This window comes from Mammaliicoccus sp. JADD-157 (assembly GCF_049310805.1).
Taxonomy (GTDB): Bacteria; Bacillota; Bacilli; order Staphylococcales; family Staphylococcaceae; genus Mammaliicoccus; species Mammaliicoccus lentus.
Genome location: NZ_JBMOVZ010000002.1, coordinates 173,015 through 230,685 on the forward strand (window position 1 = coordinate 173,015; position 57,671 = coordinate 230,685).

At 31.9% G+C, this 57,671-nt stretch carries 55 protein-coding genes, 1 other RNA gene and 3 other annotated features (2 of these 59 running past the window's edge); of the genes, 2 read left to right on the forward strand and 54 right to left on the reverse strand.

The window, feature by feature from the left end; translation table 11 throughout:
- The 21 genes from ACO6VN_RS07400 to sal(B) all read right to left on the reverse strand — a co-directional run.
- Nucleotides 1-940, reverse strand: the 5' portion of a protein-coding gene (locus ACO6VN_RS07400) for an NRAMP family divalent metal transporter (protein WP_422404434.1). 299 nt of this gene lie to the left of the window's left edge; the window shows 940 of its 1,239 coding nt (coding positions 1-940); it begins with the start codon at nucleotides 938-940; its stop codon lies off the left edge, out of view.
- 11 nt (nucleotides 941-951) lie between these two features.
- The gene (gene pxpA, locus ACO6VN_RS07405; RefSeq protein ID WP_228086202.1) at nucleotides 952-1,707 is read right to left on the reverse strand and encodes a 5-oxoprolinase subunit PxpA; all 756 of its coding nucleotides are present in this window, start codon (nucleotides 1,705-1,707) and stop codon (nucleotides 952-954) included.
- Between the two features lie 14 nt (nucleotides 1,708-1,721).
- Nucleotides 1,722-3,062 (reverse strand): acetyl-CoA carboxylase biotin carboxylase subunit, encoded by a 1,341-nt coding sequence (locus ACO6VN_RS07410; RefSeq protein WP_216683375.1) that lies wholly within the window; start codon nucleotides 3,060-3,062, stop codon nucleotides 1,722-1,724.
- 15 nt (nucleotides 3,063-3,077) lie between these two features.
- A complete protein-coding gene (locus ACO6VN_RS07415) occupies nucleotides 3,078-3,488 on the reverse strand; it encodes an acetyl-CoA carboxylase biotin carboxyl carrier protein (protein ID WP_194201307.1) in 411 nt (136 codons plus the stop codon).
- Nucleotides 3,489-3,490: 2 nt separating this feature from the next.
- A complete protein-coding gene (locus ACO6VN_RS07420) occupies nucleotides 3,491-4,492 on the reverse strand; it encodes a biotin-dependent carboxyltransferase family protein (RefSeq protein ID WP_194201308.1) in 1,002 nt (333 codons plus the stop codon).
- Nucleotides 4,489-5,214 (reverse strand): 5-oxoprolinase subunit PxpB, encoded by a 726-nt coding sequence (pxpB, locus tag ACO6VN_RS07425; RefSeq protein WP_194201309.1) that lies wholly within the window; start codon nucleotides 5,212-5,214, stop codon nucleotides 4,489-4,491. Before pxpB ends, ACO6VN_RS07420 begins: the two co-directional genes overlap by 4 nt.
- A 146-nt stretch (nucleotides 5,215-5,360) precedes the next feature.
- Nucleotides 5,361-5,837 (reverse strand): transcription elongation factor GreA, encoded by a 477-nt coding sequence (greA, locus tag ACO6VN_RS07430; protein WP_194201310.1) that lies wholly within the window; start codon nucleotides 5,835-5,837, stop codon nucleotides 5,361-5,363.
- Between the two features lie 29 nt (nucleotides 5,838-5,866).
- Nucleotides 5,867-6,490: a uridine kinase gene (gene udk / locus ACO6VN_RS07435; RefSeq protein ID WP_016998522.1), complete on the reverse strand. Its 624-nt coding sequence runs from the start codon at nucleotides 6,488-6,490 to the stop codon at nucleotides 5,867-5,869.
- On the reverse strand, nucleotides 6,490-7,758 hold the full coding sequence (locus ACO6VN_RS07440; protein ID WP_194201311.1) for a peptidase U32 family protein: 1,269 nt from the start codon (nucleotides 7,756-7,758) through the stop codon (nucleotides 6,490-6,492). Before ACO6VN_RS07440 ends, udk begins: the two co-directional genes overlap by 1 nt.
- Before the next feature lie 23 nt (nucleotides 7,759-7,781).
- Nucleotides 7,782-8,705, reverse strand: coding sequence for a peptidase U32 family protein (locus tag ACO6VN_RS07445; protein WP_016998520.1), 924 nt, complete (start codon nucleotides 8,703-8,705; stop codon nucleotides 7,782-7,784).
- A complete protein-coding gene (locus tag ACO6VN_RS07450; protein ID WP_064204508.1) occupies nucleotides 8,702-9,346 on the reverse strand; it encodes an O-methyltransferase in 645 nt (214 codons plus the stop codon). The genes ACO6VN_RS07445 and ACO6VN_RS07450 overlap by 4 nt, the downstream gene beginning before the upstream one ends.
- 190 nt (nucleotides 9,347-9,536) lie before the next feature.
- A complete protein-coding gene (gene mltG, locus ACO6VN_RS07455) occupies nucleotides 9,537-10,652 on the reverse strand; it encodes an endolytic transglycosylase MltG (protein WP_070045748.1) in 1,116 nt (371 codons plus the stop codon).
- 84 nt (nucleotides 10,653-10,736) lie between these two features.
- The gene (locus ACO6VN_RS07460; protein WP_016998517.1) at nucleotides 10,737-11,042 is read right to left on the reverse strand and encodes a DUF1292 domain-containing protein; all 306 of its coding nucleotides are present in this window, start codon (nucleotides 11,040-11,042) and stop codon (nucleotides 10,737-10,739) included.
- Nucleotides 11,043-11,064: 22 nt separating this feature from the next.
- Nucleotides 11,065-11,493, reverse strand: coding sequence for a Holliday junction resolvase RuvX (ruvX, locus tag ACO6VN_RS07465; RefSeq protein WP_016998516.1), 429 nt, complete (start codon nucleotides 11,491-11,493; stop codon nucleotides 11,065-11,067).
- Nucleotides 11,486-11,755 carry an IreB family regulatory phosphoprotein gene (locus ACO6VN_RS07470; RefSeq protein WP_016998515.1) on the reverse strand — a complete coding sequence of 90 codons (270 nt, stop codon included), beginning with the start codon at nucleotides 11,753-11,755 and terminating at the stop codon, nucleotides 11,486-11,488. Before ACO6VN_RS07470 ends, ruvX begins: the two co-directional genes overlap by 8 nt.
- 67 nt (nucleotides 11,756-11,822) lie before the next feature.
- Complete coding sequence (alaS, locus tag ACO6VN_RS07475) at nucleotides 11,823-14,453, reverse strand: alanine--tRNA ligase (protein ID WP_422404435.1); 2,631 nt, start codon at nucleotides 14,451-14,453, stop codon at nucleotides 11,823-11,825.
- 42 nt (nucleotides 14,454-14,495) lie between these two features.
- Nucleotides 14,496-14,663: a binding site (T-box leader), on the reverse strand.
- Between the two features lie 38 nt (nucleotides 14,664-14,701).
- A complete protein-coding gene (locus ACO6VN_RS07480) occupies nucleotides 14,702-17,074 on the reverse strand; it encodes an ATP-dependent RecD-like DNA helicase (protein WP_422404436.1) in 2,373 nt (790 codons plus the stop codon).
- A gap of 2 nt (nucleotides 17,075-17,076) precedes the next feature.
- Nucleotides 17,077-17,742: a tetratricopeptide repeat protein gene (locus ACO6VN_RS07485; protein WP_216683371.1), complete on the reverse strand. Its 666-nt coding sequence runs from the start codon at nucleotides 17,740-17,742 to the stop codon at nucleotides 17,077-17,079.
- A gap of 87 nt (nucleotides 17,743-17,829) precedes the next feature.
- Nucleotides 17,830-18,939 carry a tRNA 2-thiouridine(34) synthase MnmA gene (mnmA, locus tag ACO6VN_RS07490; RefSeq protein ID WP_216683370.1) on the reverse strand — a complete coding sequence of 370 codons (1,110 nt, stop codon included), beginning with the start codon at nucleotides 18,937-18,939 and terminating at the stop codon, nucleotides 17,830-17,832.
- Nucleotides 18,932-20,080, reverse strand: coding sequence for a cysteine desulfurase family protein (locus ACO6VN_RS07495; protein WP_216683369.1), 1,149 nt, complete (start codon nucleotides 20,078-20,080; stop codon nucleotides 18,932-18,934). The genes mnmA and ACO6VN_RS07495 overlap by 8 nt, the downstream gene beginning before the upstream one ends.
- 59 nt (nucleotides 20,081-20,139) lie before the next feature.
- Nucleotides 20,140-21,765 carry an ABC-F type ribosomal protection protein Sal(B) gene (gene sal(B) / locus ACO6VN_RS07500; protein WP_194201316.1) on the reverse strand — a complete coding sequence of 542 codons (1,626 nt, stop codon included), beginning with the start codon at nucleotides 21,763-21,765 and terminating at the stop codon, nucleotides 20,140-20,142.
- Between the two features lie 314 nt (nucleotides 21,766-22,079).
- Here sal(B) and ACO6VN_RS07505 point away from each other — a divergent pair, with 314 nt between their 5' ends.
- On the forward strand, nucleotides 22,080-23,087 hold the full coding sequence (locus tag ACO6VN_RS07505) for an LLM class flavin-dependent oxidoreductase (RefSeq protein ID WP_422404437.1): 1,008 nt from the start codon (nucleotides 22,080-22,082) through the stop codon (nucleotides 23,085-23,087).
- Nucleotides 23,088-23,149: 62 nt separating this feature from the next.
- On the opposite strand, the gene ACO6VN_RS07510 is transcribed toward ACO6VN_RS07505, so the two are convergent.
- Complete coding sequence (locus ACO6VN_RS07510) at nucleotides 23,150-23,884, reverse strand: trypsin-like serine peptidase (protein ID WP_194201317.1); 735 nt, start codon at nucleotides 23,882-23,884, stop codon at nucleotides 23,150-23,152.
- A gap of 191 nt (nucleotides 23,885-24,075) precedes the next feature.
- Nucleotides 24,076-24,495 (reverse strand): cysteine metabolism transcriptional regulator CymR, encoded by a 420-nt coding sequence (cymR, locus tag ACO6VN_RS07515; protein WP_016999257.1) that lies wholly within the window; start codon nucleotides 24,493-24,495, stop codon nucleotides 24,076-24,078.
- A gap of 91 nt (nucleotides 24,496-24,586) precedes the next feature.
- On the opposite strand from cymR, the gene ACO6VN_RS07520 reads away from it, so the two are divergent.
- Nucleotides 24,587-25,855: a replication-associated recombination protein A gene (locus ACO6VN_RS07520; protein WP_194201318.1), complete on the forward strand. Its 1,269-nt coding sequence runs from the start codon at nucleotides 24,587-24,589 to the stop codon at nucleotides 25,853-25,855.
- 233 nt (nucleotides 25,856-26,088) lie between these two features.
- On the opposite strand, the gene ACO6VN_RS07525 is transcribed toward ACO6VN_RS07520, so the two are convergent.
- From ACO6VN_RS07525 to ACO6VN_RS07675, 31 genes are all read right to left on the reverse strand, one after another.
- Complete coding sequence (locus ACO6VN_RS07525; protein WP_016999259.1) at nucleotides 26,089-26,859, reverse strand: tRNA threonylcarbamoyladenosine dehydratase; 771 nt, start codon at nucleotides 26,857-26,859, stop codon at nucleotides 26,089-26,091.
- A gap of 52 nt (nucleotides 26,860-26,911) precedes the next feature.
- Nucleotides 26,912-27,104, reverse strand: a non-coding RNA gene (gene ssrS / locus ACO6VN_RS07530) — 6S RNA.
- 55 nt (nucleotides 27,105-27,159) lie between these two features.
- Nucleotides 27,160-28,932 carry an aspartate--tRNA ligase gene (aspS, locus tag ACO6VN_RS07535; RefSeq protein ID WP_422404438.1) on the reverse strand — a complete coding sequence of 591 codons (1,773 nt, stop codon included), beginning with the start codon at nucleotides 28,930-28,932 and terminating at the stop codon, nucleotides 27,160-27,162.
- Nucleotides 28,932-30,197: a histidine--tRNA ligase gene (gene hisS / locus ACO6VN_RS07540; RefSeq protein ID WP_194201320.1), complete on the reverse strand. Its 1,266-nt coding sequence runs from the start codon at nucleotides 30,195-30,197 to the stop codon at nucleotides 28,932-28,934. Before hisS ends, aspS begins: the two co-directional genes overlap by 1 nt.
- 321 nt (nucleotides 30,198-30,518) lie before the next feature.
- Complete coding sequence (locus tag ACO6VN_RS07545) at nucleotides 30,519-31,391, reverse strand: N-acetylmuramoyl-L-alanine amidase (RefSeq protein WP_070044715.1); 873 nt, start codon at nucleotides 31,389-31,391, stop codon at nucleotides 30,519-30,521.
- The gene (gene dtd, locus ACO6VN_RS07550; protein ID WP_194201321.1) at nucleotides 31,388-31,840 is read right to left on the reverse strand and encodes a D-aminoacyl-tRNA deacylase; all 453 of its coding nucleotides are present in this window, start codon (nucleotides 31,838-31,840) and stop codon (nucleotides 31,388-31,390) included. Before dtd ends, ACO6VN_RS07545 begins: the two co-directional genes overlap by 4 nt.
- A gap of 11 nt (nucleotides 31,841-31,851) precedes the next feature.
- On the reverse strand, nucleotides 31,852-34,041 hold the full coding sequence (locus tag ACO6VN_RS07555) for a RelA/SpoT family protein (protein ID WP_064211066.1): 2,190 nt from the start codon (nucleotides 34,039-34,041) through the stop codon (nucleotides 31,852-31,854).
- 142 nt (nucleotides 34,042-34,183) lie between these two features.
- Nucleotides 34,184-34,702, reverse strand: a complete 519-nt coding sequence (locus tag ACO6VN_RS07560) for an adenine phosphoribosyltransferase (protein WP_194201322.1) — start codon at nucleotides 34,700-34,702, stop codon at nucleotides 34,184-34,186.
- Nucleotides 34,702-36,996 (reverse strand): single-stranded-DNA-specific exonuclease RecJ, encoded by a 2,295-nt coding sequence (gene recJ, locus ACO6VN_RS07565; protein WP_422404439.1) that lies wholly within the window; start codon nucleotides 36,994-36,996, stop codon nucleotides 34,702-34,704. Before recJ ends, ACO6VN_RS07560 begins: the two co-directional genes overlap by 1 nt.
- A gap of 180 nt (nucleotides 36,997-37,176) precedes the next feature.
- The gene (gene secDF / locus ACO6VN_RS07570; protein ID WP_422404440.1) at nucleotides 37,177-39,468 is read right to left on the reverse strand and encodes a protein translocase subunit SecDF; all 2,292 of its coding nucleotides are present in this window, start codon (nucleotides 39,466-39,468) and stop codon (nucleotides 37,177-37,179) included.
- A gap of 157 nt (nucleotides 39,469-39,625) precedes the next feature.
- On the reverse strand, nucleotides 39,626-39,889 hold the full coding sequence (yajC, locus tag ACO6VN_RS07575; protein ID WP_216683879.1) for a preprotein translocase subunit YajC: 264 nt from the start codon (nucleotides 39,887-39,889) through the stop codon (nucleotides 39,626-39,628).
- A 12-nt stretch (nucleotides 39,890-39,901) separates the two neighbouring features.
- The gene (gene tgt / locus ACO6VN_RS07580) at nucleotides 39,902-41,041 is read right to left on the reverse strand and encodes a tRNA guanosine(34) transglycosylase Tgt (protein ID WP_016999268.1); all 1,140 of its coding nucleotides are present in this window, start codon (nucleotides 41,039-41,041) and stop codon (nucleotides 39,902-39,904) included.
- Between the two features lie 16 nt (nucleotides 41,042-41,057).
- Nucleotides 41,058-42,083 carry a tRNA preQ1(34) S-adenosylmethionine ribosyltransferase-isomerase QueA gene (queA, locus tag ACO6VN_RS07585; protein ID WP_194201325.1) on the reverse strand — a complete coding sequence of 342 codons (1,026 nt, stop codon included), beginning with the start codon at nucleotides 42,081-42,083 and terminating at the stop codon, nucleotides 41,058-41,060.
- 28 nt (nucleotides 42,084-42,111) lie between these two features.
- Nucleotides 42,112-43,104, reverse strand: coding sequence for a Holliday junction branch migration DNA helicase RuvB (ruvB, locus tag ACO6VN_RS07590; RefSeq protein ID WP_194201326.1), 993 nt, complete (start codon nucleotides 43,102-43,104; stop codon nucleotides 42,112-42,114).
- Nucleotides 43,105-43,117: 13 nt separating this feature from the next.
- Nucleotides 43,118-43,708, reverse strand: coding sequence for a Holliday junction branch migration protein RuvA (ruvA, locus tag ACO6VN_RS07595; protein WP_194201327.1), 591 nt, complete (start codon nucleotides 43,706-43,708; stop codon nucleotides 43,118-43,120).
- A gap of 13 nt (nucleotides 43,709-43,721) precedes the next feature.
- On the reverse strand, nucleotides 43,722-44,183 hold the full coding sequence (locus tag ACO6VN_RS07600; protein WP_422404441.1) for an ACT domain-containing protein: 462 nt from the start codon (nucleotides 44,181-44,183) through the stop codon (nucleotides 43,722-43,724).
- A gap of 12 nt (nucleotides 44,184-44,195) precedes the next feature.
- Complete coding sequence (gene obgE, locus ACO6VN_RS07605) at nucleotides 44,196-45,485, reverse strand: GTPase ObgE (RefSeq protein ID WP_016999273.1); 1,290 nt, start codon at nucleotides 45,483-45,485, stop codon at nucleotides 44,196-44,198.
- Nucleotides 45,486-45,487: 2 nt separating this feature from the next.
- A complete protein-coding gene (locus ACO6VN_RS07610; RefSeq protein ID WP_228086203.1) occupies nucleotides 45,488-46,045 on the reverse strand; it encodes a Spo0B domain-containing protein in 558 nt (185 codons plus the stop codon).
- Nucleotides 46,046-46,122: 77 nt separating this feature from the next.
- Complete coding sequence (gene rpmA, locus ACO6VN_RS07615) at nucleotides 46,123-46,407, reverse strand: 50S ribosomal protein L27 (RefSeq protein WP_016999275.1); 285 nt, start codon at nucleotides 46,405-46,407, stop codon at nucleotides 46,123-46,125.
- A 10-nt stretch (nucleotides 46,408-46,417) separates the two neighbouring features.
- On the reverse strand, nucleotides 46,418-46,738 hold the full coding sequence (locus ACO6VN_RS07620) for a ribosomal-processing cysteine protease Prp (protein ID WP_016999276.1): 321 nt from the start codon (nucleotides 46,736-46,738) through the stop codon (nucleotides 46,418-46,420).
- A 3-nt stretch (nucleotides 46,739-46,741) separates the two neighbouring features.
- Nucleotides 46,742-47,050 carry a 50S ribosomal protein L21 gene (gene rplU / locus ACO6VN_RS07625; protein WP_016911517.1) on the reverse strand — a complete coding sequence of 103 codons (309 nt, stop codon included), beginning with the start codon at nucleotides 47,048-47,050 and terminating at the stop codon, nucleotides 46,742-46,744.
- Between the two features lie 12 nt (nucleotides 47,051-47,062).
- Nucleotides 47,063-47,135, reverse strand: a sequence feature (ribosomal protein L21 leader region).
- A 59-nt stretch (nucleotides 47,136-47,194) separates the two neighbouring features.
- On the reverse strand, nucleotides 47,195-47,698 hold the full coding sequence (gene mreD / locus ACO6VN_RS07630) for a rod shape-determining protein MreD (RefSeq protein WP_016999277.1): 504 nt from the start codon (nucleotides 47,696-47,698) through the stop codon (nucleotides 47,195-47,197).
- The gene (mreC, locus tag ACO6VN_RS07635; RefSeq protein WP_194201329.1) at nucleotides 47,698-48,555 is read right to left on the reverse strand and encodes a rod shape-determining protein MreC; all 858 of its coding nucleotides are present in this window, start codon (nucleotides 48,553-48,555) and stop codon (nucleotides 47,698-47,700) included. Before mreC ends, mreD begins: the two co-directional genes overlap by 1 nt.
- 105 nt (nucleotides 48,556-48,660) lie before the next feature.
- Nucleotides 48,661-49,107 (reverse strand): DUF4930 family protein, encoded by a 447-nt coding sequence (locus ACO6VN_RS07640; RefSeq protein WP_194201330.1) that lies wholly within the window; start codon nucleotides 49,105-49,107, stop codon nucleotides 48,661-48,663.
- A gap of 367 nt (nucleotides 49,108-49,474) precedes the next feature.
- Nucleotides 49,475-49,753 (reverse strand): hypothetical protein, encoded by a 279-nt coding sequence (locus tag ACO6VN_RS07645; RefSeq protein WP_016999281.1) that lies wholly within the window; start codon nucleotides 49,751-49,753, stop codon nucleotides 49,475-49,477.
- Between the two features lie 47 nt (nucleotides 49,754-49,800).
- Nucleotides 49,801-50,514 (reverse strand): RadC family protein, encoded by a 714-nt coding sequence (gene radC / locus ACO6VN_RS07650; RefSeq protein WP_016999282.1) that lies wholly within the window; start codon nucleotides 50,512-50,514, stop codon nucleotides 49,801-49,803.
- A 1-nt stretch (nucleotide 50,515) separates the two neighbouring features.
- On the reverse strand, nucleotides 50,516-51,229 hold the full coding sequence (locus ACO6VN_RS07655) for a prepilin peptidase (RefSeq protein ID WP_194201331.1): 714 nt from the start codon (nucleotides 51,227-51,229) through the stop codon (nucleotides 50,516-50,518).
- Between the two features lie 170 nt (nucleotides 51,230-51,399).
- Nucleotides 51,400-52,797: a YfcC family protein gene (locus ACO6VN_RS07660; RefSeq protein ID WP_194201332.1), complete on the reverse strand. Its 1,398-nt coding sequence runs from the start codon at nucleotides 52,795-52,797 to the stop codon at nucleotides 51,400-51,402.
- Between the two features lie 102 nt (nucleotides 52,798-52,899).
- Nucleotides 52,900-54,159, reverse strand: a complete 1,260-nt coding sequence (locus ACO6VN_RS07665; RefSeq protein WP_194201333.1) for a bifunctional folylpolyglutamate synthase/dihydrofolate synthase — start codon at nucleotides 54,157-54,159, stop codon at nucleotides 52,900-52,902.
- Between the two features lie 8 nt (nucleotides 54,160-54,167).
- A complete protein-coding gene (locus ACO6VN_RS07670; protein WP_194201334.1) occupies nucleotides 54,168-56,798 on the reverse strand; it encodes a valine--tRNA ligase in 2,631 nt (876 codons plus the stop codon).
- A 39-nt stretch (nucleotides 56,799-56,837) separates the two neighbouring features.
- Nucleotides 56,838-57,052: a binding site (T-box leader), on the reverse strand.
- Nucleotides 57,053-57,100: 48 nt separating this feature from the next.
- A protein-coding gene (locus ACO6VN_RS07675; RefSeq protein WP_016999287.1) for an AbrB family transcriptional regulator crosses the window boundary here: on the reverse strand, nucleotides 57,101-57,671 show its 3' portion. It continues 500 nt past the right edge of the window; only the last 571 of its 1,071 coding nucleotides appear in the window; the start codon falls outside the window, past its right edge; the stop codon is at nucleotides 57,101-57,103.

The window sequence follows — 57,671 nt, forward strand, 5'->3', positions numbered from 1 at the left end:
ACGATTGTATAAAAGTCGTACTTGTATAAGCACAACCAATAACTGACGATAAAGCCGCTGCAAATAATACAACTCCAAAAACTTGTTTGCCAACTGGTCCTAGGACATGTTCAAATACCGATGCTGGAGGGTTATCTGGATTAAGTGTAAATCCAGTGACTACAACACCTAAAACAGCTAGAAATAAAAATGTTCTCATTACGCCTGTTGTTAAAATACCTGAAATTGCAGCTCTGTTAACAAAAGGAATGTAATGCTTACCAGTTATACCGGCCTCGAGTAATCTATGTGCTCCAGCAAATGTAATATAACCACCTACTGTACCACCAACTAATGTAATAATCGGTACTATCAGTTTATTAATATCATCTGGTACTATCATTTTTTGAGCTGCTTCCATTACAGGTGGTTTTGTTAAAACCATAACATATGCAACAATTGCTATCATTAGAACACCTAGTATTTGAGTAATGATATCTACAACTTTCTGTGCATTTCTAACAATAAATATTAATATTGCTAATACACCAGTTATACCGGCGCCTAACCGTACATCAATACCAAAAATTGCATTTAAACCTAGACCTGCACCTGCTACGTTACCAATGTTAAATGCAAGTCCACCAATAGCAATTAATATCGCAATAAATGTACCTAAACCTTTGAATACATCATTAGCAATATCTTGGCCGCCTTTACCGACTACAGTAATCACTCGCCATATATTAATTTGAGCACCAATGTCTATAATGATAGATGCTAAAATAGCAAAAGCAAAACTTGCCATAAACTGTTCCGTAAATACTGCCGTTTGCGTTAGAAACGCTGGGCCAATAGAAGATGTGGCCATCAAGAAAACGGCGCCCCATAGTATTCTACGATGTTTATTAGTGTATTCAAATGGTTTGCTTAAATCATCATACCCCTTTTGTTCTTTCATGTACATTCCTCCTAGTTTAACGCTTTAATCTCAATACCTTCAGATTTAAATTGCTTTATTATTTCTTTTACAAAATTTAAAGCATGTTCACCATCACCATGAACACAAATTGTATCTGCTTCTATATCTATTTCTTTACCATTTATAGATGTTACTTTCGATTCTTTAACCATTTTTAATACTTGGTTAACTGCTTGTTGCGTATCAGTTATTAGTGCACCATCTTTCTTTCTAGAAACTAATTGTCCATCGTCTTCATAAGCTCTATCAGCAAAAACTTCACTTTTATATTTAAGATCAAGACGCTTACAAGATTTAATAAGTTCACTGTTAGATAACCCTACGAGAAATAACTGGTCATCAAAGTCTTTTATAGCTTTAACAATAGCATCAGCTATCTTTGAATCCTTAGCACCCATTTGATACAAAGCGCCATGAGGTTTTACATGATAAAGTTTTGTATCATGTATTTTACAAAATGCTGACAGTGCACCTAATTGATAAATAATCAAATCATATACTTCTTGCGGTGTTACATCAATATTTCTTCTGCCAAACCCTATTAAATCTTGGAAGCCCGGATGTGCACCGATATGAATATTATGTTGTTTAGCAATTTCAACTGTTTGATTCATAACATGTTGATCACCTGCGTGAAAACCACATGCTACGTTTGCTGAAGTTATTAAAGGTAATATCGTTTCATCATCACCTAATTTATAATTACCAAAACTTTCGCCTAAATCACAATTTAAATCAACTTGCATGATTCCCATCTCCTTTATACTATTTTATGTTCATGTAAGAATTTTATTGTTATATCATTGTCTATGTAAGGTTGATAACTTAAGACTCGATACAAGAAATCTAATGTAGTAGGAAATCCTTCTATTACAGTTTCTTCTAGCGTACCTTTCATTTTTTCTATAGCTTCTTGACGATTAGCCCCTTTAACAAGTATTTTAGCAACTAATGAATCATAATAAGGCGGTATTTCATAGCCATTATATAACATGCTATCTATTCTTGTATTAAATCCATTAGGTAAGTGAAGCGCATTCACTTTACCAGCAGCCGGTCTAAATTTCTTTTCAGGATCCTCTGCATTAATTCGACATTCAATAACATGTCCATTAAAATTAATATCTTCTTGTTTGATTTTTAAATGTTCACCATTCGCCATTAATATCTGTTGTTTAATTAAATCAATGTCAGTTAATAGCTCTGTGACAGTATGTTCTACTTGAATTCTTGTATTCATTTCTAAGAAGTAATAACCATCGTCTGTCAATAAAAATTCTATTGTTCCTGCCCCTTCATAATCACAAGCTAATGCAGCTTTTACAGCATCTTCATGTAGTGAATCTCGTGTGTCTTTGTCTAAGGCGGCACAAGGTGCTTCTTCTATTAATTTTTGGTTCTTTCTTTGTATAGAACAATCTCTTTCACCTAAATGGATAGCTTCTTTATGTTTACTTCCTAAAACTTGTACTTCCACATGTCTTGCTTTATCTATAAATGCTTCGATATATACTCGTTTATCATTAAAATATTTTTCACCTTCAGATTGTGCTTCTTTAAAACATTTTTCTACTTCGGTTTCATCATTTACGATTCGAATACCTTTACCACCACCACCGCTGGCAGCTTTAATCACAAACGGATAATTAATTTCTTTAGCTATGTTTTTTGCATCAGCGACATCTGTAACCTCCCCAATAGATCCTGGAATAATTGGTACATCAGCATTATACATTGTTTCTCTAGCTTTAATTTTATCTCCCATCAAATCCATAGTGCTATAACTTGGACCTACAAATATAAGATTTTCTTCGTCTACTCTTTTTCTAAATGTAGTTGATTCAGATAAAAAGCCATAACCAGGATGTATTGCCTCAGCTTTACTCATTCTACACGCTTCTAAAATACGCTCGATATCCAAATAACTGTCTATAGATTGATTGGGTCCAATACAATACGCTTCATCTGCTAATTGTACATGTAAACTATCTTTATCTGCTTCTGAATAAATAGCTATCGTTGTGATGTTCATCATCCTGCAAGTCCTGATAATTCTAACAGCAATTTCTCCTCTATTAGCTATTAATAAACGTTTAATCATTACAATTCCCCTTTTTTACTTTAATGTAAAGATTGTTTGTCCGTATTCAACTGGTTCTCCATGGTCAATATGTATTTCTTCAATAACGCCATCTTCATCACTCGTTATTTCATTAAGAACTTTCATCGATTCTATATATCCAACTACTTGTCCTTTGTTTACTTTATCTCCTATATTAACTAATGGATTAGATAACGTTTCTTCATCTTGAAGATAAAAAGTACCAATAATTTCAGCATTTATAGATTTTGGTTCAGATTCTTCATTAGTATTTTGTTTAGTTGTTTCTTTAGGTTGTTGTACTACTTCTGAATTATGAGAATTTAAATCTAATTCAACTTGAAACTGTTCTTCTTTATATTTCATATAAGAAATATCATTCGTTTTCATTAAATTGATTAATTGTTCTACTTTTTCTATACTCATTTTTATTTCCCCTTTATTAATTGTCCTAATTTTTTAGATTTAGGTCTAATAAAATCTAATGATTTGAATTTTTTAATCTTTATTAGGTCTAAATCACGTTTCACCCTGTTTGAATATTCTTTGTATGATTCATTTGCTTCTTCGACTGAAATCCATTTAAATGTTATTTCATCATTTGCCTTTAATTGAGACAATCTTTCTCTGCCCACGAAACTAACTGTAGCTATCTTAGTGTAGCCACCTATTGTTTGTCTGTCGTTTAGAAGAATAATAGGTTGACCATTGCTTGGTATTTGGACGCTACCAGGTGCAATTGGTTCAGATATAATATCCGCACTTTCCAGATGTTCTAAGTTAGATTCTCCGATGATTCGATAGCCCATCCTATCTGACATATCCGAAATCTTATAAACTTGTTCTGTTAATAACCTTTTTGAAGCATCAGTAAACTGGTCGAATTGTAATCCTTTTATTATTGGTATAATACATTTTCCCTCGTCTTCTTCAACATTAAACTTATTACCTATGACGTCTTGGTTTAAATTTTTATCTTTAAAGCTTAAAGTGTCACCAGACTTTAATGTTCTACCTTTGTGCCCACCTATACCACTGCGTGTATGAGTTGATAAACTACCTAAAATAGAATCAATATTCAACAATTTATGAAAAGCTAAGTATCCTCTTGTTCCTTTAGTGATTTGCTTAATATTTAAAACTTGACCTTTATCTACAAAAATTGCGGTATTTACCGGTACAGTTAAATCATCTAAATATATTTCAGCGTCATATGCGACAAATGTAATAATGTTTGATTCTGAAAATTTTAATGTCGGACCATTTAAAGTAATTTCTAACACAGCTGAATTTTCATTATCTACCAAAGCAGTAGCTAGTTTATAAAAATATTGATTCATAACGCCAGCAACTGAAAAACCATCTTTTTCGTGTTTATACCTACCTAAATCTTGTACTGTTGTAAACAATCCAGGTTTTATTACTTTCATCTCACTTCACCAACTAACTGATTATAATCATACGTACCATCTAATATCTCTTTCTCAATTTTGTTATAAGTTTCTTCGTCTATTGATTCAAAAGAAATATAGTCTCCAGCTTCATATAAAATCATTGGATTACGATTTAAATTAAACACATCTATAGGCGTCCTACCAATAATTTGCCATCCCCCTGGAGATTCTTTAGGGTATAAACCAGTTTGGTTATTAGCAATCCCAACAGATCCGGCTGCGATTTTCTTTCTCGGTGTTTCCTTTCTCGGTGTATGTATTTTTTTGTCTAATCCACCTAAAAATGGAAATCCTGGTAAAAATCCTATAGCATATATTAAATATTGCCCACCAGTGTGAATATTAATAACATCCTCTTTTGTTATATTTGCATGATCTGCAACTGCATTTAAGTCTGGTCCATATTGCTCCCCATAAACAACTGGTAATGTAATGCACTTTTTAGATTGGTTAGATGATTTTTTAGTTTTTTCTATTTCGTTTAATTTCAAGTCTTCTAACAATTGCTCATATGTAAAATTCAAACCATCAAACTCAACCATAATAGAATTATACGAAGTTGTAACACTTAGTACACCTGGATGATTTAATTGTTCTAGTTTCATAGCTAAAAATGAAATTTTTTCTTTTACATCAGGATTAATTTCATTTTTATCATAAATCATGAAATGTGTTTCGCTAATCGCTTTTATATTCAATTTTACACCCCTTTTTATTAGCCATAATAATCAGACTATTTAAATTAATACTTCACTATAATAACATGAATTAAATCAAAACAAAAAGGCTGTTTATACATTTAATGGAAATGCGTAAACAGCCTTTTTATATTTTGTAAAAATATTTAGTCTATTTTTACTATTTTAACTTTCATTTCGTTACCATTTGGTAATGGAACTTTTACTTCTTGATTTAATTTTTTACCTATTAATGCTTTAGCAATTGGAGATTCGTTAGAAATTTTACCTTCAAATGGGTCTGCTTCAGCTGAACCTACTATTTTATAGCTTTCTTCTTCGTCGCCTGGTATTTCTGTAAAAGTAACTGTTCTACCAATTTGAATTTCATTTTTAGCACCATTATCTTCGATAATTTGAGCGTGACGAATCATATTTTCTATTTTTTGAATTTCTTGTTCAATAAAGCCTTGCTCGTCTTTTGCTGCATCGTATTCTGAGTTCTCAGATAAGTCGCCAAAGCTACGAGCAACTTTTATTTTTTCAACGACTTCTGGTCGTTTAACTGTTTTTAATTCTTCTAATTCTTGTTCTAATTTTTCAAAACCTTCCTGTGTCATAGGAAATTCTTTTTGTGTTTCCATTCTTCCATCTTCCTTTACTTTGTAATTATTTAGATATTTTGGACTAATGATTGAATCTTAGTCGTCATGATGTCTATCGCAACCTTATTACTACCACCCTCAGGGATAATGATGTCTGCATATTTTTTTGTAGGTTCTATAAATTGAATATGCATAGGTCTAACAACTGATAGGTATTGATCTATTACTGAATCCATTGTACGTCCACGCTCTTTAATATCTCTTGTTAAACGTCGAAGTATTCTAAGATCAGCGTCAGTATCAACATAAATCTTAACATCCATCAAATCTCTTAAATCTTCATTTTCTAAAGCGAATATACCTTCAAGTATAATTACATCTTTAGGTTCGAACCTAATTGTCTTATCACTTCTAGTATGATTTGAATAATCATAAGTTGGAACTTCAATTACATTTCCCTCTTTAAGATTTTTTAAATCATTCACTAACCTTTCGTTATCGAAAGCAAATGGATGATCATAATTTGTCTTCAACCTATCTTCAAAAGACATATGCGATTGATCTTTATAATAGTAATCTTGTTCAATTAAAGCAACACTATATCCATCTAAATCTTTCATTATCTCGGATGTTACAGAAGTTTTCCCTGAACCAGAACCCCCTGCAATACCTATTATTGTTGTCTTTCCCATCAAACTAATCCCTTTCTCATCATATTATTTGGGTATATTGGATGATCCACTTTAATTTGTAATATTTGTAGTGGATGTCTCGCTGCATCTAATTCCACGCCATCTTCGTCATATATTTTATCAATAACTTGTGTGAAATTATCAATTTCAGGTCCAAAGAATTCAATTTTCTGACCAGGCTTAAAATAATTTCTTTGTTGAATAGTTGCAATTTGTGATTCTGGGTCATAGTCTATCACTAAACCACAAAAATCAAAAGGTGTTTTTTTATTTGCTTCGCGGCCAAACATTTGCTCTTCAAAATGAGGGACACCTTCAAAGAATGCTGGAGCTGTATCTCTATTAGCACATTTATCAAGTTCAACTAACCATTCTGGATCAATTTTAAAGTTCTCTGGATCTTCAGCGTAGCTATCGATAACTTTTCTGTAAACGGATACAACTGTTGCGATATAGTGCATAGATTTCATACGACCTTCAATTTTTAAAGAATCAATACCGATGTCCATCATTTTAGGTATAGATTCGATTAATTTCAAGTCTTTTGGACTCATTGCAAACGGTGTTGTATCTTCATCGCCAAAATAAGGCTCTAATTCGCCATCTTCTTCAACTGTTATTAAATCATAATCCCAACGGCAACTTTGACAACAACCACCTCTATTTGAGTCTCTCGCTGTCATATGATTGCTTAATGTACATCTGCCAGAGTATGCAATACACATAGCACCGTGGATGAAAGTTTCTATTTCAATATCTACTTTTTCTTTCATTTCACGCATTTCTTCAGCACTAGTTTCACGAGCTAACACTACTCTTTCTAAGCCTTCTTCTTTCCAATATTGAACAGCGCGATAATTAGATAATGACTGTTGTGTACTTAAATGAATTTCTAAATTAGGCGCAACACGTTTACATGTTTCAATAATAAGTGGATCGGCAACTATTATGCCATGAGCACCTGTATTACTTAATCCTTTTAAGTAATCTTCCAAGCCTGGAATATTTTCATCATGAGCAAATATGTTTGTCGTAACGTATATTTTAGCACCATATTTATCAGCAAACTGAACACCTTCAGCTATCTCTTCCATAGTGAAATTATCAGCATTAGATCTCAACCCATATTCTTGTCCACCTAAAAAGACAGCGTCTGCACCATAATGGACAGCAATTTTTAATTTTTCTAAATTGCCTGCAGGTGCTAGTAATTCTGGTTTTTTCAATTTTGATTTACGACTAGCGCCAATAGGTTCTAATACTTTCATTTTAATCATTCCTTTAATCTAACTTAGTAAACTGTTTGTTTAAATAAGAAACCTTGATCCATTGGACGATGATCTTTTTGAACATCTTCAATAGGCTCTAATAACATAAATTTTTCATCTTCATACAATTCTGGGTCTTCGTTATATAAATCGATGGCTTGTCTATACTGCTCTGTAGCTACATTTATATATTCTTCTGTTTGTAAAACACCATCAATTTTTAAACTGTCAATATTTGCTTCTAATAGCTCTTCTAAATCTTCAATTAAACAAATATCATTAGGGCTCATAATATGCGTACCATTGCTATCTTCATAAATTGGATATTTATTACTTCGTTCTTCATCATACAATAGCATATCTTTATTTTCTTTTCTGTTTTCTATCTTCATTACTTTATCTTGATACATAAAGTAATTACCTAGCAGTTTACGTTTAGATTGGAACATACATGTCATTCCATGAACTTGCACTTCTATTTCCACATTGCTGTTTTTCTTTATTTCGATTACTTCTTCTATGCTTAGTTCACGTGCAAGAACTGCTCTATTAGCACCGCGTTCTCCCCAATAATTACATTGGAAATGATTTGTGACAATAGTTTCAGCATTCCAATTTAAAGGTATTGGGTTCTCTTGTTCTTTTACTGCCATCAATACTGCAGGATCTCCAAAAATAATGCGGTCAACGTTTAATTCATGTAATAAATCAATATATGCTTCTAGATCAGCTATATGTTCATTATGAAAAATAGCATTTACAGCTACATATGCTTTTTTACCATGTTCATGAATAATTTTAATAGCCTCACGTAATTCGGGTTCTTTAAATTCTCCTGCTAGTCTTAAGCCAAATTTTTCTTCACCAATGACAAACGCATCTGCACCTAATTCAATTAAAGTCTCAATGTGGTTGATTGACTTAGGCGTAACTAGTAATTCTGTCATACTTCTAACTCCTTTTTAGAAATAGCTATGCCATCTCCTACGTTCATTAAAGTTGTCTTATAGTCTTTGCGATTTATTAACCACTCATTATAATTTTTAACTTTTTTAACCATTTGTCTTACATTTCTACTTCTAACAATATCGATATCACTTACAAATCCATGATATAAAATATTATCAGTAATAATGACCCCATCATTTTTTAAAAATGGCTCATATAGTTCGAAAAACTTTTGTGATTGAGCCTTAGCTGCATCAATAAATATCATATCAAATTTAATTTCATTTGGAATGAATTTTTCTGCTTTTAAAGCATCGGCGAAAATGGGATGAACTTGATTTTCAAAACCATATTGTTTTATATTGCGAGCAGCTAGCTCATACATTTCTTCATTTCTTTCAATAGTCCAAACTTTAATATCGTTATGACATGAAGCGAAATGCATTGCACTATATCCAATAGCTGTACCAATTTCTAAAATATTTTTAGCTTCTTTTATTCTAATAATTTGTTTTACAAATTCGGTCGATATCTTATCCATAATTGGGACATTATGTTGAGCAGCATACGGTCTCAAATCATCAATTTGAGATGAGTTTTGAAATAACAATTGTTCAATATACTCTATATCTTTATCCATGTCATGACTTCCTTACACTTGAATATAATAAAAAACCCAACTAGTTTATATAACTAGTTAGTATGTCTCACTCATTTATTTATATGGTTTTATAAACATTAGATATTTTATCACATAATGACATAAATAGTAAGAGTAAATTTAAAACAAGAACGCTTATAATCAGTTTCAGCGTTCTTGCTTTAATATTTTATTTAGATTGGTTTTCTTTTTGTTCTTTTAAACTAGATGAGAATAATACTTTACCACTATTGTTTTTTGTAAAATAATAGTAATCCGTATCTGGTGGATTAATTGTTGTACTAGCTGTTTCTTCAGAAATATTGCTTATTGGTCCAATTGGAATACCCTTGTGTGTATAAGAGTTATATTTGGAGTCATTATTAAAGTCACTTTCTGACAAATCCTCATTTGGTTCTTTTCTAACTGCATATCTAACAGTCGCGTCAGAATCTAAAGCACTTTGCGGGTTATTTTCTATTCTGTTTATTAATAACGAAATATATCTTGATTTGTCAGTTATCTTCTTCATTTCCGACTCAACTATTGAAGATAATGTCATATATTCATGGAATGTAATTTCAGTTTCTTGGTAGTTTTTTGTTATCTTAAAAGCACCATTGTCTTTATATTTCTTAAATGTAGTGTCATAAGTATTCTTCAACATTTCATCTATAATATCATCTAATGATACATCACTTTCTGAATATTGATATGTATTCGGAGCTAAATACCCTTCTAAAGGATATCTAATATCTTTATTCATTATCTCGTCAGTTAACATGTCAGGATATTTTTTTTGGAATTTCTTTATGTAGTCTCTATCCCGCATTTTCTTCTTAAAAGTTTCTCTTGATATTGAAGTGTTCTCTTCTACTACTCCCGCTATTAGTTCAATTGTAGAACCTTCTTTTATTTCAAATTGAACAGCAGTTTTTAAATAAACTTTACCAGATTCTAAACTTTTCGCTATTTCTTTGAGCGTCATAGATGGCGAAAACTTATATTCACCTGCTTGAAAGCTAGAAATATTATTTAATTTTAAATAATATTTGAATGTCGTAGCGTTTCTTATAATATTTTTATCTGCAAGTTGGTGACTTAACGTTTCAGTCGTAGTATTTGGATTAACAGTTATGATGATTTTTTCATTGCTGTCAGCATTTACTGGTCTCGTATTTACTCCTGCAACAATTAACCCTATTAAAACTGTTAGTATAAATAATAAGAAAAGGATGACTAAAATCGTTAAACTTATATACTTAGATAACAACCTTGCATCTTTATAAATACTATTTTTCTTCATAAGCCACTTTTACTCCTTAGATAAATAAATTGTCCCTAATGATTATATCACATTAGGGACAAAGTGTACTATTACAAGTGAAGTTTAGATATCATCCATTTCAGTGTTTACGATTTCTTCAATCATATCCCACTCTTCATCTGTTTCAACTGGTAATAATTTTCCGCCTTCACCGTCATCATTAGCTTCATTAATCATTGGAATCAGTTCAATTTCTTCGTCTTGATCCGAACCTTCTTCTGCTAAGATGATATATTCTTTTTTGAATTCAGGATGGTAGAATTCTAACACTTTACGATAAAGAACTTCGTTATTATTCTCATCGATTAAAGTTAGTAATTCCTCTTCGTTATTAATTTCTAAATGTCCTTCATGATTTTGTTCACTCATTATTAATTCTCCTCTGTATGCGTTATTTAATAGAATCCAAATAACCTTGTAATATAAATACTGCAGCCATTTTATCTATTACTTTTTTTCTTTTTTTACGAGATACGTCCGCTTCAAGTAATGTTCGTTCAGCGCCGACAGTACTTAATCTTTCATCCCACAATTTCAACTTCAAATCAGGTCTTTTCTTCTCTAATAATTCTTTAAAGTAGATGGAAGCTTCACCACGTGGGCCGATTGAATTATTCATATTCTTAGGCAATCCAATAATGACAGTGTCAACATCATATTGATCTATAATTTTGATTAATTCATCAAAGCCAAAATCTTCTGTTTCTTCGTTAATTTGGAGTGTATCGATACCTTGAGCTGTCCATCCCATAGCGTCACTTACAGCTACACCTATAGTCTTACTTCCAACGTCTAAACCAATTATCCTCTTGTTAAGCATTGAATTCATTTTCTTGCTTTAAATAAGTTGATACTAGTTCTTCCATTATATCATCTCTGTCTAAGCGTCTTATTTGATTTCTAGCTTCATTGTGTCTAGGGATATACGCAGGATCACCAGAAAGTAAATATCCAACAATTTGATTCACTGGATTATATCCTCTTTCTTCTAAAGTGCGATAAACATTTTGTAGTACTGTTTTGACATCTTCTTTTGGAAATTCATCATAATTAAATTTCATTGTTTTATCAAAATTATTCATCTTTTTTTACACTCCTTAACTCCATTAACTTAGTATTAATTATATCATATTCCTTTAATACTTAAAATTATAGAGTTTTAATGTAGTTTTTAACAAACTGTAATGCTTCTGTTACTTTGGAAGGATCAGTACCGCCACCTTGTGCCATATCAGGACGACCGCCACCTTTACCATTTGTAATTTGAGCAGCTTCTTTAATGATATCTCCTGCTTTAACTTTATCTGTTAATGATTTTGGAACTGAAGCTACTAATGATACTTTTTCGCCGTTAACACTTGCTAACAACAATACGGTATCTTGCATTTTTGATTTATAGTCATCCATAATTGTTCTCAATACTTTTGGATTTTCTGCTTCAACTTGTGTAGACAATACTTTTATACCGTTAATTTCTTCTATACTTTCTTCAATATTACCTGTTTTTAAATCCGTAATAACTTTATTTTTATGTTGAAGTTCTTTTTCTAAGTCTTTAATTTGTTGTTGAATTTGATCAATTTTTTCTATTGTTCTATCTTGCTCTTTTACTTTAACATGACTCATTACATCGTTAAGAATTTGCTCTGTTTCTTTTAATGTTTCGTATGCTACCTTGCCAGTTACTGCTTCTATTCTTCTTACACCTGCACCAGTACCTGATTCTGAAACGATTTTAAACAATCCAATTTCGCTTGTGTTTTGGACATGTATACCACCACAAAGCTCAATAGAGAATGGCGACATATCTACAACGCGTACAATATCACCGTATTTTTCACCGAATAATGCCATTGCACCTTTTTCTTTAGCTTTATCGATAGACATTTCTTCAATTTGGACTGCAATGTTTTCCCAAATTTTTTCGTTCACTATTTGCTCTATTTGTTCTAATTCTTCAGCAGTTACTTGTCCAAAGTGAGAGAAATCAAATCTTAATCTTTCGCTTTCAACTAATGAACCAGCTTGGTTAACATGATTTCCTAATACTTCTTTTAATGCTGCATGTAATAAATGGGTAGCAGAATGATTTTTTGTAATACTTCTTCTTTCATCTTTATTTACAAATGCATCAACTGTAGTGCCTACATGAACTTGTCCAAATGTAACATGACCAGTGTGTAAGTTTTGACCATTTGGTGCTTTAGTAACTTCTGTCACTTCAATTTCGAATTGATCATGTCTAATGATTCCTGTATCGGCAACTTGTCCACCAGAAATTGCATAAAATGGCGTTTCTCTTAAAATAAATTGTATCGTTTCTCCACTTTCTGCTTCTTCACATATTTCGCCGTTTAGAATAATATCTGTAATTTCTGTTTGTATTTCTGTTTTATCATAACCAACAAATGTGCTCGGTGTTGTTAATTTACTCAACACTTCATTTTGAACTTGCATAGATTGCGTTTTTTGACGAGCTGCTCTTGCTCTTTCTCTTTGCTGACGCATTTCATCCGCAAAGCCTTCTTCATCTATTGATATACCTTCTTGAGTTGTGATTTCTTCTGTTAACTCAATTGGGAAACCGTAAGTATCATAAAGTTTAAATGCATCTGAACCTGATAATATATGATTATTCTCTTTAGCTTTAAGCATCATCGTGTTAAGAATCGCAAGACCTTCTTCTAAAGTTTCATGGAAACGGTCTTCTTCTGATTTAACTACTTTCTTGATGAAATCGCTTTGTTCTTTTACATTTGGATAGTATGGTTCCATTATTTCTGCAACAATATCAACTAGTTTATATAAGAATGGTTCATTAATTTTTAAACTTTGGCTAAAACGTACTGCTCTTCTTAATAACCTTCTTAATACGTATCCACGACCTTCGTTAGCAGGTAGTGCGCCATCACTAATAGCAAAACTAATCGTTCTAATATGATCAGAAATAACTTTGAATGCTGTATCTTGTTCTTTATTTTCTCGATATTTCAAACCACTAATAAGTTCTACTTGTTCAATAATTGGAATAAATAAATCAGTATCATAGTTTGTTGGAACATCTTGAGCAATAGATGTCATTCTTTCTAGACCCAATCCCGTATCAATATTTTGATTAGGTAATGGTGTATATGTGTGATCACTATTATGGTTAAACTCACTGAATACTAAATTCCAAACTTCTAAGTAACGCTCGTTTTCTCCACCTGGATACATTTCTTCTTCAGGATCTTCTTGTCCATATGTTTCACCGCGGTCATAAAAGATTTCAGTATTAGGTCCAGACGGTCCTTCACCTATATCCCAGAAATTACCTTCGATTCTAATGATTCTACTCTCTTCCAAACCAATCATGTCATGCCACAAATCATAAGCTTCTGTATCTTCCGGATGTATCGTAACGTACAGTTTTTCAGGATCCATAGCCATCCAACGTTCGCTTGTTAAAAACTCCCATGCATATTGAATAGCTTCTTTTTTGAAATAGTTACCAATTGAGAAATTACCTAACATTTCAAAGAATGTATGATGTCTTGCTGTAAACCCTACATTTTCAATATCGTTTGTACGAATTGCCTTTTGAGCGTTAACAATTTTAGGATTTTTAGGTATTTCACGGCCATCGAAATATTTCTTCAATGTCGCAACCCCAGAATTTATCCATAATAACGTATCATCATCGATAGGTACTAAAGGTGCTGATGGTTCAACCATATGCCCTTTTTCTACGAAGAAATCAATGTACATCTGTCTTATTTCACTAGCTTTTAAATTTTTCATTCAAATCACTCCTCAAAATAAATAAAAAACGCCCATCCCTAAAAAAGGGACGAACGTATCGCGGTACCACCCTAGTTATGACACAATGTCATCACTTTAAGTTTATTTGATTATAGTTCAAAGAAGCAGCGTTCAATAAATAATGTCATGTTTTTCACCAACCAACATGTCTCTCTAAGCGATTATTTATTTACTCCTCTTCTTTTCGTATTCTATTTGATTATAAGCAGAGTTATTTTGTATGTCAATTATTTCATGAAGTCATAAGGTGTTTTATTTTGCATGTTTATCATTGGATCAACTTCATACATATTTTCTTCTGTCAGTATCAAATTTTTAATTTCAGTTGGTTCCTCTGTATCATCATTACTAAAATACAGTTTAAGTTTTGTATCGAAAGATGTCATACGTCCATTTCCTAATGTTTTAATACCTTGGTTAAAAGCATTTTCCTCACCACAGACAACTAAAGACTGTTTTGCTCTTGTTAAACCAGTATATAAAATGTTTTTCTGTAACATTCTAAAGTATTGTCTAACAATCGGCATGATTACAATCGGAAATTCCGAGCCTTGTGATTTATGAATTGAACAACAATATGCATGTGTAACCTCTGATAAATCTTGTTTCGTGTAAGTTATTTCATTTCCTTCATAATCAACGATAATAACATCTTTCCCTAAAGCATTTTCTTCAGCTTTATATACGCCTATAACAACACCAATATCACCATTAAACACGTTATCGTCCGGTCTATTAATAAGCTGTAGTACTTTATCCTGTTCACGATACTCTACTTCACCATATTGTAAAAACCTTGTTTCTTCCGTTTTAGGATTTAAAATGTCTTGAAGTAATTGATTTAACTTATTGATACCTGCTGGACCACGGTATATTGGCGCAAGAACTTGAATATCTTGCATATTATATCCTTTTTTAACTGCACCTTGAACAACTTTTTCAACGACTGAAGCAATTTGGTTACTGTTACAACTGATAAATGAGCGGTCATGATGTTTTTCATTAATAGAAACTGGAATATTATTTTTAATTTTATGTGCTAAATCAATGATTGATGAACCTTCTTGTTGCCTATATACTTCTGTTAAGTTCACACGTGGAATGACTTTTGAATCAATTAAATCTTTGAATATTTGACCAGGTCCAACTGAAGGTAATTGATCTTCATCACCTACAAAAATAATTTGCGCATAATCAGGTACAGCTCTTAAAAATTGATACATTAACCATGTATCAACCATAGACATTTCATCCAATATAATTAAATGAGCATGTATATCATTATCTAATACATCATCAGGTTGAGTATCTTTACTCCAACCTATCAATCTATGAATAGTCATGGCTTCTAAACCAGTTGATTCACTTAATCTTTTAGCTGCTCTTCCTGTTGGAGCTGCTAAAACTATTGGAAAGTCAGTTCCTTCTTGATAATCATCATAATCCAAACTAACGCCATGAATTTCAGAATATAGCTCACATATTCCTCTTATAACAGTCGTCTTACCTGTACCAGGTCCACCTGTTAATAACATCATTTTATTATTGATGGCTGTTTCGAGTGCATTCTTCTGCCCTTCAGCATAAGAAACGTCATTCATGTCTTCTATTTCACCAATATGGAGTTGTAAATCACTTTTTTCTATTTCTTTTAAATCTTCTTGGTGTTGATACAATCTATGCATAATTTGAACACTTTTAGCTTCTGAATAATATAAAGATGGCATAAAACAATTATTTTCTTCTATTATAATTTTACTTTCTTCACTCATCTCAACGATAACATCATTAATTTGTTCTTTTGCTACAACTTCAGATTGGTTATGATTTAATAATTCATATGCACCATTAATTAAAATATCAATCGGTAAAAATGTATGACCGTTTTGTAACGATTGCTGATCTAAATAGTAATTCACACCCGCCACAACACGTTCATTATGGTCTTTTGAAATACCAATTTGTTCAGCGATTTGGTCTGCTCTTTGAAAACCAATACCATTTATATCCATAACTAATCGATAAGGAGACTGTTTTATGATGTTCATTGTTTCTTCTTTATACGTTTGATAAATACTCATGGCTAGTTTAGGTCCAAACCCTAATTCATTTAACTTTATCATTATGCGTTCTATCGCTTGATTTTCTCTTATAGATTCTACTATAGTACTACGTTTTTGTTTGTTTAATTTAGGTATTTCTTCTAATACATCTGGATCATCCAATATTTTTTGTAGTGCATTTTCACCCAATTTATTGACGATTGTCTCTGCAGTTTTCTTACCTATTCCTTTAAATAAATCACTGGACAAATAATGAATGACACCTTGTTTCGTTTGAGGTAATTCTTTCTCGAAAGTGTCAGCTTGAAGTTGCTTTCCATATTTAGGATGTTCAATAACCTTACCTTTAAAAAGATAAGTATCACCTTCTACAATTTGAGGAAAGTACCCTACTATAGTGACTTCATGGTCAAAATCTTCATTTGAATCCATCACATCAACTTTTATAACAGTGTAATAGTTATCACTATTTTGAAATAATATTCTAATAACTTCTCCTTTAACATGTGAAAGATCAAATAAAGATAAATTTTCCAATGCTAGTCCTCCTCTGACATTTGTTCAAACATTTTAATTGCGTGTCCACTTAATAAATGGTCCGGTTGTATCTCTACTGCTTTATTGAAGTATTGTAACGCTTCTTCAGCATCTTCATTTTTCATATATTTTGCTAATCCTAAATTATATAATGCATCCACATGTTGTGGATCTTTTTCAAGCACATTTTCTAATTGCGTAATGGCTTCTCCAAACATTTCTACTTGGCAAAGTGTTAAACCATATTGAAAAGCTATTTCTAAATCATCTGGATTTAGTTCATGAGCTCTCATAACGTATGGCATTGCTTCAGTATGTGCTCCTAATTCGTTAAAACACATGCCTAACATAAAGTTAGTATCTGAATCATTTAAACCTTTTTGAATAGCAAATTGATATAGTTTAACAGCTTCATCAAATCTTTGTTGATTGTAATATAAATTCGCTAAACTATAATATGCGCCACCGTGCTCTTCATTTATAGTAATAGCTTTTTGGAAGAATTTTTCTGCTTTTTCTAGTTCATCCGCTTCTGCCAAAATAGTACCCGCATTAATGTAATTCGTCACTTCATTTGGATTCTCTTCTATATTTTCAAATAAACATTTGAGTGCTTCATCAAATTTTTTATTTTCTATTAATTCTAAGATTTCATTTTCGTTATGCATGATTTAACTCCTTTAAAATTATCATTGACTAACATTATAACAAAATTAAAAAGAGGTGTATCTTAAAAGATATCACCTCTAAAAATTTTATACCATATAGTCTAATTGCTTTTCAGTTTTATATACTTCATCAATTGTAGCGCCACCTAAACAAACTTCACCATCATATAATACGACAGCTTGTCCAGGTGTAATTGCTCTTACTGGTTCTTCAAAAATGACTTTAATTTGGTTATCTGAAATTTTTTCTACTGTAACATTTGTATCTTTTTGCCTATATCTAAATTTTGCAGAACACTGAATTGGTGTGCTGAAATCTAATTCATTGATGAAAGAAATATCAGAAGCGATTAAGTAATCACTATATAAAGCTTCATGGTGAAAGCCTTGTTCAACATATAACACATTATCTTTAAGGTTTTTACCTACAACAAACCATGGATCTCCGTCTCCGCCAATTCCTAGACCATGTCTTTGTCCAATTGTATAATACATTAAACCAGTATGTTCTCCCATATCTACGCCATCAAGTGTTTGCATTTTACCATTTTGAGCAGGTAAATATTGAGATAAAAATGTTTTAAAGTTTTTTTCGCCGATAAAACAAATACCTGTAGAATCTTTCTTTTTTGCAGTTGCTAAATCTTGTTCTTCTGCAATTTTTCGTACTTCACTTTTTTCTAATTCTCCTAATGGGAACATAACTTTAGAAAGTTGTTCTTCAGTTAATTGGTTTAAGAAATAAGTTTGGTCCTTATTATTGTCTATGCCTCTAAGCATTTCTACTTTATCGCCATCGCGTCTTACACGAGCATAATGTCCTGTAGCAACATAATCTGCTCCAAGTTTTAAAGCATGGTTTAAAAATGCTTTGAATTTAATTTCTTTATTACACATAACATCAGGGTTTGGTGTTCTTCCTTTTTTATACTCATCTAAGAAATACGTAAACACTTTATCCCAATATTCTTTTTCAAAATTTACTGCATAATAAGGAATATCTAGTTGGTTACATACTGCAATAACATCATTATAGTCTTCAGTAGCTGTACAGACACCATTTTCATCAGTGTCATCCCAATTTTTCATAAATATGCCTACGACATCATAACCTTGTTCTTTTAATATATGCGCAGTTACAGAACTATCTACGCCCCCGCTCATACCTACGACTACACGGGTAGATTGATTATTCATTTTCTTCCTCCTTAAATTGATGATATATTTTCATAATTGCACTTACAATATAGTTAATCTCTTCTTCAGTTGTCTCTAATCCAAAACTAAATCTTATAGATTTTTTCGTTCTTTCTTCATCGCCAAACATCGCTTGTAGTACATGAGATGGTAGTGTAGATCCAGCTGTACAAGCAGAACCACTTGAAACATAAATATTAGACATATCCAATAACGTAAGCATTGTTTCAACTTCTATAAATGGAAAGTATAAATTCGTTATATGGCCGGTTGTATCTGTCATACTTCCATTAAGTTCAAATGGTATCGCATTTTGTTGTAATCCTACGATTAAATTTTGCTTTAAATTCATTAAGTGTACATTGTGATAATCCATATTTTCATTAGCTTCAATTAAAGCCATTGCCATTCCACAAATATAAGGAACATTCTCAGTACCTGCTCTTCTCTTTAGTTCTTGTTCTCCACCTTGAATAAATGTATTAAACTGAATATCCTTTTTAACAAGCAAAGCACCTATACCTTTTGGACCACCAAATTTATGAGCTGTAATACTTAGCATATCCATAGGCATTTCATTAAAATCAATAGGCATATGTCCAATTGCTTGAACAGCATCGACATGGAATGTAATTTCTTGTTCTTCAATTATTTCGGCAATCTCATATAAAGGTTGAACAGTTCCAACTTCATTATTAACGAGCATAATTGAAATTAATGTTGTATCTGGTCTAATGCTCTCTTTTAAATGTTCTAAATCTACAACACCATTTGGATGAACATCTAAATAAGTGACTTCAAATCCTTCACGCTCAAGTTCTTCAAAGACATGCAATACAGAATGATGCTCTATACTGCTTGTGATAATATGCTTTCCTTGATTTTCTTTTTTTCTCGCAACGCCTTTTATTGCCGTATTGTTTGCTTCTGTCGCACCACTTGTAAATATAATTTCATTTGGTTGAGACCCTAAAATTGATGCAATATCTCTTCTCGCTTGATCTAAATATTTCCTCCCATCTCTACCTATAGAATGTATAGAAGATGGATTTCCATAATGCTCTGATAATATTTCTGTTATTTTTTCAGTAACAATAGGTTTTACTGGCGTGGTCGCTGCATAATCTGCATATACTTTCATCTTGAACGTCCTTTCTTAGTTTTCAATGTCACTATTCTAGCACCATTTTATAAAATTGACTAGAAGTCTGTTTCTTTATTTCTTTCATCTGTATATTGCTCTAATATTTTTAACTCATCCTTCATCGATTCAGCATCAATAGGTGTATTAATAGATACATTTTCATGAATGAGCTTATAGTTTTCAATCTTCCAAACTTGGTCTCTTATTTCATCTTTAAAAATTTCATCATGCGACACAATAATTACTGCACCATTAAAACTTTGAATTAATTGTATGATTTTCTCTTGCATACCAATATCAAAATAATTAGTTGGTTCATCTAAAATTAAGATGTGTGGGTTAGAAAAATATAATTTTACAAATTGTAATCTGCACTTTTCTCCCATTGATAACTGACGAACTTTATCATTCATCCTGCTCTTATCAAAATAAAAACTCGCTAAAATAGTCCTCGCGTCTGTTATCGTCATATTCTCAATATCCATAACTTCTTCTAATACCGAGTTATTTGGATTTAAATTTTGAAAATCTTGAGAGAAGTATCCTATGTCTAAGTCTGGGTGCTTTTTGACAGCTCCACTCATTGGTAATAAGTTACCTAAAATTAATTGTATCAATGTAGATTTACCGGACCCATTTTTACCTTCTATAATTACAGTTTGATTTCTCTTTATTTCAAAATAAGTGTCTTTAAAAATTTCACGACTCTTATATGAAAATGAAACATTTTCGAATCGTACTAAATAATGTGATTTAAATTCATTATTTTCTATAGAAAAGGATTTATTTTCTTCTAACGGATTATCAGATTTTGATTCTTCTAATTTACGATTTAACTGATGTTCTTTTGACTTAAACCTTTTAGCTAATTTACTTAATTGTTTTTGAGCATATGGACTACGAACAGAAGCTTTCTGAGCAGCGCTTTGATACCATTCTTTGTATTTCTTAATACTTTCTTCTATTGCTTTTTGTTCTTTCTGTTCTTTTTCATATTTTAATTTTTCTGTTTCAATTTCAATATCTTTTTGATTTTTATAATCATCATAATGACCTGAATATCGAGTTGCACCATCTTTTGTGAGTTCTAAAATAGCATCTGGTGTTTCATTTAAAAACTCTCTATCATGCGAAACGAATAGAATAGCTCTTTGTTCTGATTTAAAAGTTTTTATTAACCACACTTTCATCTCTTTATCCATATGGTTAGTTGGTTCGTCTATTAATAATAATGGTGCATCTGATAAAATAACTTTTAAAAATGCGACTTTAGTTTGCTCACCACCACTTAAAGTGCCTATCTTTTGCTCAAAATGCGTTGATGATAATCCTAATTTATTTCCTTCAATAATAATGTTATTTTCAACGTCATATCCGTCTAATTCTATATAACTATTTAAAGAGTCAATGTCAGATAAATCTTTTCTCAATTCAACTAACTTTGGATATGCAGACATGACATAATCCATAACATCAATATCATCATGTTTACTTAAATCTTGTTCCATCATAGCTGTATCAATCAATTCATTTTTATGAATATGATGTAATAGCGTAGATTTACCAACACCATTAACGCCGATAATGGCTAAATGTTCATGGTCTTCGATATGAAATGACAAACGTTTTATAAGCTGTTTATTCTCAATTTCTAATGGTTTTTCTTCAAATAAAAATAGCATAATGTTGCCTCCCGACCCATGTATTACACATACAAGGACGCACCATTACACTATTCTCAGTAATGGTGGCTTACAATATTTAGACATATTTATCCAATCATCATTGTGTAATACAATGGTATTTTTACGTAATCAAATTAAGTGCGTAAAAATTATTGGATGTCCATGTCTAATATTGATGCCACCTTTCGCTAAATTTTCATATATTATAACGAGAAATTTTACATTAGTCAACTTTTAATGAGCAATTTCATAGAGCACCTTCTTTACTATTGTTATACTTCGATTATATAAATAAGTAAGGAGAATTAAACATGCAATCACATTTCCCAATTTCTGCTTTGAATCTTGTTCCTTTAAGAAAAGGAGAATCAGAGCAAGAAGCGATTCAAAATATGGTACAACTTGCACAACATGTAGAAAAATTAGGTTACGAACGTTATTGGATAGCTGAACATCATAATGCACCTAATTTAGTAAGTTCTGCAACTGCTTTATTAATACAACATACTTTAGAACATACAGATTCAATCATGGTAGGTTCAGGTGGTATCATGCTTCCTAACCACGCTCCACTAGTCGTAGCAGAACAATTCGGTACAATGGCTACTATGTTTCCAAACCGCCTTAATTTAGGACTTGGTCGCGCTCCCGGCACTGATATGATGACTGCTTCTGCACTAAGACGTGATTCACATAAAGGTGTATATACATTCGGAGATGATATTAAACAATTATTAAAATATTTCGGTCCTGAAGAAGATCAATCATATGTAAGACCTTACCCTGGTGTAGATACAAATATCCCTATATACGTGTTAGGTTCATCAACAGATTCTGCACACTTAGCAGCTCGCCTTGGTCTACCTTATGTGTTTGCAGCTCATTTTGCACCACAACAAATGGCACAAGCTATAGAAATTTATCGTGATTTATTTGAACCATCTGAGTATTTAGATAAACCACGTGTGACAGTATGTTTAAATGTCATAATAGGAGAAACAGATGAAAAAGCAACATATTTATCATCCACTATGCATTTAATGTTCTTAGGTATTGTTAGAAATTCACGTTTACCATTACAACCACCAACAGATCAATTAGAAAATATTTGGTCACCTCAAGAAAAATATATGGCACAAGATAAAACAAACACTTCATTTAAAGGTAGTGAAGAAACAGTTAAAAAACAATTTTTAGCATTCCAAGAAAAATATAATGTAGATGAAATTATGGCAGTTAGTTATATTTATGATTTAGATAAACAGTATAAATCATTTGAATCATTCAAAAAAGTAGTAGACGAAATATATAGTGAGTAAATTATATATAAAAACACACAGTCCGAGACATTTTTAAATGTCTCGGACTGTGTGTTTATGTTCTATTTTAAATTATTATTAATATATTCTTGTACACTTGAATTGAATAGGACACCACTGTTATGTTCACCTGTAACGCCACCATAATGAATACCAATCAATTCTTTATTAGCGTTAAATATAGGTGAACCTGAGTTACCACCGTATGTGCTTAAATCATATGTAATGCTACTGCCTGAAGCGGATAATACATTACCTTTACTTTCCCATAAAGTAGCTAATGGCTTGTCACCAGGATAACCTGTAACTGTAATTGGATCACCTTTTTTCACAGATGATGTATCTACTGGACTTGAAGGTTGAACTACATCACCAATAGACTGTCCTTTACTATTCTTACCAACATGGACCACAGCTAAATCTTCTCCATCTGGAGCAGTTGTGTAATCAGTAGCTGTGAAAGTGCCAAACGGGTAATTTCCTTCGCCATTTGCTCCTGGTGAGAATTTCAATTGAGATGCATCACCATTCGTAAAGTCTACTACATGTTTATTTGTTAAAATTGTATTTTTACCTACTACAACCCCAGATGCTATAGACGTACCGCCTATATCAACAAATGCAACAGATTGGTAATGTCCAGAAGTCGTATCTGTTATTTGCGTGCGGTCATTCTTAGGTAATATGACTCTTGGTTGTTTTGGTTCATTATGTGCATTTGCTTCTAATGGTGCACTAACTAAACCAACCATAATAACGGAGACTAAGGCCAACATAAATATTTTTAATCTATTCATTTAAAACACTCCTTTGTTGTAATGTACAATTATTTTAATATGAAATTAATATTCTAGGATAAAAATACCCTACTTTGATATTATCTATACCCAACTGTTAACTTTTATAGCAGTTTTTTACAGTTGGGCACTAAAATCGTACACTTAGGCATAAAAAAAGATTGAACGCTCGCGTTCAATCTCAATTATTTTTAAATATAGAACATATAACCTTCTAATTCATCTTGGTTTGTATAGTTCGCTAAATATTCTAAAGTCGTATTATCCAGCACTTCTTTAACAGCGTCACGTATTCTTATCCATAACTGTTGTTGAGCTGGAGGTTCATCTTCTATTCCTTCGACTGGTGTAATTGGTCCTTCTAATAACCTTATAACATCCCCAGCAGTGATTTCAGATGGTGATTTTTGTAATTCATATCCCCCTTTTGCACCTCTGACACTTTTAATAAGACCAGCATTTCTTAATGGCCCTACCAATTGTTCTAAATATAAATCACTTAAATTATTTTCTTCGGCGATAGACTTCAATGATGTACATCCTTGACCATAACGCTTGGTCAACGATATCATTAGTGTTAAGCCATATCGTCCCTTAGTTGAAATTTTCATGTACTACACCTCTTGTTTTCTTTAAAAAGTATTGTTTAACTTATTTTATCATTTTTTTGACAGTTTGAGTAATTAGAAAGGTTGATCACAGATGAAAAACGAACCATTAGCTTATAGAATGCGTCCAAAAACGATAGATGATGTCATTAGTCAAGATCACTTAGTTGGACCTAAAGCCATTATTAGACGAATGGTAGAAACTAAAAGATTAACGTCTATGATTTTTTATGGACCCCCAGGAATAGGAAAAACAAGCATTGCACAAGCTATTGCAGGTAGTACACAATATAAGTTTAGACAGCTTAACGCTGTTACAAACACGAAAAAAGATATGCAACTTGTCGTAGAAGAAGCTAAAATTTCTGGACAAGTTATATTACTGTTAGATGAGATTCACAGATTAGATAAAGCGAAGCAAGACTTTTTATTACCTCACTTAGAATCGGGCAAAATCGTGTTAATTGGTGCAACAACTTCAAATCCATATCATGCTATTAATCCAGCGATTAGAAGTAGAGCTCAAATTTTCGAATTATATCCGCTAGAAGAGGAAGACATTATAGAAGCTTTAAATCGTGCATTAAACGATGAAGAAAATGGATTATTTTCATATCAACCTGAAGTAGATGAAGAAGCAATCGCTTATTTCGCACAAGCTAGTTATGGTGATGTAAGGAGCGCTTTGAATGCATTAGAACTAGCTGTATTAAGCGCAGATATCGAAAATGACACTCGACACGTTACGGTTGAAGACGCAAAAACATGTATACAAAAAAGCGCTTTTCAACATGACAAAGATGGTGATCAACACTACGATGTCATGAGCGCATTCCAAAAATCTATTAGAGGTAGTGATGTAGATGCTGCGCTACATTATTTAGCACGACTTATAGAAGCTGGAGACTTACCTACTATAGCTAGGCGTTTATTAGTTATTAGCTATGAAGATATTGGTTTAGCTTCACCAGGCGCTGCAGCAAGAACATTATCAGCAATTGAAGCAAGTGAACGATTAGGATTTCCCGAAGCACGTATTCCATTAAGTCAGGCAGTTATAGAGCTGTGCCTCTCTCCTAAATCTAACTCAGCTATTACCTCAATAGATTCAGCATTATCAGATATTAAAAATGGTAAAGCAGGTCTTGTGCCAAAACATTTAAAAGATGGACACTATCAAGGTGCTAAAGATTTAGGTAACGCAATAGGCTATAAATATCCTCATAACTATGAAAATAGTTATGTAAAACAACAATATTTACCTGATACATTAAAGCATAAACAATACTACCAACCAAAATTAACGTCCAAAGCAGAACAACAATTTGCAGAAGTCTACAAAAATTTAAAAAACAAAAACTAATTTATAATAAAGTCATCTAGAATATAAACGGCGTCAACATTATACAAAATCGTAGGAAATATCACTCTAACGGGCTTGTTTACAATCTCTAGCTCATTAGAAAATGTAACGGGCTTGTCTTATGTTTCTTGTACGTTAGAGAATCCATTCTCTTCTTATTCATTATAAACAATAAGCTACTCACGCTTATATAACAAAAACAGGCTGGGACATATAAATGTCTCAGCCTGTTTTCACTTATCTTTAACTCTCTTAACATGAATATCTTTTAGTATGTCATTCACTACATAGCTTGCACAAATCAATCCTACTGTACTTGGTACAAAAGCATTTGAAGATGGTGGCATTTGTGCTTTTCTAACTTTAGCATTTTTATCTCCGACGACTTCATTAACATCTTCTCTTATTACAATAGGACTTTCATCACTAAATACTACGTTTATTCCTTTATGAATTCCCATTTTTCTAAGTTTAAGACGAATAATTTTTGCCATTGGATCAGTATGTGTTTTTGAAATATCAGCAATTTCAAATCTAGTAGGGTCTGTTTTATTTGCAGCCCCCATACTTGATATCACGTTAATGTTTCTTTCTAAACATTCTTTCATAAGATGTATTTTGTACATAATTGTATCACTAGCATCTAAAAAATAATCTATATCGTATTCATTAAATAATGCTTCGTATGTTTCTTCTGTATAAAACATATGTAATGAAGTGACTTTGCAATCTGGGTTGATTAATCTAATGCGTTCTTCCATTAAATCAACTTTAGATTGTCCAATTGTTGTAGTAAGTGCATGTAATTGTCTATTCACATTTGTAATATCTACATCATCTTTATCTATTAAAATAATATGTCCTATATTCGTTCTTGCTAGTGCTTCAGCAGCAAAAGAACCAACGCCGCCCACTCCTAGTACAACAACTGTTTTGCTTTTAAGTAAATCTAATCCTTCTTTACCAATCGCTAACTCATTTCTTGAGAATTGATGTTTAGTCATATTTTTAACTCCTTTACACAAAAATACGCAAGACATAGAGTCTTGCGTACCGATAGAATCCAATTGTGCCGTAATATTGCGTGCTAGATCATTTTGGCCTGCTAAATACAGGTGGGTGCCCTGTTTCTTATTTTGCATGTCCTCCTTGAGAGGCGTATGCGCTATTAAGAAAACCCATTAGGCTCCCTTGATCGAAAGTGTTAGGTCAAAATACATAAAGCGTATCACGAACACTTCAGATGTCTACCTTATAAATTTATTTTATCATAATTCTTTTAAATAACAAGTATTTATACTTTGTTATTCTTCGTCTAAATCTAATTGTAAATGTAATTCTTGTAATTGGCTATTTGATACTTTGCTTGGTGCGTCAGTTAATAAACAAGATGCGCTTGCTGTTTTAGGGAAAGCAATTGTATCGCGTAAATTAGTTCTACCAGCCAATAACATAACAAGTCTATCCAATCCTAAAGCAATTCCACCATGTGGAGGTGCTCCATATTTAAACGCTTCTATTAAGAAACCAAATTGTTCTTGAGCTTCCTCATCTGTAAATCCTAAAGCTTTAAACATTTTTTCTTGTAAGTCAGATTTGTGGATTCTGATTGAACCCCCACCTAATTCAAATCCATTTAATACAATGTCATAAGCATTTGCTTCAACATTTGTAGGATCTGTTTCTAACATATCTTCGTTTTCTTTTTTAGGAGCAGTGAATGGATGATGGGCAGCAACATAACGGTTAGTATCTTCATCATATTCAAATAATGGCCAATCTGTAACCCATAAGAAGTTATATTGGTTAGAATCTATTAAGCCACGTTCTTTACCAAGTTTATTTCTTAATTGAGCTAAACTAGCTGCAACAACATCTTTTTTATCTGCAACAAATAGAATTAAATCACCAGATTTTGCTTCTGTTTCTTTTAATAATTCTTCTGTGTGTGATTCATTAAAGAATTTGCTAATTGGACCGTTTAATCCTTCATCAGTTACTTTAACCCAAGCTAAACCTTTAGCTCCGTATATACTTGCAAATGATTGTAATTGATCAATATCTTTTCTTGAATAGTCGTCTGCTCCATTTTCAACAACTATCGCTTTAACTTCCCCACCGTTTTCAACAGCGCCTTTAAATACTTTGAATTCCATTTGTGAAGCTAATTGTGATAAATTGATTAATTCCATACCGAAACGTGTATCTGGTTTATCAATACCATATCTCTCCATTGCTTCAGCGTATGTCATACGAGGAAATGGTGTCGTAATATCGATTCCTTTAACGTCTTTCATAATACGCTTCATTAAACCTTCGTTCATTGTCATAACATCTTCTTGATCAACGAAACTCATTTCGATATCTATTTGAGTAAACTCAGGCTGTCTATCAGCTCTTAAATCTTCATCTCTGAAACATTTAACGATTTGATAATACTTATCAAAACCGCCTATCATTAGTAACTGTTTAAAAATTTGTGGTGATTGAGGTAATGCATAAAATTCACCATCATGGACACGTGATGGAACTAAGTAGTCTCTAGCCCCTTCTGGTGTTGATTTCGTTAAAACAGGTGTTTCAACCTCAAAGAAATCTCCTTCATCTAAGTAGTTTCTAACAGAGCGTGTAATTTGATGTCTCATTTTAAATGTTTGAGCTAAACTTTCTCTACGTAAATCTATATATCTATATTTAAGACGAACATTTTCATCTATATCATTTACATCTGTAATTGAGAACGGTGGTGTTTCAGATTCATTTAATATTTTTATATTTGAAACTTGCACTTCTACTTTACCAGTTTTAATTTTATCATTAACTGATTTTTCATCTCTTTTAGTTACTTGACCTTTAACTTGTATAACATATTCAGAACGCACTTTATCAGCAATTTTTAAAGCTTCTTCTGAAAAATCTGGGTTAAAAACAATTTGTACTACGCCTTCACGGTCACGTAAATCTATAAAAATAAGTCCGCCAAGGTCACGTCTTTTTTGTACCCATCCGTTTAAAGTTACTGTCTGGCCAATATATTCTTCTGTTACACTTCCACAATAAGTTGTTCTTTTATTCATTATGATTCCACCTTTAAATAATTCTCTAATTCTGAAAATGCTACTGGTTCACTTTCGCCAGTTTTCATATTTTTAACTTCTACTTGCTCTTTTTGTAATTCATCTTCACCAATAACAATAGTATAAGTTGCATTTAATCTGTCGGCTTGTTTCATTTGGCCTTTTAATTTTCTACTTAAGTAATCTTTGTCACAACTAATACCTGCTAATCTTAGTTTATTAAGTAATTCTACTGAATAATGATCAGCTTGCTCTCCCATAGTAGCGATGAATAAATCTATAGAGTCTTCTTGTTCTATTTCAATGCCTTCCGCTTCTAGAGCGAGCAATAGTCTTTCAATACTTAAAGCAAATCCTATACCTGTTTCTTTTGGACCATCTAATAATTCTAATAATCCATTATAACGTCCACCGCCACATAGAGTTGTAATAGCTCCGAATCCTTCTGCATTGCTCATTACTTCAAATGCAGTGTGCGTATAATAATCTAAACCACGTACTAAATTGCTATCAATTTCATATTCAATACCAATTTCATCTAATAGTGTTTTAACTTCTTCGAAATAACTTCTTGAATAATCATTCAAGTATTCAGTAATTTTCGGCGCATTTTTTACAGCTTCTTTATCTCGATCAACTTTACAATCTAGAATGCGCATTGGATTTGTATACAGTCTGTTTTGACAATCTTGACAAAATGTATCAATGACTGGCTCAAAATGTTCTTGTAATGCTTTAGAATAATCTGCTCTTGATTCAGCATCACCAATACTGTTAATAACTAGTTTTAAGTTTTTCAAACCGAATGACTGATAAATGTGTACAAGCATTGCAATAATTTCAACATCGATTGCAGGATTTTCTGATCCAATTGCTTCTACTCCAAATTGAACGAATTGACGATAACGTCCTTTTTGTTTTCTTTCGTATCTAAACATAGGACCAGTATAATATAATTTTACAGGCTGATTCGCATTACCTTGCATTTTATTTTCTATGAAACTTCTCACTACACTAGCAGTACCCTCAGGTCTCAATGTGAGACTTCTATCACCTTTATCTTTAAATGTGTACATTTCTTTCTGTACGACATCAGTTGAATCTCCAACACCTCTACTAAATAAATCCGTGCTTTCAAATATAGGTGTTCTAATTTCTTTATAATTATAAATTTTCATCAGTTCGTGTAATTTATTTTCAATATACTGCCATTTATAACTATCTTTCGGCAAAATATCTTGTGTGCCACGTGGTATATTTATCATTTAATTTCCTCCTTAAAATTAAAAAAGTCCCTTGTATGCTTAATAAACATACAAGGGACGAAGATTCCGTGTTGCCACCCTAATTAGTATTCTCTAAAAAAGAATACTCACTTAACAACATTGTAACGGATGTCAATCGATCTTACTTTCATAAGATTCCCTCTTCTTGTGTTCAAAAGTATACGTGGCATCTTTATAACTTTCAGCACATGTTATAATCTCTGTGTTCAGCCTAAAGTGTATACTATTCAAGAATAAACGGTAAGTTTATATTTAGTAATTTATATTAATAGTAACCCCATACTTAATTTCAGTCAACATTTAATTTGAAAAGTAAACTTTCAAACCATCTACAATACCAGTTTCAACTATGTGTCTGTATTTGCGATCAACGATTAAGTTTTCATCAGTTGGGTTGCTTATATATCCAAGTTCTAATAATACAGCAGGTGACTTAGCTTGTCTAATAACTTGGAAGTTTTCATTTCTTACCCCTCTATCAGACAAGATAGACTTTTGATTGATTGAAGTGTGTAAAGTTTTTGCGAAATCTTTATGACTTTCATGATGATAATAAACTGTTAAACCATGTGGATTAGAAGATTCAAGTGCGTCATTATGTATGCTTATGAATACATCTCCATCAGCTTGTCTATCTTTTAATTTAACGTACTCATCTTTTGAACGTGTTAATTTTACTTTAGCACCTTCATCTTTTAACATTTTTTCCAATTCTTTAGCAGTTTTTAACGTCATTACTTTTTCTGTTACGTCTTTGTGTTTGGAGCTTGCCGCGCCTTGATCACTTCCACCATGCCCTGGATCAAGTACAATGGTTTTACCCTTTAATGGTTTTTGGACTGGATCCACATCTTCTTTAATATCTAAATTTGTATGCCAACCAGCAATCCAACCCTTTTCATTGTCACTATTAATGACTTCAAACCATTTACCTTCTCTATCTATGATTTCAAACTTATCTCCATCTTTAACATCAAATATAATTGGATAAAATGCAGCTGGACCGGTTCTCAGTTCACCATCTTCTATCATAGAAAGTGACTTCGGTTCTTCATCTTCTTGTGTTAAGAGATTAATAATAATAATAATTAATGCTAATAATATTAATCCCACGATAATAATCGGTATTGGCTTTAGTTTCTTTTTTTTAAACCATAAGCTTATTCGGTTCATTGAATAATACCATCCTTGCTTTCGAAAATAATCGTTATTGGACCATCATTAACAAGTGATATATCCATATGTGCACCAAATTCACCACTTTTGACAGGTATACCATAAGAAGCTAATTGTTCATTAAAATATCTATATATATTGTTAGCTTCGGTTGGTTCTTTAGCATTCGTAAACCCAGGTCTATTTCCTTTTTTTACTGAAGCATATATTGTGAATTGTGAAATAGACAGTATTTTCCCATCAACTTGATGTATATCTAAATTCATTTTGCCTTGGTCATCTTCAAAAATTCGAGTTTTGGTGATTTTTTTAGCAATGGCGTCAGCATCTTTATACGTTGACTCTTCACCAACTCCTACTAGCAATAAAAAACCTTGTTTAATTTCATTTTGAATATTTTCAGATGTCACTTTAGCTTGACTTACTTTTTGTAAAACAACTTTCAAAATATCACCTCTTAATTCCATACACGGGTAACTGTATAGATATCGCCTAATTGTTTTATTTTATCAACAATTCGATAAACGTCATTAACGTTTTTAACCATAACACTTATGTTTATAACAGCATTTTTATCTATATCAGCTTTACCTGAAACTTTTACTAATTGTACTTTAATTGAATTTACAACTTGCAAGACTTCATTTAACAAGCCATTTCGATCGTATCCTGTGATTTCCAAATCAACTTGGTAACTTTTTTGTTCATTTGTATTTTTAACCCATTCTACATCGATTAATCTCTCGGTTTCATTAATAATATTAGGGCAATCTTTTCTATGTACTTTTACCCCGTGTCCTTTTGTAATGTAACCGATGATATCATCACCAGGGATAGGGTTACAGCACTTCGATAATTTGATTAGCATATTGTCCAAGCCTTCTACATAGACACCTGTTTCAGTACGTATATCATTTTTAATCGGCATAGACTTACTGACTTCTTGAACTTGGTTTAATGACTGTTTTTTACGTTCTATTCTAATTTTTTCAGATAATCTATTAACAGCTTGTAACGCGGTGATGCCTCCAAATCCTACTGCTGCATATAAATCATCTTCATTCGAAAAATTATATTTCTCATTTACATTTTTGATATTCTCAGAAGTTAATACTTCATCTACGTTGAAACCTTGTTCTTTAATTTCAGCTTCAATCATAAACTTGCCTTTTTCAATGTTTGCAGATCTATCTTGTTTCTTAAAGAAACTGCGAATTTTGCTTTTAGCACTTGAAGAACGCACAATTTTCAACCAATCTCTACTCGGTCCATACGAATGTTTACTCGTTCTAATTTCAACTATATCTCCAGTAGATAATTTATAATCAATCGGCACGATTTTACCGTTTACTTTTGCTCCTATCATCTTATTCCCCACTTCACTGTGGACAGAGTAAGCAAAGTCTATTGGTACGGCACCATAAGGAAGTTCTACAACATCACTCTCTGGCGTAAAGACGTAAACTTTATCACTTTGTAAATCATATTTTAATGATTCCATAAATTCTTCAGCGTCTGGAGATGTGTTATCTGTTTCAGCTATTTCTTGTAACCAACTCATTTTTTGTAAATATTCTTCAGATTTATTGCTTAAGTTTTTACCTTCTTTATAAGCCCAATGAGCAGCCACACCGTGTTCAGCTATTTCATGCATCTCATAAGTTCTGATTTGAATTTCTAAAGGATCGCCATTTGGTCCAACTACCGTTGTATGCAATGATTGATACATATTTTGTTTTGGCATAGCTATATAGTCTTTAAATCTGCCAGGCATAGGTTTCCAAAGTGTGTGCACTAAGCCCAATACAGCATAACAATCTTTAATAGATGGCACTATAACTCTAATAGCTAATAAATCAAATATTTGTTCAAATTGCTTTTTCTGTTTAACCATTTTTCTATAGATGCTATATATATGTTTAGGTCGTCCGCTTATGTCGCCAGAAATATCCATAACTTCCATTTCTGATTCAATATCTTTAACAGCATTAGCAATATATGTTTCACGTTCACTTCTTTTTTTCTTCATAAGATTAACTATTCTGAAATATTGAACACTATCTATATATCTTAAAGAAATATCTTCCAGTTCCCATTTAATCGTATTAATACCTAATCTATGAGCTAGAGGTGCGTATATTTCTAATGTTTCTTTTGCTATTCTTTTTTGTTTTTCTTTTGGCATGGCTTTTAAAGTTCTGACGTTATGAAGCCTATCTGCTAATTTCACAAGTATAACTCTTACGTCCTTAGCAATTGCTATAAATAGTTTACGATGGTTTTCAGCTTGTTGCGTTTCTTTTGATTTATATTTTACTTTTTTAAGTTTTGTCACACCATCTACTATAATTGCAACTTCTTCATTAAACATTTCAACCAAATCATCGTAAGTATAAGGTGTATCCTCAATTACATCATGTAAAAATCCAGCAACAATTGTTGGGCCATCTAACTTCATTTCAGTCAAAATACCTGCAACTTGTATTGGATGCATAATATAAGGTAAATTATTTTTTCTAATTTGGCCTTGATGTGCTTTAAAAGCTAAATCGTAACTTTTTTCAACTAATTTGTAAGCTTCTTCGGATAAGTAGCTTTTAGCTTTATATAAAACATCATCAGCACTATAAGGATATTCTTTATTCATAGGGACACCACCTCATCACAAATTTCTCTTTAATATTACTATTATAGCAATTAATATAAGTAATATGCCACATATAATTATTATATTTAATCTAAAAATAAAATAGTCACAAAAGTGACTATTTTATTTTAGTATTTACATACTATTCATCATATGAAATTAAAGATACAACATCGTATCCTTCTAGTTTATCTATCCCGTGTAAATATTTCAATTCTATTAAGAAAGCAATACCTACTACAATACCACCTAGTGATTCCACCAAATGGATAGCAGCTTCTATTGTACCACCTGTTGCTAATAAATCATCAGTAATAAGCACACGTTGACCAGGTTTAATTGCGTCTCTATGCATTGTTAAAACGTTAGAGCCATATTCTAAATCATATTCATAACGAATAACTTCACGAGGTAATTTACCTTCTTTGCGAACAGGTGCAAAACCAATTCCCATAGCATAAGACACAGGACACCCTATAATGAATCCTCTTGCTTCAGGTCCAACTACTACATCTACTTGTTTGTTTTTAGCATAACTTACAATTTGGTCAGTTGCATATTTATATGCTTCCCCATTGTCCATAATTGTTGTAATATCTTTAAAATTAACCCCTTCTTTTGGCCAATCTTGTACTTCTGAAACATATTGTTTTAAATCCATTAAACTTCCTCCTCAACGTTGCCTATCAATGACTGAATCCATTTGATTAAAGATTGACTATCATTATATAACAATGTCTTTTCAATTTCTATTTGTCTTTTCTTCTCTTGATACAACGGCGCACTTTGAATGCTATTCTTTTCCGCTTCTTTATTCACTTTTATTATACCATCATTTATTGTAATAAAGTCTAATTCATAAAAGCAATTTAGTATGAATTTTAATTGATCAGGTTTAATTTTCAAAAATTGACAAAGTTGCATACCTTCAGTTTGAATATTTGTTTCTGCTTTACTGAGTAGTGCTTTATATGTTTCTTTAAATTTTTGTTCATTAGGTAAACCTTCAAAGTATGAATTAGATTGACCTTTAAAAACTAAATAATATTTATCTGCATTAACTTGATTTAAAGTTGTTTTTAAATCATCTAAATCTTTTGGTAAATCTCTAAGCACACACGCTTCAACATTTCTTTCATATCCTTCTCCATAGAACACATATCTATCATTTAGTTTTTCTTCTGTTGAATTAACTACAAACAAAGCATCTTTTTGATTAATTTTCAATAAGTCTTGTTTATTTTTACTTCTGTAATCGAATACTGTATGTTCATTACCTAACTCTAAATCTTTTACGATTATTTGTGGAGATTGGTGTCCATTCCATTCGTTTACATTTAAGCTGCCTGCTATATTAATAGTTGTTTCATTTGTTATGTCGTGTTGAAGATGTCCGAAATTCCAATGAAGTGCCGCAATATTTTTGTCGGTTAATGTAAGTTTTAAATGTTTTTCACTTTGTCCAATACCTTTCACCGAATTAACCTGCACATTTTTCACTGCAAATAATGGTGCAGAAATATCAGTTCCAAAAGGTCGTAATCTCTCTAAGTCAAAAATATTTTCAACTGAAATGTCAGATACTTGAATTTCTGAATCCACAGTTAATTGCAGTAATAGTGGTTTACCTTCTGTTAACTTATACATTTCATCATTTAAAGCTTTTTTTAATGATTCTATAGCATCAATATCTAACGTCATACCTGCTGCCATATGATGACCACCAAACTTTTGTATAAGTTCAGAGTTATTTTGAAGAAATTCAAACATAGATACTTGTTCAATACTTCTAGCTGATCCTTTAGCATGATTTTGCTCTATATCCACATTTAACACGATAGTTGGTAAATGATATTGTTCAACAATTCTTGATGCTACTATTCCGAGCACACCCTCGTTCCAATCTTCTTTTGCTAAAACTAAAAATTGTGCGTTGGTGTCAATTTGTTCTTGAGCGAGCACAAGAGCTTCTTCTGTAATAGTTTCAACTATTGCTTTTCTTTCCGTATTAAAATGATCCACTTCTTCAGCAAGAAAAGTCGCTTCATCGCTGTCTTCACACATCAATAATTCACATGCTAATCTAGCATCATCCAGACGACCAACCGCATTTAATCTTGGGCCAATTATAAATCCTACAGTTTGTTCACTGACTTCATCAGTGTAATCTGCGACTTCTAATAGTGCTTTAATACCTGGGGAAGGTTTTTCATTTAAAATGTTTAAACCTCTCTTGACCATATATCTATTCTCATCAGTTAAACTCACTAAATCTGCAATAGTACCGATTGCTACAAGTCCAAGAAAATAATCGGGCAAGTCCGCTTTAAGTGCTTTACATAATTTATAAGAAACCCCTACACCTGCTAAATATTCAAATGGATAGTCGAAGTCAGGGTGCATAGGATGGACGATAGCATATGCATTAGGTTTTGTAATACCAAATTCGTGATGATCTGTTACGATAACGTCTATCCCCAATTCATTAGCAATATCTATTTCATGATGCCCTTGGACACCATTGTCTACTGTAATGATTAAAGTAACGTCCTCATCATGAGCATTTCGAAATGCCCCTTCACTTGGACCATATCCTTCTGTAAATCTATTCGGAATATACCAACCGACTTGAGCTCCAAGTGATTCTAATGTTTTTACGAGAATTGTTGTTGATGTCACACCATCAGCATCATAATCACCATATACTAATATTTTCTCACTATTTTCTATAGCTTTATGTATTCTTGAAACAGCTTTCTCCATATCACCTAACAACATAGGATCATGAAAAAGTTCTTCTTTAGAAAGTAAATGTTCGATATCAGTTTGTGTTGTATAACCTTTAGAAACTAATGCTTTTTCTAATAGCGGGGAAATATTAAATTTTTTAATTATCTGCTTGTCTATTTCTATAGTTTGTCTAGGTATAGACCATTGATAACGTGCTTTAGTCATAACAAATCTCCTCATTTCTACTCAAAACATTATACATGAAAAATTAATGATTCTCTACTAAACAAATTAAGCATATCAAAATAAATATTTTTTGCATAGAATTGATAAACTTCAACTGCATAAAAAAGCACTTATCAAGGCAGACACATAAAGTGTAGCTTTGATAAGTGCTCATGAATTTTAAACGAGTATTTTTTCGTCGTTTGATTTTTTCTCTTCGTAGACAACTAATTTGCCGTCATCAGAATTTTTAAGTTGTTTCTTTTTCAACATACCCCATAGCGGAACTGCCACGAACACAGATGAGAACACACCTGAAATCAGTCCTATAAGTAATGCTAATGAGAAGTTGAATATACTTGATGATCCAAAGATTAATAGTCCAATTACAACTATTACAACTGTTAACACTGTATTAATTGATCTCGTCATCGTTTGTCTAATAGATGAATTTACAATCATATCAATTGTTTCTGGGTCTTTTATAACTTTGATTTTACGTAAGTTTTCACGAACCCTATCAAATGTAACGATTGTATCGTTTATGGAATAACCGATTATCGTTAATACAGCAGCAATAAATGTAATATCTACTTCTAATCTAAATAAGCTAAACACTGTTACAATCATGAACACATCGTGTAGAAGTGCTAATACTGCAGTAGTTCCCATTCGCCATTCGAATCTAAATGTAACATAAATGACGATACCAAGCGCTGCAATGCCTAAAGCTTTCAATGCATTTACTGCGAGCTCTTGGCCAACTACAGGAGATACTGTACTAACATTAGGGTCATGACCTAAAGTATCTTTAAAATCAGATTTAACTTTTTTTATCTCCGATTTATCTAAAGCATCTTTAAACTGTACAGTAGCCATTTGATTGCCCGAACCACTTGTCGTAACTTGAGAAGGTTCTAATCCCATATCTTTAAATTGTTTAGATACTTGTTCAGTTTTTATTGCATTATCAGATTGTAAATCAACTCTTGTACCACTTGCGAAGTCGATACCAAGATTTAATTTAAATATAGATATTATAATCACACCAACAATAATAGTTATGATACTAAATGTTAAGAGCGGTTTTGCAAGTTTAACAAAATTAATTTTATCATAAGGTGTACTTAAATCATGTACATCTAATTTTTCGCTAATATCATGTCTTGATTTTTTAGATATGCCGAACCAAGTATACTTTTTGTTAAAATAATTTGAGTTAATCAAGATTGATAACAGTAATCTTGTTAAGAATACTGATGCTACAAAACTCATCAGAATAGATAGTAATAACATTGTTGCGAAACCTTTAACGGAACTTTCACCAAATACAAATAATACTAATGCAGCTAATATTGTCGTTAAGTTAGCATCTAGTATTGTAACAAATGATGAACCCGAACCTTTTTTGAAGGCTTGTTTCAATGTCCTTCCGATTCTTAACTCATCTTTTATCCGTTCATACATAATGATATTCGCGTCTACAGCCATACCTACACCTAACACAAGAGCAGCTAGACCAGGTAGAGTAAGAACACCTGAAATAAAGTTGAATGCTAATAATGTTAAATAAACATAAGCGCTTAATGTAACAACAGCAACAACACCAGGTAATCTATAGTAGATTAACATGAATAAAAATACGATACCTACACCAATTGTAGAGGCAAAAATCGTTTCATCTAAAGCATCTTGACCAAACTGAGCACCTACTGAAGTAGAATAAACTTCATCTAATTTAACTGGTAAAGAACCTGAATTTAATAAGTCAGCGATTTGTTTTGCTTCTTTAACGCCTTCTTCACCTTTAAATCCACCTGATATTTCTACATTTTCAGAATTGATAGGCTGACTAACTGTCGCTGCAGAAATATACTTAGGCTCTTTGCCTTCTTGTTCTTTCTTAGCTTCTTTTTCGTAGCTATCTCCATCTTCGTAATCCATCCAAATAACCATTAGGTTTGGATTCATTTTAGATACTTTTTCAGTTACTTCTTTAAATTTTTCTGCATCTTTTAATTTAAGTGTAACTGCTACTTCGTTTGTATTATCTTTAAAACCTTGTTTAGCGCCACCTTGCACTAAATCTTTACCTGATAATAGTACATTATCTTTAGCATCTCTAATTGTTAAGTTAGCTTGAGTCGAAAGTACTTCACGAGCCTCATTTTGATCTTTAATACCCGCTAATTGTACTCTTATTCTATTGCCTTCCTCAACTTGAATCTTCGGTTCAGAAACACCCAATACGTTAACACGTGATTCCAAAGTTTTGGCGGTCGATTTAACAGCGTCTTTATCTATTTTGTCACCTTTATCTAAAGGGTTGACTTGATAAAGAACTTCAAATCCACCTTGTAAGTCTAGACCTAAATTTACATTCTTCGTTATATTTTTACCGGTTGATCCTATTAAAGTAAAAATCAACACCGAGAGAAGTAAAAAGGCTATAATTCTACTACGCTTTTTCACGATAACACCTCTTACTTTTTTTAGTTCACTATATATGTTATAGCATACATTACCAGTTTTTGAATAGTCATAACGTACATGTATCAAAAAAAGACATGGATAACCATGTCTTTAACGTTAAATATATTAAACTAATTCCATCAAAATGTAAACTTTTTTATGAAGGGTCTACTTGTTTGATAGCAGGTTTTTCAAAAGTAATTTCTTGGCCTTTGTCATTTACAGTAACAATAACGATTGATTCGTCAACTGCTCTAACTGTACCTTTAATTCCACCAATTGAAGTAACTTTTTGACCTACTTCTAAGCGATTTAATAATTCGCGATGCTCTTTTGCTCTTTTTTGCTGTGGTCTAATCATTAAGAACCAAACAAGTGCAAATATCAAAATAATTGGTAATAATTGTACTAATACTTCCATAATCATACTCCTTTAAAAGTTTTTGGGGTTATCTACATTTAGTCCATATTGTTCGAAAAATTCATCTTTGAAATCAAGTAATCGATCTTCTCTTATTGCTTGGCGAACATTCTCCATCAATTTTAATAAGAAATACAAATTATGATATGTAGTAAGACGAATTCCAAATGTTTCATCTGCTTTAATCAGATGACGCAAATAAGCTTTAGTATAGTTTCTACATGTGTAACAATCACATTCAGGATCTAATGGTGATAAATCTGTTTGATATTTCGCATTTTTTATCACTACTCTACCTTGTGAAGTCATACATGTACCATTTCTAGCTATACGTGTTGGTAAAACACAATCAAACATATCGATGCCTCTAATTGAGCATTCGATTAATGCATCAGGTGAGCCAACGCCCATTAAATATCTTGGTTTATTAAATGGCATTAACGGTGTCGTATGTTCAACCATTCTGTACATAACAGGTTTCGGTTCTCCAACTGATAAACCGCCAATCGCATAACCAGGAAAATCAAGTGAAACTAAATCTTTAGCACTCTGCTCTCTAAGATCGTTGTATTCCCCACCTTGGATTATACCAAATAGAGCTTGATCTTCAGGACGTTTATGAGCTTCAAGACATCTCTCAGCCCATCTAGACGTTCTTTCAATTGATTTCTTTACATAATCATACTCAGATGGCATAGGAGGACACTCATCAAACGCCATCATAATGTCTGAACCAAGATCGTTTTGAATATGCGTTGCCTTTTCTGGACTTAAAAACAATTTAGAACCATTTAAATGATGTCTAAAATGCACACCTTCTTCTTCAATCTTTCTCATATCACTTAAACTGAATACTTGAAAGCCTCCTGAATCAGTTAATATTGGTCCATCCCAATTCATAAACTTATGTAATCCACCCACCTTAGAAATGATATCACTTCCAGGTTGTAACCACAAATGATAGGTATTGCTTAAAATGATTTTCGCTTCCATTTGTTTAAGTTCTTCAGGACTCATCGTTTTTACAGTTGCTTTTGTACCAACTGGCATGAACATTGGTGTCTCAAATGAACCATGTGGTGTATGAACGATTCCCAATCTTGCACCAGACTGTTTACAAGTTTTAATATGCTCATATGTTACTGCAGGCATGTCTTTTTCTCCTTCACTATATAATAATCATTGCATCCCCAAAACTAAAGAATCTATATTCAGATTCAACAGCATGACGATAAGCATTTAAAATATTTTCGCGCGATGACAGCGCTGAAACTAACATAATTAAAGTAGATTTTGGTAAATGGAAATTTGTAATTAAGCCATCAATCGCTTTAAATTCATACCCAGGATATATAAAGATATCTGTCCAGCCACTTTCGGCTATGAATTTATCATTCCTACTTCGTATTGTTTCTAACGTTCTTGTTGAAGTAGTACCAACTGAAATAATTTTTTTATCATCGGCTTTAACTTTATTTAATAATTCAGCAGTATCTCCAGACATTTGATAATACTCTGAATGCATTTCATGTTCGTCGATATTATCTACACTTACCGGTCTGAATGTACCTAATCCTACGTGTAAAGTTATAAATGCAACATGTACACCTCTATCTCTAATTTCTTGTAATAGATTTTTAGTGAAATGTAGTCCTGCAGTTGGTGCTGCAGCTGATCCAACAGCTTTAGCATAAACAGTTTGATATCGGTCTTGATCATCTAGTCTTTCTTTAATGTAAGGAGGTAATGGCATTTCACCAAGTTCATCCAAACGTTCTTGTAAAATGCCTTCATACGAAAGTTTCATAATTCTACCACCTTGGTCTAACTCTTTAACACAAGTAGCAATTATTTTACCTTCCCCAAAAGATACACTTTGATTTATCTTTATACGTTTTGCAGGTTTGATAAGTACTTCCCATTCGTCATTCTCTTGTTGTGTTAGCATTAACATTTCAACTTTCGCACCAGTTTCTTCTTTAATTCCAAATAATCTAGCAGGCATGACTTTTGTATCATTTAGTACTAAACAATCTCCCGGTGATAACTGATGTATAACATCTTTAAATGTTAAATCTTCTAATTCACCTGTAACTTTATCGCATTTTAGTAGTCGACTACTTTCTCTATTAAGCAATGGTGTTTGAGCGATTAAAGACTCAGGTAAATCAAAATCAAAATCTTCAATATTCACAGGCTTTGCCTCTTTCCTCATTCTAATATTATTTCTTTATCTCAAAATGGTCATAACTCACTGCAGTTGCTTTTCTACCACGAGGCGTTCGTTCTATAAAGCCTTTTTGAATGAGATATGGTTCGTACACATCTTCTAATGTAATACGTTCTTCCCCAATCGTAGCAGCAATTGCATCTAGGCCAACTGGTCCACCTTTATAATTATTCAATATACAGTGCATAATTTTATAGTCAATATGGTCTAACCCTTCTTTATCAACTTGTAATAAATCTAATGCATGTTTAGTTGTATCAATTGTTATTGAATCGTCACCTTCAACTTGAGCAAAATCTCTCACTCTTCTTAACAATCGGTTAGCAATTCTTGGTGTCCCTCTGCTTCGTTTTGATAACTCATTTGTACTTTGGTCATCTATTTCAACATTAAAGACTTCAGCAGTACGTTTAATGATTTCTTTTAAACTTCCATCATCATAATATTCTAAACGTAAATGAACACCAAATCGATCTCTTAAAGGAGCTGATAGACTTCCTACTCTAGTCGTAGCACCCACTAATGTAAATGGCGGTAAATCAATTCTAATACTTCTTGCTTCTTCACCTTTACCAACTACTATGTCTAAGAAAAAGTCTTCCATAGCTGGGTATAAAACTTCTTCTACTACACGACTCAAACGATGTATTTCATCTATAAATAGCACATCACCGGGTTGTAAAGCTGATAAAATCGCAGCTAAATCTCCTGGTCTTTCTATAGAGGGTCCACTAGCTGTACGTAAATTAACGTCCATCTCATTAGAAATGATGTTAGCAAGAGTCGTTTTACCTAAACCTGGAGGACCATATAACAAACAATGATCAAGAGGTTCTTCTCTTAATTTCGCAGCTTTAATAAAAATATCTAAATTAGATTTAATATTATGTTGACCTATATACTGATTCAATGTGTCCGGTCTTAATGATAATTCATTTTGCAAATCTTCTTCAAGTTCATGTTCATCAACTACACGATCATCCAAAAAATCACCTCATTTATTGAATAAGTAGTGCTAAAGCCCTTTTAACACATGCATCTACAGTATCAAATGTTTCTTTTTCTAAAGATTTTTTAACCTTAGTAATTTCACGTTTAGAATAACCTAATGCTTCTAACGCTAATACCGCTTCTTCTAATACATCATTTTTACTTTCGTCAGCTTGAGCAAAGAGCTCTGATTCTTCGGTAATAGTTAATTTACCTTTTAAATCTAATATAATCTGTCTAGCTGTTTTCTTTCCTATACCAGGGAATTTTGTTAAATATGCTTCATTTTCATTCTCAATAGCAATTTTAACTTCATTCGGTGTACTGGCTGCTAATATTGCTAGTGCAGATTTAGGACCAATACCGGTAACTTTAATAAGATTTAAAAACATGTCTTTCTCTTCTAAATCTATAAAACCATATAATAGATGCGCATCTTCACGTACAATTAGTTGTGTAAAGACTTGCGCATCTTCTTCTAATTGAGATTGAAAACGATATGAATTTGGTGTTTGTATTTCATAACCTATACCGTTATTTTCAACTACTATATGTGTTGGATATAATTGAGAAATTTTACCTTTTATATATGCATACATTAGATAACTCCCTTTACATGCTCATTCCAATAACTTCAACTTCATCTACGTGTGGACTTTCTTTAATAGCATCCATCAATTCTTCTAGAGATAATTCTATATTAGAGGCGTTTAATGAAATCGTTATAGTAGCTCTGTCTTTCATAGGTAAACTTTGATGAATCGTTAAAACAGATCCTTTTAATTCAGCAATTTTATTTAATACACAAGCAAGCATACCTACTTCATCTTGAACATACAAAATTAAAGTTAAATTTCGTGTTTGTTCCTCTAATCTATCTATAGGGAAAATCGTATCCTTATATTTATAAAATGCACTTCTAGAAAGATTAAACTTTTTCACTGCATCATAAATAGTCAAATTGTTATTTTTCATGAGCGCATTTTTTACTTTTATAGTTTTTTGAACAGATTCTGGCAATACATCTTCCCTAATTAAATAAAACTTCTTTGTTGATTCATTTGATTTTTTCAATTAGAACACGCCCTATTCGACAAATTCAAATTCTCCACCTAATATTCTTACAATATCACCATTAGAAGCGCCTTTTTCTCTCAAGGCATCATCGATACCCATTGATCTCATCTGTCTAGCAAAACGTCTAACAGCTGCATCACGATTGAAGTCAGTCATCATGAATAATCTTTCAATTGAATCACCTGTAACAACATAAGCTCCATCGTCATCACGAGAAATAACAAAATGGTCCCTTGATTTTTCATGTTTATAGACAACTCTATGAATACCTGTTTCTTCTTCTATACTATCGAAATCTACACCTTCAGTTTCATCGAGTAAGTCAGCGATTTGATATAATAATTGATCAACATTTTCGCGTGTAACTGTACTAATAGGAACAATTTTTACATCTTCCTCAAGCTGTTCTTTAAACATCTCTAATTGCGCTTCTGAATCTGGTAAGTCCATCTTATTTGCAACAACTATCTGCGGTCTTCTTGATAAGTTTTCATTGTAAGATTTCAACTCTTGATTAATTGTAACATAATCTTCATAAGGGTCTCTGCCTTCCATTCCACTCATATCAATAATGTGAACTATCACTCTCGTACGTTCAACATGACGTAAAAATTGATGACCTAGACCTACACCTTCTGAAGCTCCTTCAATTAAACCAGGTAAATCTGCCATTACAAATCCTCTGCCATCTTTAGTTTGTACAACACCTAAATTAGGCTTAATAGTTGTGAAATGATAAGCACCTATTTTAGGTTTAGCTTTAGATACAATTGATAGGAGTGTCGATTTTCCTACGCTTGGGTAACCTACTAAACCTACATCAGCCATTAATTTCAATTCTAGAATAACTTCAATTTCTTCTCCAGGCTCACCATTTTCACAAAAGTCTGGTGCTGGGTTACTCGGTGATGCAAACCTTGAATTGCCTCGACCACCACGGCCACCTTTTGCTACTGTAGCACGTTGTCCATGCTCTACTAAATCGGCTAGTACTTCTTCATTTTCTACTTTTTTTATAATTGTGCCAGGTGGAACTTTTAATACTAAATCACCTGATCCTCTACCATGCATGTTACTGCTTTGTCCATTTTCACCTTTATCAGCTTTAAATTTTCTTTGGAATTTAAAATCTAATAAAGTACGTAATCCTTCATCTACTTCAAATACTACTGAGGCACCTTTGCCTCCATCTCCTCCGGCCGGACCACCAAACGGAACATACTTTTCACGACGAAAAGCAACTAAACCGTTACCGCCATCACCAGCTTTCAAAGATATCTTGACCTGATCTATAAACATGTTTACACCTCTAGTTCATTAATATTAATAAAAAATTCTAATTCACATATTTCTTGATTATACGAAATAATTTCTATATTATAGTTTGAAAAAATTTGTTTAATTTCATTTTCGTTTATCGTAATACCTTTAGCTGACATTATTAATGTAACAAATTCCTGTTCAATAATTAATCCGATATGTGTATCTAATTCGTCAATTTCATTGACGATATGATTCATCCATTTGTGATAAATATTTAACAAAATGTTATCTGATAGGAATAAATTCCTTTGATAATCTTCATCGCTATTACATTCAATTTCAAATGTCCATTTAGAGCCTGACAATGAGATTTTGTGTGAAAATACTTCTTGAACAAACTTTCTGCATGGTGCATTTAAAAATAATTGTTCTTGTTTAAGTTCTTGATACAATTCATCTATTAATGAATTAACTTTACTTTCTTTACCCAACTGTTTATAAGTGTATAACAGTTGAAATTGATTGACAAAATCGTGTCTCGACTTTAAATACACATCTAAATCATCCATTTTATCACCTATATTGTAAGTATTCATAAATACTATTATACCATTTTAATCATTTGATTAAAAAAAGAAACACCAGAAAAAATTCTGGTGTCTCAATTTAGTGATTATTCAGCAGCTGTATATACAGATACTCTTTTTTTGTCACGACCAAAACGTTCGAATTTAACAACGCCGTCGATTTTAGCGAATAATGTATCGTCTCCACCGCGACCTACGTTTTCACCAGCGAAAACTTTAGTTCCACGTTGACGATAAAGGATAGAACCACCTGTAACGAATTGACCGTCAGCACGTTTAGCTCCTAAACGTTTTGATTCAGAGTCACGACCGTTCTTTGTAGAACCAACCCCTTTTTTCGATGCGAAAAATTGTAAGTTTAATTTTAACATGAGTTACACCTCACTTGTAATTTAGTTTAATATATTGCCCGTATTCTTCTTCAATAGTCTTTAAAGAAATGATTAGGCCTTGTAATAAAGTTTGCGCTTGTTCATTTTCTAAGTTTACACTACGTATATGAAAATATCCACCATCGTCACTGTAATCTATATCAGGTGTTTCATCAGTTAAACCGATGATTGCATTAGTCGTACCAAACACTACTGCAGATGCGCCAGCGCAGACTATATCTTTGCCGTATTCACCTGAATCAGCATGTCCAGACATAATAATATCTGTAACTTGCCCTTCATCGTTTAAACTAATATCTACTTTAATCATTGCTTACGCGTTAATTTTTTCGATAGTTAATTTAGTGTAAGGTTGACGATGACCTTGTTTACGCTTGTAGTTTTTCTTAGCTTTGTATTTGAAGACAGTGATTTTTTTACCGCGTCCTTGTTTTTCAACTTTAGCAGTAACTGAAGCACCTTCAACAACTGGTGATCCAACTTTAACTGAATCTCCACCTACAAATAATACTTGGTCAAAAGTGAATGAATCACCTTCATTTACGTCTAATTTCTCAACCCAAATTGTTTGACCTTCTTCTACTTTAACTTGCTTTCCGCCAGTTTCAATTATAGCAAACATACTTGCACCTCCTAATTTTTTAAGTCACGCCATTCATAGGTGACGTTCGTACTTAATACCTATGATTGAGCGGTTGTATGTAGCTTGAAACTACTCAACTTCAATAGATTACCATCTACAGTTACTATTGTCAATATTGTTTAATTAATTTGTATTTCTTTCTAATAATTTCAAAACGAAAGGAAAAATAATAACTAAACAAATTAAATTAAATATTATTGTTGGAATTAATCGGAATAATATAAGATTACCAAAATCTATTGAAATAAATCCTAATATGCCATAAAAAGCCATAACCCATATTTCTAATAATACCACCGAAATAATGAGTAAAATAACCATCATTAAAATATCTCTATAAAATACTTTGAATAATTTATCCATCATTACTACAAATAATGCATAACCAAATGTGTAAACACCATATACGCCGCCATAATAAATGTCAGTAAATATTCCAGTAACGATTGCTAGGATAATCGCTACTTTAGGGTTTTTATAAACTGCAATTATTAGTAAGTATAAGAATGTAAGGCGTGGAACGATAACGAATGTTTCATTAAATAGATGAATAGGTGATATTCTAGTTAATAAAGAATCTAGATAAAATAGTAAGACGCCAATCAGAGGAATAACATATAATCTCATTATTCCTCACCACTTTCGTCTGCTGAAGGGATAGTCTCAGGATCTCTATTAGCCACATAGACATGACTAAGGTCTTTAATATTTGTTGAAGTTTTTATGTATGCTACTTTAGACAATCCGTATTCGTCATTTTCGACTTTCTCAACTTCTCCTACCAATAAACCTTTAGGAAGTTGGTCGCCTAAACCATTTGTTACTACTTTAGATCCTTTTTTAATTTTGTATTTATTATCGATATCACTAATAACGAGAAGCCCTTTTTCTTCGTCATATCGATTAATCATACCAAAGACATTTTCGCCTTCTTGTTGAATGTCCACAGAAAGCTTACTCGTTTTTACACTTGTAGAAATTAGTTCAACTTGAGATGAAAATTGGTTAGCTTTTTTGATTCTTCCTACTAACCCTTCACTAGTGATTACAGCCATATTTTCTTTCATTCCACTTTTTTTACCTTTATCAATAATAATCGTGTTCATCCATTGATCTGGACTTCTTGCAATTACAGTAGCAGATATTGGATTAAATTGTGAAATGTCTTTCATATCAAGTTCTTTTTTTAATTCTTTGTTTTCTTTTTCCAAACGAGCTTTATCAGCTTTAATCTGTTCAGTGCGCTTTGCTTCTTCTTTTAATTTTTTAACATCATCTTCCGAAGTTGTTAAATTAGTGAAAAAGTTCGATACCATCGTCACAGGATAAGAAACAATTCTACCTCCAAATGATGATGTATCACTAGCATATTGTTCACTAAGCGATGCAGATTGTGCCCTCATTGAATACCCTACTATTACTATTAACAAAACCATGGAAATTAGAAAAAATACTAATTTATTATTTTTAAAAAAATTCGACAATCTAAACACCTCTTAATTTTCAAATGTCTAAATAACAATGATATTACTATTTTATCTTACAGTTCCATTTAAATAAAGTACGAGACTGTCGATATAGTAAAAAAGTTAATATGCTTCTTCAGGTAAGAGTTCAATATTTTGATTCATTTCATTTAAATCATCTTTCAAATCTTGCTCTGTGTGATAAACGTACATTTGTGGTTCACCAAATTTATATAGTATATATTCAGTGCCTCTTTGACCAACTACGTAATTTTCATTATAGCCCATTCTTTCTAAATCTGACACAGCCATAAACTCTCTCTTATTAATCCAGCTAAAAGCTTGTTTCGTTTGTCCTAAAGGTACATTTCTTAACAAAGGTGTATCTTCTATTGTATAAGTAGAATTAGCTCTCCCAGGAACAACTTGTTTACTTTGTGGTGTTTCATCACTATGATCGAAAGGATTTAATTCACTTAAAGCAGGTACATTTCTATATACAATGATAATAATAACAATAATTGCTATTAACGCTAATAAATTTCTAATTAACCTAAATAACCATCTCAATTTTATGGCACCTCTCATTCAAATTTATTATACATAATTGTTTTAAAACTATCATCAGACTTGGGACCTAACTCTTTAATCATGCTGTAGTCTGATGTAAGATATGTTTGAAGCCTTTATAATGATATTAAGAGGTGAGAATTATGGAGTTAATTTATATTTTCATAGCAATATTATTGTTAATTATATTTTTTAGATTTTTCGTTGGAATATTAAGATTCGCTATAAAATTAGCTATTATCGCTTTAGTAATATATTTTGTATATCAAGGCGTTATGTATTTCATGTGAAATTTATATAATTTTTAAAGCCAACTATACGATTAAGGCCGTATAATTGGCTTTTAATTCTGTGAGAATATTCTTTATCACTTATTTAATAATTTACTTAAAATAAACAATGTAATAGAAACTAATAATCCCCACACAATCCCAGCACCAATACCACCTATAAATAAACCAAAATTGATATTAGTACTACTATCATTTATAGCAATTAAAATAGAACCTAGAAAGACACCAACTATACTCAATCCCATTACAACGCCATAATCCTTTTTAACAATAGCTCGTCTATTTTTATTTTGAAAAACAGTAATTATAAATAATACAGGTAAAATAACTAATATAAACGTAATAATTTGCAAAACTAAAACTCCTGACTTCATTTTACATATATTATAACATTGTATGATTATGAACGTTCAATAATTTCTAAATCTTCTTTTGTAATATAGTCATCTTCAAATAAACTTATAAATTCTCCATCTCCTATAATGATATGATCTAGTAAATCAATTCCCATTAAATCACAACAGTATAATAATCTTTTCGTAGTTTTGATATCTTCTAAAGATGGAGTAGGATCTCCACTAGGATGATTATGTGCTATTACAATAGACGCAGCTGAATGTTTAACCGCTTCTCTTAATAAATCACGTGGATGTACAATCGACATATTTAAAGAACCTATGAATATAGATTGCTCATGAATAATTTGATTTTTTGTATTTAATAAAAGTGCAACAAAATGCTCTTGCTTTAAATATCTTAATTTTTCCATAAGATAATCTGCAACATCTTGAGGTTCATTTATTTCTATTTTGTCCAATACAGTATTGCTATGCATTCTCTTTGCTAATTCTATCACTGCCAATATTGTCAAAGCTTTCTTCTCACCAATTCCATTTACACTTAATAACTCTGGTAATGTTAGGTGCCTTAAATCACGTAATTGATTTACAAGTTTTAGCACTTGATTTGCACAATCTATACTAGAAAATTGTTTACTACCTGAATTGATTATAATTGCTAATAATTCTCTATTTGTTAATCTATCAGCACCATATGATTTTAATCTCTCTCTTGGCTTGTCTTCTTGTTGTAAGTCTTTGATTTTCAATGACATATTAACCTCCTAAAAAATAAAATAGTAATTGATTATTAAATATACATAAACTTATTGATGAAATTGCTATATAAGGTACTAATGGAATTTTTGTTATAATAGATTTTTTAAATAAAATATAACTGATAGCAGAAATACCTGAAATGATAAAAGTAAACATAAATATAAGTAAAAATTGCTTCCAAGTTAAAATGAGACTTAATATACAAAACAATTTCACATCCCCATAACCTATTCCACCTTTAGATAAAAAGTATAAAGTATGGATGATGAAAACGATTTCTAATGAAAATAATATATTTTCTAAATCGGGTTTGAATATCAAAATACCAGTTATAAACATGAGGATTAAAATATGATTAGGAACAATGTAGTATTTCATGTCATATATAGCTAAAGGAATTAAAAATATAATTAAAAAATAATACAAATGAGGATTATGTATTTGAGGTGAAATTAGTGGCATAATAAATAAAATACTTAATAATATTTCAACAGTGATTAAATCTTTAGGTATGGACGTATTACAATATTTACATTTACCTTTGAGATAAATATAACTAAAAATTGGAATTAAATCTTTATATCCTAGTTTATGATTGCAATATGTACACTTTGAACGACATGTTAATGTTTTAAAATTGATGATTGTTGTACTTGTTAATTGATACATATAACTTGCTAAAATAGATCCTATAATAAAGTATAAAAGCATTATTTATATCTCCTTAGTTGATATAAAATAATATATCAATTAAGGCCATAATATTCCTAATTTCATAAATTCAAAATTTTTAACTAACAAAATTAATAAGTTTTAAAACAGACAAAAAAACTTGAAAAAACCGCTATTATTAAGCAATTTCTTTCAAGTTTTTCATATTATTAATTAACTAGTATTAAAGTGACAAATATTCCGACCATACAAACGATTACCCATAGTAATAATAACTTCCATATAAATTTAACCCACTGTGTATACGGGATACCTGCTACAGCTAGTCCACCCATAAGTGAAGCAGAAGTAGGAAAAATACTATTACTAATTGCATCACCATATTGGAAAGCTAGTACAGCCATTTGTCTATTAATATTTAGGATATCAGAAATTGGTACCATTAATGGCATCGTTGTCATGGCTTGTCCTGAACCTGATGGTATAAAGAAATTAAGAAATAATTGAATAATAAACATCGTTCCAACAGTTATACTCGCAGGTAAATCTTGAATTGAATTTGTTAAATAGAAGACTATAGTATCAATGATTTTACCATCTTCCAATACAACTACAATTGCTTTAGCAAATCCTACTATTAACGCCCCAAACAAAATGGATTTCATACCATCGATTAGCGCATCAAATGTTCCATTGAAACCTAAACCACCAATAAATCCTGCCAGCAAACCTGCTACTAAGAAGTTTGCACTCATTTCATTGAATGACCAACCGAACTTGAATATCCCAAAGACATTAAAACAAATTGTACTTACAAGCAAAATTAAACATATAATTTGTCTTTTTGTAAATCGTTCGACTTTTTGGTTATCTTCCCTTTCCTCAACTTCCTTTACTTCTATATCATATACTAAACTTTTAGAAGGATCTTTTTTTACTTTTCTAGCATAGAACATTACGTAAAGTATGCCTACAATCAGAATAGCAATATAAATCGGTGTTCTTATTTCCCATCCTGAAAATAATGGCAATTCTGCGATCTTCTGTGCAACACCGACTGTAAAAGGATTGAGCATGCCTCCTAGAAATCCAGCAGCTGCCCCCATTATAATCATAGCTGCTCCAGTCATTGCATCATAACCTGCTGCTCTTGCTATAGCTATTCCAATTGGTACAAATATAATCGTTTCTTCTGCTAAACCTATTGAAAATCCTAATAACGAGAAGATAAGCATCGTTAAAGGTATCATAAACTTACTATTTTTACCTAGCTTATTCATCGCTGCGTTTACACCGTTTGTGATAGTGCCAGTCTTATGTATTACGCCAAATGCGCCACCAACTAAAAAGATATAAAATATAATATCAGCACCACTTATTAAACCTTCAGGAATAGATCTGAAAATATCTAAAAAGCCAGAAGGTTCACTTTTTACAAAATGGAACGTCCCAGAAATTACTTCTTCTCTATCATTAACAGTTTTTCTATCAAACTTTCCAGCCGGTATAATATAAGTCAAAATAACACTTATCACGATAATGAATAACAAAATAGCATAAGTATGTGGATTTTTAAATGTGATATTTCTTTTCTTTTTTAACCCCATTAAATTCTCTCCTTCTTCGTTTGATTTTCTTTTACCCTATTATTCAGAAAATAATGAAAATATAAAAAAGTATTGGATTAAAAACCCAATACTTTTTATCCATTATACAAGTAATTTACGAACTTCACTGATGAAATATAAACTACCAGTTATTATAAGCAAATCACCTTGATATGATTCAATGAACTCTCGATAATTTTTAACTTTCTCTATATGCGAATGTTCAACACTTTCATAAATTGTATCAATTGGTAATGCTTTTGGAAAATCAAATGTTGTAACGAAAAATCGATTCGCTATGTCTTCAAGACTATTTAACATTTTCCCAATAGGCTTTCCATCAATAGCAGCAAATAACACGTCAATCTTCTTATCTGAGTAATAATGCTGTAATGTTTTTACTAAAGCATCAATACTTTCTTTATTATGAGCACCGTCTAAAAAGATTAAAGGATTATCATTTACCTTTTCAATTCTTCCATACCACGTTACATTTTCAATTGCGTCAATCATCTTATTGAAATCTAACTGGATTAATCCTCTTTGATACATTTCAATCAACGTTGTAATTGCTAGCGCAGCGTTTTCATGTTGATGATTACCTATCATTTTTAGTTTGATATTTTCTAATTCATAATTGTCATAACGATACGTGAATTCTTCGTCTTCTGACACAACATATATATCCCTATCTAATTCCAAACCTTTATTATGATGATGTTCTACAACTTCTCTAATAAAATTCAAAGCATCTTTAGGTTTGATTGAATATACAAGAGGCACACTAGGCTTGATCACACCTGCTTTTTCACGTGCAATATCCATGTAAGTCTCGCCTAATATATTAGTATGGTCTAAGCCGATGCTTGTTAATACAGTCATAATAGGTTGGAATACATTTGTTGAGTCGTTTAAAGCACCTAATCCCGCTTCTACTACAACAAAGTTAACTGGTCGAATTGTACCAAAATAAACAAACATAATTAATGTAATAACCTCAAATTCAGTTGCAGGACCTAGATCTGTTTCTACTTCAAGTCTTTCAGTTATAGGTTTGACTATTTGGACTAATTCAACTAGTTCCTCATTTGTAATTGGTTTACCATTTAAACTTATTCTTTCATTAAAAGTAATGATATAAGGTGAAGTAAAAGTACCGACTTCATATCCATTTGCTATTAGTGCATCACGAATATAACTAACTGTCGATCCCTTACCATTTGTACCAACTACGTGAATACCTTGTATTTTATCTTCTGGATGATCAAGCTTACGTAACATCCATTTCATTCGTTTTACACCTGGTTTTATACCGAATTTAGTGCGTCCATGTATCCAATGTAAACTATCTAAATAATTCATAAGCCTTCCTAGCCTCTCAATTGTTCAATTCTTGCTAAAACACCGTCATATTTTTCTTGATAAGTTAATTTCTTTTCTTTTTCTTCATTGATGATTTTTTCAGGTGCTTTCGCAACGAATTTCTCATTGCTTAATTTTTTGTTCACACGATCAAGTTCTTTTTGCCATTTGTCTAATTCTTGTTGCAATCTTTCGATTTCTTTATCCATATCAATTAAACCTTCAAGCGGTAATATTACTGTAGCACCATACACTACTTCAGTCATCGCTTTTTCAGGAACTTCAATTTTAGTATCAATTATTAACTCACTAGGATTACAGAAACGTTCTAAATAATCCTTATTATTTATTAATTGTTCTTTTACTTTTTCATCTTTAGCTTCAATATGAATTGGTACTTCTTTAGACATAGGCGTATTAACTTCTCTACGTGCTTGACGAACTGATTTTATAATTTCAACTAATAATTGCATTGAAACTTTACTATTTTCATTAGACAATTCTGGTCTTACTTCTGGCCATGAAGCTTGGATAATCGTTTCACCCTCATGTGGTAGAGCTTGCCAAATATGTTCAGTAACGAAAGGCATAAATGGATGTAACATACGCATAGTTTGATCAAGTGTATATGATAAAACAGAACGCGTCATTTGTTTTTTAGACTCGTCGTCACTATTCATAGGAATTTTACTCATTTCAATATACCAATCACAGAATTCATCCCAAATAAAGTTATATAATACGCGTCCAACTTCGCCAAACTCATACTTATCACTTAACTCTGTAACATGAGCGATTGTTTCATTTAAACGTGTTAATATCCATTCATCAGCAACTGATTTTTCTCCCGATAAATCAATATCCTCAACTTTAAATGATTCACCTATATTCATTAAGCTAAAGCGAGAAGCGTTCCAAATTTTATTAATAAAGTTCCATACTGATTCAACTTTTTCTGTTGAATAACGTAAATCATGTCCTGGTGAAGAACCTGTAGCTAAGAAGTATCTTAAACTATCTGCACCGTACTCATCAATCACATCCATTGGGTCTACACCATTTCCTAGTGATTTACTCATCTTACGTCCATCTTCAGCTCTAACTAACCCGTGAAGTAAAACATCATTAAATGGTCTTTGATCAGTAAATTCTAAACCTTGGAAAATCATACGACTAACCCAGAAGAAAATAATATCATAACCAGTAACTAATGTATTAGTTGGGTAGTAACGTTTGAAGTCTTCATCTTCTACATTTGGCCAACCTAAAGTTGAGAATGGCCATAAAGCAGAACTAAACCAAGTGTCTAATACATCTTCGTCTTGAGTCCAATTTTCGATATCTGAAGGCGCTTCTTCGCCTACATATATTTCACCTGTTTCATTATGATACCACGCAGGAATTTGATGGCCCCACCATAATTGACGTGAAATAGTCCAATCACGAATATTTTCCATCCATCTGTTAAACGTGCCTTCAAAACGGTCTGGTACAAAATTAATTCGTCCATCAGTCTCTTGATTATCTAAAGCTTGTTTAGCTAATGGTTCCATTTTTACAAACCATTGAGTTGATAAATATGGTTCTACAACTGCACCACTTCGCTCTGAATGACCAACAGAATGCTCATGCTCTTCAACTTTAATCAATTCACCAGAAGCTTTTAAATCTTCTACTAATTGCTTACGACATTCAAAACGATCTAAACCATTATATTTACCTGCTAATTCATTCATCGTGCCATCTTCGTTCATTACATTGATTTTTTCTAATTGATGACGTTCACCAATTTCAAAGTCATTTGGATCATGAGCAGGTGTAACTTTCATTGCACCACTACCAAATTCCATATCAACATAGTCATCAGCTATAATTGGTAGTTCTCTACCAATTATCGGTAAAATAACAGATTTCCCTATAGAATCTTTGTATCTATCGTCATTTGGGTTAACAACGATTGCAGTGTCACCAAGCATCGTTTCGGGACGTGTAGTTGCAATTTCAATAGAACCTTCTTCATCTTTAAATGGATAATTTATATGATAAAAATGACCAGTGATATCTTCGTGAATTACTTCGATATCTGAGATAGCTGTTTTTGTTTGTGGATCCCAGTTAATGATTCTTTCACCACGATATATAAGATCTTTTTTATACATCTCAACAAATACTTTCTTTACAGCTTGAGATAAACCTTCATCTAAAGTAAATCTTTCGCGACTATAGTCTAATCCAAGACCTAACTTTGCCCATTGAGCACGGATAAAATCTGCATACTCTTCTTTCCAAGACCAAGAATGTTCTAAAAATTTCTCTCTACCTAAATCATGTCTCGTTAAACCTTGCTCATTTAATTTAGCTTCAACTTTAGCTTGAGTAGCAATACCAGCATGATCCATACCAGGAAGATAAAGTGTATCGTAGCCTTGCATTCTTTTCATTCTTGTTAAAATATCTTGTAATGTTGTATCCCATGCATGGCCTAAATGTAGTTTCCCAGTAACATTTGGGGGTGGGATTACAATTGTATAAGTTTCTCTATCTTTATTCTCACTTGGTTTAAAATAATCATTTTCTAACCATTGTTCATAACGACCTTCTTCAACCTTTTTAGGGTTGTACTTAGGTTCCATTTCCATATAAATCACTCCTCATTAATATAAAAAACCCGTCCTATAAACTAGGACGGGTTCAACCGTGGTACCACCTAAATTCAATATAAAATAAATTATATTGCACTCTTACGATTATCGCTCGCTCACGCATTAACCTACTTAGTTTCAGATAACGTTCCAAACAAGGCTACCTTCAATCACCATTAATATGCATTTTCACCAACCATGCACTCTCTATCATTAATCAATGATTTACTCTTCCTCTTTAAATATTCGATTACTTTAATAATATAAGTACCGACTATATAAGTCAATATTGATTTATATTAATTCTTATAATTTTTAGATTGTTTTGTTAAAAATACTTTTATTAATGGCGCAACGATTAGCAAAATGAAAAATATTCTAAATATATGGTAACTGGATATCATTGCAACATCACCACCTGTTTCTAAAGCTACAACAATTATTTGTGCCATACCTCCAGGTGCAGCGCTTAAGAATAAATCATTTATATTTTCATTAATAAATAGTTGGAATAAAAAGACGAGTAAAAAAGCACCAATAATAAGCATAATATTTTGAAATGCAATCGCAAAAATTGTTTTTTTCGTAATATTATCTATTAAATCAGCGATTTGAACCCCTATTCTAATACCAAATAGTATTTGAGCTATGATAATAAATTGATAATCTAAAGTGAAAACTTGGCCAGTTAATAAGTTCCAAGTTAACATGACTAAAATAGGAGATAATAAATAAGGAACTGGAAATCGGAATTTATAAAAAATGAGAAATGTTACCGCGATGCCAATTAAAATAATAAATAACTCTGGTATACTCAATACGTTAAATATAGAAGGTTCTTGTGCTACGTGACCACTTTGTTCACCATTA

Excerpts from the sequence above, each read along its gene's own strand:
- pxpA (WP_228086202.1), bottom strand. The coding sequence starts at position 1,707 with ATGCAAGTTGATTTAAATTGTGATTTAGGCGAAAGTTTTGGTAATTAT.
- ACO6VN_RS07410 (WP_216683375.1), bottom strand. The coding sequence starts at position 3,062 with ATGATTAAACGTTTATTAATAGCTAATAGAGGAGAAATTGCTGTTAGA.
- ACO6VN_RS07415 (WP_194201307.1), bottom strand. The coding sequence starts at position 3,488 with ATGAGTATAGAAAAAGTAGAACAATTAATCAATTTAATGAAAACGAAT.
- ACO6VN_RS07420 (WP_194201308.1), bottom strand. The coding sequence starts at position 4,492 with ATGAAAGTAATAAAACCTGGATTGTTTACAACAGTACAAGATTTAGGT.
- greA (WP_194201310.1), bottom strand. The coding sequence starts at position 5,837 with ATGGAAACACAAAAAGAATTTCCTATGACACAGGAAGGTTTTGAAAAA.
- udk (WP_016998522.1), bottom strand. The coding sequence starts at position 6,490 with ATGGGAAAGACAACAATAATAGGTATTGCAGGGGGTTCTGGTTCAGGG.
- ACO6VN_RS07440 (WP_194201311.1), bottom strand. The coding sequence starts at position 7,758 with ATGAAAGTATTAGAACCTATTGGCGCTAGTCGTAAATCAAAATTGAAA.
- ACO6VN_RS07445 (WP_016998520.1), bottom strand. The coding sequence starts at position 8,705 with ATGACAGAATTACTAGTTACGCCTAAGTCAATCAACCACATTGAGACT.
- ACO6VN_RS07450 (WP_064204508.1), bottom strand. The coding sequence starts at position 9,346 with ATGGATAAAGATATAGAGTATATTGAACAATTGTTATTTCAAAACTCA.
- mltG (WP_070045748.1), bottom strand. The coding sequence starts at position 10,652 with ATGAAGAAAAATAGTATTTATAAAGATGCAAGGTTGTTATCTAAGTAT.
- ACO6VN_RS07460 (WP_016998517.1), bottom strand. The coding sequence starts at position 11,042 with ATGAGTGAACAAAATCATGAAGGACATTTAGAAATTAATAACGAAGAG.
- ruvX (WP_016998516.1), bottom strand. The coding sequence starts at position 11,493 with ATGCTTAACAAGAGGATAATTGGTTTAGACGTTGGAAGTAAGACTATA.
- ACO6VN_RS07470 (WP_016998515.1), bottom strand. The coding sequence starts at position 11,755 with ATGAATAATTTTGATAAAACAATGAAATTTAATTATGATGAATTTCCA.
- alaS (WP_422404435.1), bottom strand. The coding sequence starts at position 14,453 with ATGAAAAATTTAAAAGCTAGTGAAATAAGACAGATGTACATTGATTTC.
- ACO6VN_RS07485 (WP_216683371.1), bottom strand. The coding sequence starts at position 17,742 with ATGCATAACGAAAATGAAATCTTAGAATTAATAGAAAATAAAAAATTT.
- mnmA (WP_216683370.1), bottom strand. The coding sequence starts at position 18,939 with ATGAATAATCAATCTACCCGTGTAGTCGTAGGTATGAGCGGGGGCGTA.
- ACO6VN_RS07495 (WP_216683369.1), bottom strand. The coding sequence starts at position 20,080 with ATGAAAGTATATGCAGATTATGCAGCGACCACGCCAGTAAAACCTATT.
- ACO6VN_RS07505 (WP_422404437.1), top strand. The coding sequence starts at position 22,080 with ATGCAATCACATTTCCCAATTTCTGCTTTGAATCTTGTTCCTTTAAGA.
- ACO6VN_RS07510 (WP_194201317.1), bottom strand. The coding sequence starts at position 23,884 with ATGAATAGATTAAAAATATTTATGTTGGCCTTAGTCTCCGTTATTATG.
- cymR (WP_016999257.1), bottom strand. The coding sequence starts at position 24,495 with ATGAAAATTTCAACTAAGGGACGATATGGCTTAACACTAATGATATCG.
- ACO6VN_RS07520 (WP_194201318.1), top strand. The coding sequence starts at position 24,587 with ATGAAAAACGAACCATTAGCTTATAGAATGCGTCCAAAAACGATAGAT.
- ACO6VN_RS07525 (WP_016999259.1), bottom strand. The coding sequence starts at position 26,859 with ATGACTAAACATCAATTCTCAAGAAATGAGTTAGCGATTGGTAAAGAA.
- aspS (WP_422404438.1), bottom strand. The coding sequence starts at position 28,932 with ATGAATAAAAGAACAACTTATTGTGGAAGTGTAACAGAAGAATATATT.
- hisS (WP_194201320.1), bottom strand. The coding sequence starts at position 30,197 with ATGATAAATATACCACGTGGCACACAAGATATTTTGCCGAAAGATAGT.
- ACO6VN_RS07545 (WP_070044715.1), bottom strand. The coding sequence starts at position 31,391 with ATGAACCGAATAAGCTTATGGTTTAAAAAAAAGAAACTAAAGCCAATA.
- ACO6VN_RS07555 (WP_064211066.1), bottom strand. The coding sequence starts at position 34,041 with ATGAATAAAGAATATCCTTATAGTGCTGATGATGTTTTATATAAAGCT.
- ACO6VN_RS07560 (WP_194201322.1), bottom strand. The coding sequence starts at position 34,702 with ATGGATTTAAAACAATATGTTTCAGAAGTACAAGATTGGCCAAAAGAA.
- recJ (WP_422404439.1), bottom strand. The coding sequence starts at position 36,996 with ATGACTAAAGCACGTTATCAATGGTCTATACCTAGACAAACTATAGAA.
- yajC (WP_216683879.1), bottom strand. The coding sequence starts at position 39,889 with ATGGAAGTATTAGTACAATTATTACCAATTATTTTGATATTTGCACTT.
- tgt (WP_016999268.1), bottom strand. The coding sequence starts at position 41,041 with ATGCCTGCAGTAACATATGAGCATATTAAAACTTGTAAACAGTCTGGT.
- ruvA (WP_194201327.1), bottom strand. The coding sequence starts at position 43,708 with ATGTATGCATATATAAAAGGTAAAATTTCTCAATTATATCCAACACAT.
- obgE (WP_016999273.1), bottom strand. The coding sequence starts at position 45,485 with ATGTTTATAGATCAGGTCAAGATATCTTTGAAAGCTGGTGATGGCGGT.
- ACO6VN_RS07610 (WP_228086203.1), bottom strand. The coding sequence starts at position 46,045 with ATGAATACTTACAATATAGGTGATAAAATGGATGATTTAGATGTGTAT.
- rpmA (WP_016999275.1), bottom strand. The coding sequence starts at position 46,407 with ATGTTAAAATTAAACTTACAATTTTTCGCATCGAAAAAAGGGGTTGGT.
- ACO6VN_RS07620 (WP_016999276.1), bottom strand. The coding sequence starts at position 46,738 with ATGATTAAAGTAGATATTAGTTTAAACGATGAAGGGCAAGTTACAGAT.
- rplU (WP_016911517.1), bottom strand. The coding sequence starts at position 47,050 with ATGTTTGCTATAATTGAAACTGGCGGAAAGCAAGTTAAAGTAGAAGAA.
- mreD (WP_016999277.1), bottom strand. The coding sequence starts at position 47,698 with ATGAGATTATATGTTATTCCTCTGATTGGCGTCTTACTATTTTATCTA.
- radC (WP_016999282.1), bottom strand. The coding sequence starts at position 50,514 with ATGTCATTGAAAATCAAAGACTTACAACAAGAAGACAAGCCAAGAGAG.
- ACO6VN_RS07655 (WP_194201331.1), bottom strand. The coding sequence starts at position 51,229 with ATGCTTTTATACTTTATTATAGGATCTATTTTAGCAAGTTATATGTAT.
- ACO6VN_RS07660 (WP_194201332.1), bottom strand. The coding sequence starts at position 52,797 with ATGGGGTTAAAAAAGAAAAGAAATATCACATTTAAAAATCCACATACT.
- ACO6VN_RS07665 (WP_194201333.1), bottom strand. The coding sequence starts at position 54,159 with ATGAATTATTTAGATAGTTTACATTGGATACATGGACGCACTAAATTC.
- ACO6VN_RS07670 (WP_194201334.1), bottom strand. The coding sequence starts at position 56,798 with ATGGAAATGGAACCTAAGTACAACCCTAAAAAGGTTGAAGAAGGTCGT.